Genomic DNA, 57,671 nt, shown 5'->3' with positions numbered 1-57,671 from the left:
GGTGGGCAAATGGGACGCAAGCAAAATATTTAAAAGCCTTCTTGGATGATCATCTGGGTAATTTTGATAATCCAGATTTTGCTTTGAATCTGCTTAAAGTATTTGTAAGTACAACAACTTCGCATAGTTCTAGCGGTGAAAGTGTTTCATATAAGTCAAACCTAAGAGTAAACGGCTATGCAGTATTAAAGTCGGTAGTAGATCTTGATGTTCTAAACCGAAATTTGGAATCGTCATATGGCAATCATCCCTATGCTGATGAATTGTCAAATGCATCGAATACCGATAGGCTAGATGATTCAAAAATGGTGTCAATTTTTCAACGATATCTTGAAGAGGATCGCGGGAAATTCAACCAGTAGTTAATAAATTTTCACTTTTAAGTGAAAAATAAAAAAGTATTCTTTATATATATAATAATGTAATCTGTATGAATCACACAGTTATTTGCAGATTTCGAACGCCGCCTGCTCATTTGTTTTGCCAAATCTGCGGTTCATTCTTTCTATAAGTCGTATCAGCAATCCAGTTGGCGATGGCCAAGTTACGGTTCACGAATTTATCAATGGCGGGGTCGCCATGTTCTTTCAGCCAATTGGAGATGAGGTTGTTTTCTTTGGTGATGCCAACATTTTGAGCATGCATTTTTCCTTCTTTTTTCATTACTTAATTGCTTAAAATCATTGTGTCCTCGTCAATTTTCATCCCTCACGCGATGATCAATATAATCCTTATGGTTACGGGAAATCAAGTTTGCAATTGAAGAGATTTCTGATTCACTCAATTGTTCACCATACAGCTTGTTAAGCAAATAATCATCGCTAACGACGCTGACACTGTATCCATGTGTAAGCGGAAGGTCGATTTGTATAATGCTTTTGTGCTGAAATTGATTGAATCCCGAGCGATTGAATCCGTCATAGGTATATTCGAGGAGCATCATTTCAACATCAGCGTTGATTTTATCCCGCATTTCAGCAAGAGCATTGGGTTGAGTCGAGCGTTGAAAATGGTTGACGTAAAGTTTCGAATCCACTTTGAGGTAGAACCTGTCAAACTTACCACAAGCTTGCAAAAACTTATTCCATAGCCGGGTAATACTATCATCATACAGCTCTATCAACACCTTTTCAGTGCGTGTGATTTCCAACTTATTGCCGTTAGTTTTAAGCCGCTGTTCGAGCAAGGCGATTTCCTTATCGATATCATCCGGCTCTTCGATACTTTCGCCTTTGGCTCCGGCGATCATGATTTCGAGGGAACGCACAAGATTGGTTGCAATGTAATTGATAAATGGTTCAATGGTACCGGCGTCCGCTTGTTGGAGGGCAAAGAAATAGTTGTCCTTGTCTTCGGTTTTGATGATGACGGGGGGGTAGTTGAATTTCATGAGTATGAAATTCATGAGAATACGGACAGTGCGGCCATTGCCATCGTCAAACGGATGGATGCGGATAAACCGATAGTGGAATTCTGCCGCCAACAATATAGGGTTGACATCTAGTTCTTCGTTTTTTTTCCGATACCATTGGATGAGGTCATGCATTTTTGCAGGGGTCTCTTCTGGCGTAGCAAAGCGGAAAATTTCGCCCGTTTTTGTTTTTACATGATTGGGCGCTGTTTTGTATTGGCCTACAGCAATACGGCGTGTCGTCGGTTGCCCATCAGGAGTAATCGCCTTTACCTCATAAGGCGATTTTAAAAGCAAGGTATGTAGTTCACGGATGAAGTTTTCGGTGAGTGGGTGATCTCTTTTGACCAAATCTTCCACCCACTTAATAGCCTCGTCATGCCCCGTGATTTCAAAGTGGTCTTTCAAAGGTTTACCCTGTGCTGTAATGCCATGCAAAAGAAGTGCCTTCGTTTCACCATACGTCAGCGAGTTGCCTTCCAGATTGTTGGAATTATAGTTCCAGTCCAATCGGAATTTCTGCATGATAATAGCTTCCTGCTCCTTGGTTAGCGGACGCAAATTATCTAGTTCTGTTTTTAATTGTATGGCTTGCTCTATAGGCTGCATTGCGTCGGTTTATTTAGATGACATATTTTGTTTGACAACTTCTAATAATTCCTTTCGAGCCTGTTCAAGCTGTCTTTCGAACATTTCAATAGTTTCCTTAAGTGGGTTGTTAATATTTTCAACATTTGCTACGATGTTTGAAGCGGACACTCCGCAATTCTCGTAAAAGTTGTTAGTATTGTATAGGACCTTTTCTTCACTAAAGTCCCTAAGGCCTTCAAACGTAACCCCCAAAGCGGTTGCGATTTCGGTCAACTTTTCATCTCCAATATTTTCGGATTGTTCCAGCTTAGAAATTGCCTGCTTCGATACACCTAATTTAAGGGCTAAATCTGATTGAGTCCAGCCTCTTAATTTTCGTACACGTTCAATTTTTCTGCCTTTATGGAGACTTAGTTTGTTTGAAATGATTTCGGACATGATCGCCTAATTTACTTGTTGTTTTGTGACTTAAGTATCTCAATTTTTTCTCGTTCACTAGCTAACAGCCTTTCATAGAGTTCGACGACTTTTTCTACCGGGCTGAATACTTGGTGTATCCCGTGAGCGCTTTCTGATATGGTAGTGTTTTCTACTTTATTCTCTATACTATAAAAGGCTTGATTTTCGTTGAATTCTTTAATTAACTCAGGTGTAACATTTAATATCTGGGCAATTTGGATGATAATTTGTTCATCAACCACGTCAGAATTTTCAATTAGCGAATATTCAGGTTGGGAAATGCCAAGTCCAGTCGCTACTACTTCTTGTTTCACACCCTTTATGTTTCTGATAAACTTGATATTAGGGCCGATTCTAATTGTTTTATCCATAACTCGATACACTTTGGTTATACAAATGTAATATAAAAGTCAACCTAAATCAAATAAAAATCAACCTATTTTTTTCTTTTAGTTGTTAATCGTTGCTTTTCTTTGCTTTCCGGTGGGCCTCTAACCTATAAGTACTATGATCCGAAAACAGCTATTTATAAATATCATAAAAAGTCCGGTCTAATTTCTAGGTACCCTTGAAATTAATTGGTCAATTTTTCAATTAAATCAATCATTAAATGAAGCAAAATTTACGCTTAAGGGGCTTCTATTGTCCAAAGCAAATAAAACCGATTCACGAGTTAAACCCAAAATACGCGGCAAAGAAGCAGGATGCGCATATAACGTTGCGGGCATGCTTTGCTTTTCTCCGTACTTTTTCCGTACTTTCTCCTGACATTTACTATGAATTCATTAAGGCGTATCTATCCCGTACCTATCAAAACCTTAGTCAAAACTCGGACACAGGTTACTCGTGGCTTAGGAGATGGCAGAACAAGGGCAGGAGAAAGTCGGGGGTTAGTATGCTTGGGCTCGGCAAACCCAGGCGAATGCCGTGCTCCAGCCCACCTTCCGTCACCCTTCCTTCGGGGCCCATCCCCATATGTCCCGCATATACTTCGGTAAAAAGCCCAAAAGGCGGCACTTTAGTGAAGGGGAAGCGGCTACATAGCGGGAGAAAGGCATATACGGATAGGAGTGGGATAGCGGACGGATCGGACAGGGATGCTACTGGAGGCTGCTTCGGGTCGGCTTCGGAGCTCAGTGCCAACTCGGAGCCACCTCGGTTTGCACTTGATCTGTTCCAACCAAACCAAGGTACGACCAAGTCCAAACCAAGACCAAACCAAGGTACGACGAAGCTCCGAAGCGATCTCCAAGAATGCCCCGAAAGGGGGTGGAGTGTGGCGCGCCCGTCAACCACCTGGGATTGGTTCGAATATGGCATGGCAATCGTCCGGCTGTTGCTCGGCTGTGCTTCGGCATTTTCCAGAAGCGTCGTCGAAGGTTTCCCGAAGCCCCGTCGAACACTTGTCGAAGCGCTGTCGAAGGATTGTCGAACAAGTCTCGAACAACAGTCGAACACCTGTCGAAGAAATTTTGAAGAATCATGTGTTTGGACCCATGCGATGGCTCCAGCCCGTAGCGGGCTGGGCCTCGCTTTGGGATTGACACTGGTTCTCATATTGGGGATGGGCACAGGTGTGCATGCTCAGACAAATATACAGAACGGAACGTTAACGGATAACGTCAGGCCGTTACAAATCGGAGACACAATCCCTGGCGCGCTATGGAATCAGCCATTGCAGGTAGTAAACCACCCGGAGGGCAAGGAAGTCATTACACTCAATGAGTACCGGGGTAAATTGGTCATACTGGATTTCTGGGCCACCTGGTGCGTACCATGTATTAAATCTCTTCAAAAACTTGATACGCTTCAAAAGCGATTCGTTAAAGACCTATTTGTCATTCCCACCACATATGAAAAGGCTGAAAAGGTAAGGCCATTTTTCAGGGAAAGAAAGTGGTCGCTGCCTGCGGCGATCTCGGAGACCATATTAAAAAGCTATTTTCCCCATCAGAGTATTCCTCACCAGGTGTGGATAAAAGGAGGGAAGGTCATAGCCATCGTAGGTCCGGAATATGCCGATTCCACGTACGTTGCCAGGGTGCTGCAAGGTGACACACCCGATTTTGAATCCAAAACTGAAGTGGCTTTTGACAAATCAAAACCCTTGTTAATTGACGGAAACGGGGGCGGTCACGAAAATCTTTTATACCATTCCATTGTAACCAAAGCCATTGATGCCAATATATCGGGTATCTTCAATGATGAAAAAAGCCTTTTGATCTATAATAGTGACATCGTGGGGATGTTCACTTACCTCTACAGGGACGATATCCGCTGGTCGGCCAGATTCAACAGATTGCGATTGGAACTTGATGATTCGATGTTGAACAGGGTATATCTTTACAAGAAAATAATTAAGCAGGATTCCGTATGGGACAATATGGTAACCGACGCTTACCGACAAGACAATCTTTACTGTTATAATCTGGTATTTCCGAATGAGGTGAGCAAGGCAGAAATCATTGAATTTGCGAAGAAAGACCTAAGCGATTTTTTTGAAAGATACCTAAACATCGGTGTCAAAGTTGAAAATAGGCTTGCCAAATGCCTTGTCCTGAAACGGATACACGGCGATAATCTAGCCGACAGAAATCAGACCGACTCATCATTCTATAAAAACGATAGTAACAACGCTTATTTCAGGTTTCACAACAAACCGTACTCGCTGTTCCTCAATGTGTTTGAAGAGCAGAACAAATATACACCGTATCCTATTATCGATTCCACGGATTATACAGGTAACATCGATATGGAATTCAATTGCCGGTTGGATGACCTTGCCGCTGTAAAAAAGGAGTTGAACCGGCGTGGCTTCGATATGGTGGAAGAAGAACGGACCGTAAAAATGCTAATCCTATACCATCTCAATAATTAATCAGCTTATTCATGAAAAAAAAGACCTTACTTTTCTTGCTGTTAGTAACAGCTAGTTATTCGTTACGGGCGCAATCTTCGGTTACCGGCAGGGTACTTTCTGAATTGGATAGTACAGCAGTGGGCGGAGTGTCGATTGTAAATTCCATCGATGGAAACGTGCTGACCAAGACAGATAACGATGGAGTTTTTAAAATCAACAATTCCAAAGGAATCGAAAGCCTGATCCTATCGCACATCGCCTACCAAATGGATACTGTACGACTCACCCAAACTACGGGGCGCATTGTTGTTTACCTCCAACCTGATAGCCACGTAATTTCGGAAATCGTGGTATCCACAGGCTACGAATCATTAAATACGAGAAAGACCACGGGCTCGTACACCTTAGTAAACAACGAATTGCTAAACCGCAGCGTAACCCCAGATATCTTGAGTAGACTGGAGGGTGTGACCAATTCCTTGTCTTTTACAAGAAAAGACCTTGTGGGCGAGCGCGAACGCACCCCTGAGTTGCGTGTCCGGGGCAAAAGTACCATACATGGAGACGGCAGCCCGTTAATTGTGCTCGATAACTTTCCCTACGAAGGCCAATTGAATAGCATAAATCCGAATGACATCCAAGACATAACGATATTGAAAGATGCCGCAGCCGCAGCTATCTGGGGCGCACGAGCGGGAAACGGTGTCATTGTCATCAACACCAAAAAGGGCGGAATCAATCGGCGGCCAGTCGTAAGCTTCAATAGCAACGTAACGATTGGTGAGCGACCAAATCTGCTATACAGCCCTTTGTTCATGGATGCGGCTGATTTTCTGGAAGTCGAAAAGGAGCTATACAGACGGGGCTTTTTTGACAATCCAGATGATAGGACAGTGCTTAGCCCGGTCGTCGAGATGTTGATTAAAGATGGCGAGACACCATCAACCGCTACAAAGGCAGCAATGGATAAATTAGCGGAGATTGATTTCAGGAACGAGGCAAGCAGGCTTTTCTATCAACAGAAGGTAAACCAGCAATATGCTGTCAATTTTCAGGGTGGAGCGGACCGCTTTGGTTATTACATATCGGGTGGATATGACGCAAATCGAGTAAACATAAAGCGTAATAGCGACAATAGGGTTACGCTGCTTACTCAGTTCAATGTAAAGCTGACAAATAAATTGGAGGTCAATTTGGGGTTGAACCTCGTCGCAAGCCAGGTGGCCGCCAATGGCCTTGGGCTTACCAGCATGGTTAGTTCCGGCAAGGCGGCGTTGCTCCCTTACACCACCTTTTTGGATGAAGCAGGTGTGCCCGCCGTTATCAACCATAATTACAGACAGCTTTATGTAGATAATGCCGAAGCTATGGGGTTGTTAAATTGGCAATATAGGCCTTTGGAAGAACAGGCCTTAGGCAACTCGGTCAGTAAAGCGACGGAAAGCCGCGCCAATGCTGCGATTTCCTATCAGATCGTTCCCTCGATACGCTTGGATGCGAAGTATCAATATCATCGGATACTGAATGATCATGCGACCAATTTTCACGAAAGTTCGTTTTATGCGAGGGATTTGGTAAACCGGTTTACACAGCAGGATGGTACACAGATCATACCGAAGGGAGCCGTGCTGGAAGGCAGTAATAGTGAAACGACGGATCATGCATTCCGCACGCAGGCAAATATTGACAAAACCTTGAATGGAATGCATGAAATAACGGGACTGATGGGATTTGAAATGCGACAGACAAAGACCATCGGCAGTCCGGGTTATTTACTGTATGGTGTGGATAATGACATCCTGGTCGGCAAAAACCGGCTGGACTATAGTATTGCACACTCTACACGGCCACAGGGTAGGGCTTTGATACCGGCTCCGCAAACAGCCCAACGTTATTTGATTGATAGGTATCTTTCTTATTACGCCAATATCTCCTATCTCTACGGCGGGAAATACGGCTTCTCGGCTAGTGCCCGTCAGGATGGCTCGAATCTTTTCGGGGTCAAATACAACCAGAAATTTGTGCCACTTTGGTCGGCAGGCTTTGCCTGGATAGTGAGCGAAGAAAGCTTCGTAGATTGGGGAATAGACACATTCCTCAAATTAAGGGCCACCTACGGTTACAGTGGAAACGTCGATAAATCCGCGACGGCATTTCCCACAGCGACCTACAGCGCCGACCCGAGGAGCGGGCTTCTCAGCGCGATTATCAGGAGTCCGGGAAACCCTTCGTTAAGGTGGGAAAAAGTTCAGACTTTGAATTTTGGAACAGATTTCAGCGTGTTGTCGGGCAGGCTTGCCGGCAGTGTAGATTATTACGTTAAAAGAGGGCTAGATCTGATAGGAGATGATGTTTCGGATCCGACTACCGGGTTGGGCTTTCCGGCGCTGCAAGGAGGTACGCTTTCCAATCGCATCAACTATGCAAACACAAAAACGAAAGGCCTCGACGTTGAAGTGACCAGCGAAAACCTGCGGGGAAAATTTCGGTGGTCCACGGCTTTATTGGCGAATTATGTCAATAACCTGATCACCACCTACCGTGGGACTGACGATCCAAACATACTGGCATACACCGTCACAACGGGCCCGATATCGCCCATGGAGGGAAGGCCAATCGATCCGTTATACAGCCTGCCTTGGTATGGACTGAATCCAGATGATGGCTCACCGTTGGTGCGCGTGGACGGTACACTTTCCAATCAGTATGGGCAGTTTATCAATCAGCTGACGCACGCAGATCTGATTCTTTCAGGCTCTTCCATCCCAAAATGGTTCGGAAGCATTCGCAATACATTTGGGTGGGGAGATTTGTCGCTGAGCTTCAATATCTCTTGGAAATCGGGTTATTATTTCCGGCCATCCAGCATCGATTACAACAGCTTGTTCAGCCAATGGCTGGGACACAGGGATTTTGCGGATAGGTGGCTCAAACCGGGAGACGAAAAATTCACCAATGTCCCATCGATGCCGAGCTTGGAGACTTACGATGCCTCAGGGCGAATGGATTTGGTATATACACGTTCGAATATACTGGTCGAAAAGGGCGATCACCTGCGGCTCAGGGATATCAACGTGAACTATACGTTTCATAAGTCCACGTTTAGACGGCTTCCCTTCCAATCGATGATCCTTACGCTGTATATGCAGAATTTAGGTATACTATGGAGGGCCAATTCAAAGGGGATCGATCCGGACGTGCCAAATGCCAGTTATCCAAATCCTACGGCTTATGCAGTGGGATTGAACGTTAACTTAAATCAACTGAAAATGACAACAAAACATATCTTTATTTTTTTTGCCGTCGCGGCTTGCATGTGCATTTCTTGTGAAGATTTCTTGGAGATAAAGCCGGATAAAAGCATTGTCGTTCCCGATAGGCTAGAAGACTTTCAGGCATTGCTGGACAACAATGCGATCATGAATGCCGGGACGGGGCATCAACTGGGGGAAATCAGCGGGGATAATTATTTCATTTCAAGGGTTGCTTGGGAGAACCTAACCAATGCGTTTCAGCGAAATGCGTACGTGTGGGAAAAAGAGATTTTCGAAGGCGAGCTAAGTACGGATTGGAATAACCCTTCCCTCGTTATCCTTTATTCCAACCTGGCATTGGAAGGCGCGGCAAAAATAACTCGGGACGATCGTAATTTCAATGAATGGAATAACCTGAAAGGCAGTGCGCTGTTTTTCCGGGCATATGCGTTCTATCAGCTAGCACAATTGTTTTGCGATACGTATAAGTCTTCATCTGCATCACAGGATTTGGGGATACCACTTAGATTGGAATCGGATATAACGTTGCCATCGGTACGTGCGACGATTGAGCGGACTTACCGGCAGATCGTAGCAGATGTTACCGAGGCGTCGACGTTACTTCCCGTAGTGCCAGTTTTCAAAACCCGACCGTCGAAACCTGCGTCCCATGCGTTTCTCGCACGCGTATTCCTCCAAATGGGTGATTATGAAAACGCATTGCTTCATGCTAATTTATCGTTGGATGATTTCAATTCGCTGATGGATTATAATTCCATTGATGCAACGGACAATTTCCCTTTTGTGCCGTATAATGACGAAGTGATCTTCCACAGTCATATGTCTTCGCCCGCTATTCTTAATCAAAGCAGGCTTCAAGTGGCGGACGAACTTTTGAAAGCTTATGAAGCGGATGATTTGAGGAAAACCTGCTTTTTTAGGGAGAACAACGGCTCCATTGTTTACAGGGGTTCGTATTACGGTTCGAACGCATTCTTTACCGGATTGTCTTCAAATGAAGTTTTCATGATCGCTGCTGAATGTAACGCGCGTATCGGAGATGTTCCGCAGGCGCTGGAATGCTTAAATGCGTTATTGGCATCGCGTTACCGCGCAGGTACTTTAGTTGCCATCGAGGAAACCGATCCGCAGTTGTTGCTAGATATTATATTAGCGGAGCGTAGGAAAGAACTTCCGTTTAGAGGATTGCGCTGGTCTGACCTAAAACGGCTAAATTTAGATTCAAGATACGCAAAGACATTGGAGCGGATTTGGGAAAACGAAGCTGTTGTATTGGAACCGAATTCTCCACGGTATATATTTCCGATACCGGATGCGGTAATTGACATTTCGGGCATTGAGCAGAATAAAAGATAAATTAAAGGGATACGCCACGTTATCATCCAATTTGGCGTATCCCATTATTTTCACGTTTAGACAAGCGAGTGTTCTATTCGTCCCGCTTTGTTTCGCCCCTCGTCTGATGATTTGCCATTGCCTCCGCAACCGTTTGAGGAAAGTCTTCTTCCGGATCTAACAGAATTTCGATGGCACAGAGCGTTTCCGAATTTTCGGCATTGCATTCCGGCTCGTTTGGTTCACCGCCGGGCAGCGGATTATTGGAAACGATGGTGCTTCCATCCGTCCCGACTTCGTACCATTCATAATCCTGAACACTGCGGTTTGCTTGGAATGACATGGTAACCAAGCCGATCACGACAGCAAAAATAGCTGCAAAATTAATTTTTAACGTTTTCATAATCTTTACTTTTAAGTGCATTTAAAAAAAATCCTGTTGTATTTATCGGTCTTTTGGCCGACCCGCCCTCGGTAGCGCCGTCCTTGTCGGCACCGCCTCGCTGTTTTTTCGATAAGATGATTCCTGTCCAGCTAAGTGTCAGGAAAGTAAGATTGAACCATAGGTGTTCTTTCCACGATAGCCCGTTGATTATTGAGCCGCAACCACAGGGTCGCTTTTCGTACCAGTCCAATACACCGAAGAGAATAAAGAGCGTAAAGCCCAGCATCAGGACAGCCGATAACCACATGCCCTGATAGATGCGTGTCCGGTTTTGGGGCCAGGCTAGCAGTACTACAGCGCCCAGTTCTAATAGTGGCAGCAGCCAGAACAGGATGTCCGCACTCCACTCCGGAATGGGCTGACGCCGCAGGATACTGTGGAATCCCGATAGATCCCACAGTTTCTCTACGGCCACCGAACCCCACAATGCAATCAGTGTTAGCCGAACCAAGGTGATAATGATAGATTTCGTTTTCATGCGTTTGTCCGATTAACGTAATGGCTTTGTTGCCTGATCCAATCGATGGCTCGTCGGTGAGCTAGCGTGGGGCGGCCTATCTTTTTCTTTCGTTCCTCGAGGGTAACTGTGTGCCACCAAAAAAGTCCGTCCAGGCAGGCAAGTTGTGCAGGATCCGTTACCAACGGGCAATGAGCATGTCCTATATCTTTGGTGCCAAGGCGCCATTGGACATGAGACCCGACGATACTAAGGTAGGCGACACGTGGATCGTCAGGGACGTCATGGTATAGCCGGACGATAAATGGAGATATATCGGGATCGGCATAGGCTACATTGCCGAATCCTCGTAGCCATTCGAGTATGACATAGTTGGTTTGTTCGCGGAACAATTGGTGCCAAAAGGCCTGAATCATTGCCGGCGTGGTAGCAGGGGTGGGCGGTGTTACCCAAGGCTTCTTTGTTATAGTCCGAATAGTCCGAATCGTTTTCATATCATCCTCCATTTCGTTTTTAAGTGCATACGATGCTCTTTTTCTTTCGAAGATAGGATAGGGGAAACCCCGGCAGGGGGGCGGTCAGATGGCCTTAACGATACACTAAAATAGAATTGGGGGGCGGCAGGAATTTAGGGGTGTGGGCTCGGCGACGCATGAAGGGCCAGTGTTGGGCGGCCTAAGGGGGCGGATTCACCGCCCCCCAAAAAGTTGAAGATTTCGAAAAAACGTTACTTTCCGCGACGGCTGGAAAGCAACAGGCTGAATAACTTGACAAGCGCTTCCCTTTTATCACTGAGTCTTTCTTCGACACGGTCGGCTGCGCTGTAATACTTAGCATTGTCTGACTTTCGGAGCGAATGTGCCGAAAGCTTTACACCTTCCGGGCCACGGATAACTGCGGTATACGCTTCAGATGCTTCCTTTTTACTACCATAGGCGGCATACACGCCCGCTTCAAAATCCAGATTGAAATGCACATTTTGTTCATCCGGGGGAATATTGACGATCAATGTGCTAGCTTCTTGTACCTCTTCAAGCAGCTTTCTGTCTGTAAGCAGTTCCTTCCGTCGCTCCAAATAAGCCAACAGCTGCGCTTTCAGCGGCTTGCGCCACGTCTGGTATCCCAACTCGGTTTGCTGGTCGATGTGTTCGATGTCGTTGATTAACTGGTAGATCAGTTCGAGGGCATCGATGGAGCCTCTACCATGCAAAGCTTGCACCGTTGTGCGCTCCCACCAATTGTACACGCCCATGTGGTTGTAATTGTACTGGATGAAGAACCGGAAGAGGCGCAGGTTCCAATCTTTCGGAAGCGTACTTTGGCTCAGCTCGGTAAGGACGGGCAGAAATTGCTGTAAGTATCGATAAGTGGCATAATTCAGGGTGCCAGTAGGCTGGCTCCGGATCAGGTGAAAGCCGTGTGTGATTTTATCGATGAGCACAGGGTTGACCTGCTTTTCGACCAACGCGGGTACGATGATGCGTTCCTGCCTGAGAAGTTCGTCGTTGAGTTGCAGTTCGTACACCAGTGGCACGGATGTCTTCAGGTTTATGGGGACCTGGAATTTTTGCTCGCAGAATTGCAGGGTTTCAAGAAGCCGCACGAGCATCGGTATAAGCGGCTCATCGGGGCTTGGTGGCGTATGTTGATCAATGAGCTGCACCAGATCGGCATGGAAGTTTTGGGCATCCCATACGGCTATGCGATCGGGATTGTTTTTGAATACCGTGTACACCTCGGTTTCAATACGGGTTAGTTGCTGGTCGAAGTGTTGCCATTTCGTTTCAGAGTCCGTAGGATCCGAATCGTTCAGAAGTATATCAATTTGCTGTTTGATGGAAAGTAACTGTCTAATCATAATGGTCTGTTTTAGTATCTGGGGCAGAGCAATACGGATTACTCATTGTGATTTTATCGCAACTTGCTTTTAATCAGGTATTTATTTTAATTTTTTCTTGGTTTGTTTATTTCATATCGTTACCTTAGCCTAACTAACTAATGGCCGCTCAGCCCTATTATACATAAGTATAGTCGCCGCGGGCAGGCAAAAAGTACCAATAAGCGTATGATTTTTTTTCTGGCATGGATCCATATGACACCTATACCGATAAGCAATTGTTCGAGTTCCTTGCCAAAACTCGGAAGCAACGGGAGATGGACCGGTTGCTCAAAGAAATCATCAGACGTTACGAAAAGCCGTTGGCTACGAAACTACGGTTGGCAATTCCCTACGACGACGATTTAATAGGACTGATAGTGAACGATGTATTCATCGATGTGTGGAGAAAGCGGCGGAAGCTGGCATCTGTGGAAAGCCCGCGGGCATGGCTGTTGAAGGTGCTGAGCTTTAAGATGAGCGATGCCATCCAAAAGGTGAAAGGCAGGGAGGAGTATCTAGATTTCACGACCAGTGATTACCTGGAGATCCCGGAAAACCATCCCGATTTTGACGAGGAACGTTATGAAGGGATGGTGCAAAAAATCCAGAGAGCCGTGGCAAATATGCCCGTGCAACGACGGGTCGCCTTTGCGATGCGGGTGTTCGATGGACTGAGCATCGCGGGAATCGCGCGGCTACGGAATCTGAACGAGCAGACCGTTAAAAACCACGTGGGCCTCGTTAAGCAGCAATTGCGGAAAATGTTTAGAAAAGGCAGGAAGGAGGGATACAAGTAATGTACAATCCGAAAAATATCAAGAAGATCATCCGGCGGGGGCTGGAAAGAAAGTTGAGTGCGCAGGATGCCGTGATACTTAAATCGGCTCAGCTGATCTACGAAGAAAATGAACTGCTGGAGTTGGAGATGGATGTGCTGGAGGAAATGGTGGCAGAACGTACGATGGGTGCACCCGGGCAGCGAAACATCGACACGGGCACCATTATCCGCGCGGAGCGGAAGCAATATATCCGACAGTTGCTCATCGGCGGCATGCGGGTATGTGCCGGTATCGTGGTGGTGGGGTTGATTGGATCAGGTGTACTGGCCCTCAACGAGTGGTGGAGCGAGCGGACGGTACCGTCTGCCTACGAAAAATTGGTGGTAGCCGGCAACCGCGTTCCGGCATCCGAATTTGCCTGCACGGTTTACTGGGGCAATTCCGCTACGGTAGTAGGCAAGGAGAGCAGGGGACGCCTGGGGCGTTTTGGTGACAAGGAGTTGTGGCGCCGCGACAACGGCGAACTCGAATTGGTTCAGCTACCGTCGCAGTTCTCCTTTTCGGCAGGTCACAAACCGGATATCCGGGTGGTCACCGATGCGCAGCAGCAGTGTGCGGTTTGGCTTCCGGATGGGAGTTTGATACGGTTGGACGCTGGATCTAGCTTTTCCTATCCCGTGGAGAAACTAGGCGCTCCGAATATGGAAATCAGCTTGGCGGGGCGGGCATTGATTCGGGTACGCGAACATGCCGATCCACATCCGCGGACTGCGGTGCTCCGTACCCCCAATGGATCATTGACTACGCAGGCGGGGGAATTTGCCGTGCTGGCCAACCGGACTGATACGCGGGTGACGCTGCTGGATGGAAGGGTGGACGGTCATTTCCCGATCGATGACGGGTACCGGATACTCACCAATAGGGGCGATCAGGTTACATACGACCGTTGCTGTACGGATGCCGATGGAAACATCAACATGAAGTTATCCGATGTTACACGGACGGACCCCTGGCAGGCGGTGGCGTGGACCACCCGGGAGCGGAATTACCGAAATGTCTCGCTCAGGGAATTTATCCTGGAGATGAACCGGACGTATAACCTGGGGGTAAAGAGCGTGAATTGCATTCCTGAACAAATGACCATCACGGCTTCGGTGCATTTCAAGGATCCGGTAGACAAAATCTATGGTTACATCCGAAAGGCCGGGTTAGCCATGTACGAAAGCAATGGCATGATTAGCTTCTGCGGTCCGGAGCTCGACCCCGGCCGGCTTCGGTATCCGGATGGGGTAAGCGACTCGCGGGACTTAATGGATGTGTTGCATGGCCGTGATTTGCTGGCGGCAGTGCCAAGGTAACAAAGTATGGCATTTCACTGTAGATCCTGTAGTTTGTTATTAATTACGCGGATACTATCAAGTATGGCAGCGTTCTGATCTTTTAAATAATCAATTTCTTTTTGCAATTGCTCATCTCGTATTTGCGACCTTCCATCGGGCGATGATTCTCTTTTGCAGGCAGCTATTGACAGCAGAATAATAAAAGTAAGTTGTTTCATTTTTATAGTTTAACCAGTTAGTTGCGGGTTTTATTAGAAACTTACACACAACCGATTTTCCAAGCTGCTGTAAGTTTTTGAGGATTTCTGCTACTGATAAGCGGACTACCCGCAGGAGGTAGGGATCAAATTCTTACCTTTAGTATTATATATGGATGAAACGCAGTTCTTAACATGTATTGAAGAGTATCAGGGGATTATCCATAAGATATGTCGCTTATACCGGGACACACGGGAAGACCGTGAAGACCTTTTTCAGGAAATTACGTTCCAACTTTGGAAATCCCTCCCAGCGTTTAAGAATGAGGCAAAAATAAGCACATGGATTTACCGCATAGCATTGAATACGGCAATTGCCACTTTCCGTAAAAAGAAACACGCCATCGAATACCGTCCTGTATTACCCGATCTTCCCGAAGAACAGCCCAGCGAAGAATTAGCCTTACGTCAGGAACGTTTATTTGCCGCGTTGAAACAATTGGATGATGCCGATAAGGCCATAATTACCCTATACTTTGAGGAGCTGAGTTATCAACAGATAGCCGCTATTACGGGTATCAGCGAAAATTATGTGGGTGTTAAACTCAATAGGATAAAAATCAAAATTCAAAAACTTTTAATCCAATAATTATGGAATTTAATGAAATGAAATCTACTTGGAACGCGGTGAGAACGCCAACCATTCCGTCAACAGAAATTCAAGCGATGTTGTCAGAAAACAAGCATCCGGTTTTAAAAGGTATTAGGAAACAACTGACTATAGAAATCATCGGTTGGTGTATTTTCTTATCATGCTACTATACGATGTTTGATGCAAATTTGAAACCGCTATGGATCAATATATTGCTTGTTCTTTCGATTCTGCTGCCGCTTATTCATAACCTAATGGGGTATCGCCTTGCAAAGTATCTCGTTCACGGAGCCAATATCCGCGAATCGCTGAAAAACTACCTGTCTAAAATTAAAATATATGCGATCATCTCGATTGTCTCAAGGCAAATTTACTTGGCGGGATTTCTATTGTTCTTTACCTATGGATTGAGATTCAATACGAGCAGGTACGTGTTGCTTGCTGTTATCAGCCTGATTTTTTTAGTTCAGCTTTGGCTGTTAGGCAGGTTATGGGCCAAACGTTTGAAAAATCTTGGAAATACAATTGCAATATTCCGTTGATGACCTTTACAAGGACCCAAGGTGAGACCGAAACATTCCTGAAAAGTGTTAAAATCTTCGATTTCAGCCATTGTATGTCGAGTACTGTAAGCAATACCTTCGTACCACTGTATCAGCCCGCAGCACCCCGGACCACCAACATGCGAAACATGTCGAACCTGTTATCGAAGCCTTGCTTGACTTCGGACTGATACACCGGGGAAAAATTAAACAGACAGCTAAAATAGCGGAGTCGCTTACATTACGCTAAACATCGGTTTTAATGGCTTTATGCTTCTTGCCCCATTTTTCAAGTTCGTGGATAATTGCCTTTAGCTCGTATCCGATCGGAGTGAGCTCGTATTCGACCCGGGGCGGTACTTCGGCATATACCGTCCGTTTTACGAGGTTGTTTTCCTCCAATTTTCGCAGTTGCAGCGTCAACATCCGTTCAGTGATATTCGGTAAACACTTTTTCAATTCGCCAAATCGGAGTTTCCCGTTGATGAGGTAGCAACAGATAGCCAACGCCCATTGGCCGCCTATAATGTGGGAAGCATATACCTCCAAACATTCGTCGGCCAAAGCCTGCTTATTCGCAAAGTTGGTGGAGGTTTCTTTAACTTTTGCCATTACTTACTTTTTTTATAGTACCCTACAATGGGTTGCTAACGTACAAAACTAACCTTTTGCGCCTTACTTTTGCCATACACAATCTTACTGACAGATGAAGACATTGATCATGGTTATCCATCCCGACATAGCGAGTTCGGTTATCAATAAAAGATGGGTTGACGAGTTGGATAAACATCCTGAAAAATACGAAGTCCGCCTCTTGCATCAGCTTTACCCCGACGGGAAAATCAACGTGGCTGCAGAACAAAAACTGATTGAACAATACGACCAAATTGTGTTTCAGTTTCCGTTTTACTGGTTCAATTGTCCACCGCTCTTCAAACAATGGCTGGACGAGGTGCTTACCTATGGATGGGCTTATGGCAGCAAAAGTGGGTATAGGGTCGCGGGGAAAAAAATTGCATTAGCCCTATCAGTTGGGATAGATGAACACGAATACCATTCGGCAGCCAAGTATAAGTATACGTTGGCTGAATTGACCCGGCCCTTTGAACTGACTTTTGAATATGTAAAAGCCGATTACAGACCGTTTTTTGCCTATTATGGCATTGAACTGAATAGCGAAAAGGATTGGATAGAACGAAGCGTACCTCTGTATATGAAATTTCTGGAGGAGCTTTCGTGAGGATAAACGTGATCCTAGCGGAAATCGCATTAACGACACTCCATCGTTTTATGACGAAGTGAACCGGGTACTTATGCGAGGAGCGGACTTCACCTTCGGGCCAAGCCTGGATATCGCGTCTATTTTACGACGATATCACAATGCCAAGAAGTTTGTAGAATTCCCTTAAGATGGCCTGGTGCCCGGGCCACGCTGGAGATGTAACCAGGTTGCCATCTACCACAGCTTGGTCTGCGGGAATGTTTTTCCACGTTCCGCCGGCAAGTTCGATATCGGGCCCTACAGCTACATAGGCAGTCAGTGTTCTACCGGTCAGTACTTTTGCGGCAGTTAATACCTGGATACCGTGGCAGATTGCCGCCACTGGTTTGTCGGCATCGAAGAAGTGCTTCGTGATTTCCAATACCCGCTTGTTGAGCCGGATGTACTCTGCCGACCGGCCGCCTGCGATATACAACCCGTCATATTCGGCGGGATCTACATCGTCAAAATTCTTGTTGATGGCGAAATTGTGGCCACGAAGCTCTTTGTACGTTTGGTCGCCGGTGAAATCGTGTACTGCGGTAGGTACCACCTCGCCACTTTTGCGGTCGGGTGCAATGGCATCAACCTCGATGCCAACGGATCCCATTGCCTGAAACGGAACCATTGCTTCGTAATCTTCCACGTAGTCTCCAACGACTAACAAAACTTTCTTTGCCATAATACTGTGCTTTTAGTGAATCTAATAAAACACCCAATTTTACAAAAATCTATTGGTTGTAATGTTGGTTTAATGTTAAAAAAACGGTTTGGAAAAGAAGTTGAGTTGGAATAGCCGGAAAGGTTCAATCCCGAATGGGTGTAGATGAAATCCGATTGGGGCGGCTGTAGCCAATCCGGTAAACGCACTACGCGATGAATGAGCCTAAATTGCTTGGTTGACAGCGGTAGCTAACCCGGTGGATTCGCTGCGCGATAAATGAAACCAAACCACACCGACCGTACGCTATATTTGCTATTTTAGTAACATAATACGCTGACGTTTTGAATCGAATATTTTAACAGATGAAACCAAGAATTTCTGTACTCACATTAGGCGTTGCCGATCTGGAGCGGTCGGTTTCCTTTTACAAAGACGGCCTCGGCTTGACAACCGAGGGTATTATCGGTACCGAATACGAAAATGGTGCCGTAGCGTTCTTTCAGTTGCAGGATGGCCTGCAACTGGCCTTATGGCCTTGGGCAAGCATAGCCGCGGACACCGGCCTGCCTGCGGGCGGAGGCGCGCCCGGTGCATTTACCATTGGCCATAACGTGAACAGTAAGACGGAAGTGGATCAAGTGATGGACCAAGCGGCAAAAGCCGGAGCTGCCATCGTCAAACCGCCGCAACAGACGTTTTATGGTGGTTATGCAGGTTACTTCCGGGATATTGATGGCCATTTGTGGGAGGTGGTCTGGAACCCTGCGCTGTTCGTGGAGGAATAAGACGTCTGTATCAGCGGCTTCTTTCATACTACGTTATGTAAACAAAAATGTTTGTATTTGTATCGTGGTTAGTTATTACGAAAAATACAAAGGGATTCATCCAGGGATCGTCCTTGGTAGAGAGCTAAAGAAGCGTGCTATCAAGCAACGCCCTTTTGCCTTGTCCTTAGCTGAGCATCCCCAAACGTTTAACGCGATAACAAAGGGGAAAAGAGGACTTAGTACGCCATTGGCGTTGAAAATCGAACGTAAACTTGGCTTAGAGGAAGGTACTTTGGTAATCTTACAAGCCTATTACGATATCCAAAAGGCTAAAGAACAAGAAACTAAACATACTCCGGATTTATCCATCCTCAGTAAATCACTTTTTTGGGATACCGATATCAACCGGATAGATTGGCAGCGACAATACCGTGCCGTTATCCAACGTGTCTTTGAGCGTGGAAATGAAAATGACAAAAAGGAGATTACTCGCTTTTACAGCACTGAGAAGATAAAACTGGCGTTGGAAGAGTCCAAGACCAGACATCCTTATACCATTCATAAAACGAATTAATCAGCTGGTTAACCATGCTCTATTACCATACGGTAACTGACCTTTTAAAAGATTCATTGATTGCGCTGATGCGTTCGTCTGTATTCGAGCCGTTTCGGTTACTGCGTTGAGTCTTCAGATCGGACATCGTGTATCTGTGGACATTGACTTATTCACGGATGTGCCCTATGGTAGTATTGATTTTAAAAAGATTGATGAATTTATAGACAATACATTTCCCTTTCACGATCATTCTTCTGGCCTCAATCCGGCAATGGGAAAGTCATACACCATCGGTATTGATAAGGGACATGCCATCAAACTGGATGTCTTTTATACGGATTTGTTCATACAACCTGCGTTATTAGTAGATGCAATTCGATTGACTACGATCGAAGAGATCATCGCGATGAAGATCGATGTAGTCCAACGGGTTGGACGGAAAAAGGATTTTTGGGATTTGCATGAGCTATTGATTGACCATGATATCCAAACTATGTTGGACTTGCATCAACAACGTTATCCCTACACACATGATAGAGAACTTATTTTAAAGAACTTTACGGATTTTGAGTTGGCGGACGACGAATTTGACCCGGTATGTCTACGGGGTAAATACTGGGAGTTTATCAAGGAGGATATTGTTGAAGCTGTTGAAAAGCATAACAACAAATAGCAGACGAGCCAATCGATATACCGTTGGCATACCGGCTGAAGGGGCAGCGGTGCTTTTTGGCTATCTTTACCGGAAAAAGCAAGCGTGTCCAAAGAAGATATAAAAGAGCTGATTTTTGACGGAAGTCGCATTCACGACATCCCTTCGTTTTATGACGAAGTGAACCGGGTATTTATGAAAGGAGCGGACTTTACCCTGGGACCAAGCTTGGACGCATTCAATGATGTACTGCATGGTGGTTACGGTGCTATTCGTGGGAATGAACCGATATGTCTGAAATAGCTTCACTTTGAGAAAAATAAAGAAGATCTGGGGGTAGCTGCGATGATCGCGTTTTACCGGGCCAAGTTGGAACAGCCGGAAACATTCAATCCCGAATGGGCGCGGAGGAAACTCGAAGAACTTGAACGTGGGGAAGGGCAAACGTATATGGATATTTTGTTGGAAATTATCGGCGAACATTCCAATATCCGATTGGTGGTTTAGGCGTTGCCGACCTGAAAATTTCAAAGTTCACCTTCATATATTTCAAAGTTTATTTCTGAATATTTCAAAGTTTAGCTTCAGATATTTCAAAGTTTTTGTACATTTGATTTGATAACGATAATGCTATGTCCAAATTATTCTCCCGGAGCTTGGCTGAAGAAATTAGAAAACGTGAAGGTAAATTTCCCATTTTGGCGGTCACCGGCCCACGCCAGTCTGGCAAAACCACTTTACTGAAATCGCTATTTCCGGATTACACCTACGTATCCTTGGAAGACCCGGATAACCGATCATTTGCGGAAGACGACCCTAATGGTTTCCTACAACTGTATCCGGGGCGAACGATACTTGATGAGGTTCAGCGTGTGCCTGCGCTTTTTTCCTATTTACAAACTGCTGTGGATGAATCCGGCGAAATGGGCCAATATATTTTGTCGGGCTCACAGAACTTCCATTTACTGAAGAATATCACGCAAACCTTGGCCGGGCGTGTCGCTCTATTCCGTTTGCTACCGTTGGACCACGAGGAGATGGGGAGCGCGGGGATATTACCAGATACGTATGCAGAGGCATGTATCCGGGGTTGTTATCCTGCCGTATTTCACCGGGATATTGACCCGGCCGACTTTTATGAAAACTATGTCCGGACTTATATCGAAAAAGATGTTACAGAACTGGTTAATATACGTGATACGCAAAGTTTTCGGACGTTTCTGGGGTTGTGTGCGGCACGTGCGGGGCAATTGCTGAATCTCAATGCCATCGCCAATGAATGTAATATTTCTCAGCCTACCGCCAAAGCATGGTTATCGATCTTGGAAAGTAGTTATATTGTTTTTCTGTTGTATCCCTACCATGAGAATTTCAACAAGCGGCTGGTCAAGACCCCAAAGCTTTATTTTTATGATACCGGATTGATCAGCTACCTACTTGAAATACGCGAAAAGTCTGAAATCGTAACCAACCGGCTAAAGGGAAACATTTTTGAAAATCTCGTGGTTGCTAACTTCTTGAAGATAAACGAACATCGATACCAGCATCGCCATTATTATTTCTGGCAGGATCATAACGGCCTAGAGGTGGATTTACTCCGCAAAACTGCTGAGGCTTTTGATGCTTACGAGATCAAAGCGACCCAAACGTTGACCAGTGAGCTATTTAAAGGGTTAAATCTTTTTTCGGACGTTGCCAAACCAGCAACCGTGCATACTCACCTCATATACGGCGGCGAGGGGTCTCTGACCCGGAGCAATACCGACGTGCTGGGATGGAAGCATGCTAGATGAATGAAAATTACTGATACACCCCATGCGTTTACCATTCGCCATAACGTGAACGACTGATTTGGATGGCCCGTTCGAGCCGGGGTCGGTTAAACCGCTGAAGTAAAATGGGATATAGATTAAGTAAGATATTCAGTACAAACAACCACAGTGAGTAGATTACTCCAAACTTAAATGCCACAAAAATGCCAAATCCAAGGACGATGATAAAAATAATCAGATGTGCCAACTCATCTTGTTTCGTTTTGTAATGCAGGAACCGTAACGCGTCGATATTTTTCCTGACGGGCTTGCTTTGTTTGTGTAGTTTTTCCCAACCGATCCCGACGAGTAATTTCCGGTACAGATTTATTCCGACAGATTCATATACTTTCCCCCCTCGTTCCCATGCCTTTTCGTGAAAATAAGGCGATGAAAGTTGGCTTTTCAGCGTTTCAGTAAACGCAAATACGCAACCCATTAACAAAAAGTTAAGACTGATTGCAAAGGGCAAACCCTGTACACCGACGTAATGAACCAGCGCATAAATCAAGGCAATGGTCAGTATTACTATAAAAATTAAGGTTAGGGCTCTTTTCATTGACTATCTTCGTTCTAAGGCATTATCCGCCCAAATATACGTACAACTATTCAACCACCAAGGTACATGACAAATGATCCGGTCAAAGTGAATGGGACAAGAAAACCAAACCACCCCTTACTTGTTTCCAATAGTGAAATCAAAGCACTCCGATCCGCCATGGCCAAACAGAAAATAGCTCGTAAGACCCGGATGGATGAAGCACGGCAGCTGGAAAAAGAAGGGAAATCTGCCGATGCATTGAAAATATACCGTGCCCTGGTCCGACGTAAACCCCTGAATGCAGATGCCTATAGCCGAATGATGGTCATTCTGCGCAAGCAAAAGAAGTACGAAGCCGAGCTCGAGACGATCCAGCAGGCCATTGCCACGGCAGAGAAGGCCATCGCATCGAACCAGCAGGCCTTTGACGACAAAGATCGAGATTCGGCCGCGCTGAGCCGTAAGCTAGCCAAGTCGCTCGGCCTCCTGAATGACGAGGGGCTGCCGGTATACGAGGAGCCCCAACTGCGCGCCTGGCGCAAACGGGAAGCCGTGGTAGAGAAACGACTTGAAAGCCGGCGTTGATCATCGCTGGTTACGGCGCCTCGTCGGTGCTTTCCAGGAATCTGGGGATCATAGCCATCAATAAATCGGTTTGTTGGGTCAACGCCGTATGCATGGTGCCCGGCAGGATGGCCAGTTGGGAAGCAGGCATGGACAGTTCCCCTAAACTCCCGCCGCCGAGTAATCGATACAGCGCAACGGTGTGTTCCGGTTGGATGATGTCGGCGTCGCCGGCGATAACCAGGGCGGGTGCTTTGATCTGCTGGATTTCATCGGCTGGCCAATCCTGCACTTGCCCTTCAAAGGCCCGTACTTTAGCGAGTTGTTTTGACCAATTTTCGGGGTTTGGAGCCGTGCGTAAGTATTCCGCCTCATACGGCGAGCCTTTCAGGGCTTGTTCCATAAATTCGGGGCTGAACAAGGTTTGGAGATCGGGATGTCGCCCGCTGGTTTGGTAGCTGCACGAGGCCAGTATGAGTTTGCGGACAAGGTCTGGTCGGCAGATGGCAACCTGCAGCGCCACACCAGCACCCGTGCTATACCCAAAAATGTCGGTTTGGGAGATATTCAGCACATGCAATAATTCAATTATGTCGTCCGTAAACGCCTCATAGGAGAGCGGGCGCTCGGGGAGGTCTGCGGTGTGTCCGTATCCCTGAAACTCAACGGCAATGATCTGTCGGTCCGTTGCGAGTAGGGGGATTAATTTTCCGAATGCGGTATCGATTCCCGAAAGTGCTCCGGGTAGAAAGAGCAGCGGCTTTCCTTCGCCCTGTATTTCGTAATACAACTGCAATCCATTGATATCGGCGTAATTTCTTTGTGTTTTCATGGTCACAAAGGTCCAAACTACCGGGTAAACAAATCTTGGTGTACACCAAGATCAGAAGGTTACGTTGTTAAACAGCTTACTGAAGTTCGTTGGGTCGATACCCAGGTAGGAGGCAATGTATTTATGCGGCACGAGTTGCAGCAGGTGTGGACTTTTCCGGCAAAACTTTTTGTATCGCTCTTCGATCGTCATCGCGCGTAGTTCGATATGCAGATCGATCATGCCGGCAAACATGGCCTCGGTCATGCGCCTGAAAAGCCGTTCGAGTTGTTGGGAACGATCTACTAATTTTTGCAGATCGGCGTAGGTAATGTAGTCCAGTTCGCTGTCCGTCAGACAGACTAAATGATATTTCGAAGGTACCTGGAACGAAAATGATTCGGCAATTGCGCATAGAAACGGGAAGTAGGTGAAGGACAGCGTGTACAGTTTGTCACCCGTTTCAAAGTACGCCATCTGCACGCCGCTTTTTACAAAGTAAAGTTCCCGTTGGATCTGTCCGGGTACGGTGATGAAATCCCCTTTTTTAAACGACCGCGTCTGAAAGCGATCGGTCAACAGGTGATAATCCGTTAACGGGATATCATGGAATTGTTTGAAAAACGTATATCGTTCCATCGACTTGTAAATATGGCCTTTTTTGCCGGATTTCCGCCACTTTATCGTTCTGTTTTCCAAATTTAGTCGTAGTTTGCGGAACTAAAAAAGTTAAGCTAAGCGAATAAATAGAATGACTACCAACATCGTTACCGACATTTACGACGTAAAGATTTTAGATACCAGTTACGTGACGCATAACGTAAAACGTTTTGTGTTGGAAAAGCCTGCCAATTTTTCGTACATACCCGGACACTCCACGCGTTTAGCGGTTAATGCGCCGGGCTGGGAGGACGAATGGCGCAATTTTAGTTTTACTTCGCTTAATTCGTGGGACTACCTTGAGTTTATTATAAAAATCTATGACGACCATAATGGCGTCACTCAACAATTGGGCAAGCTGAATGCAGGAACTTCGATACGGATGAAAGACGTATTTGGAACCATTGATTATAAAGGCCCCGGTATTTTTATCGCAGGCGGTACCGGTATTACTCCGTTCATAGCGATCTTCCGGGCTTTATTCTACAGCGGCAATATGCGAAACATCGGATTGTTCTATTCCAATCACTACCACAACGATGTGATTCTGCACGAAGAGCTGACCCAGATGCTGGGTAAAAATTACGCCAATTTTTTCAGTAAGGAAGGCGTAATCGGTTTCGGCGAAAAAAGAATAGACTGCGATTTCCTGGTAAAGGTCATCGGTGATTTTGATCAACGGTTCTATGTATGTGGGCCGGAAGCATTTGTCGATGATATCAGCGGGTACTTAATAGAACTCGGTGCACGCATGGACGCGATCATTATCTAAGCGGATAACGCATGTTGCTAATTGCCCTTGTTTTGTTACAATATTTTATAAAATTTGACCTTGTTTTGTTACAATAAATATGGATATTTGCCCTTGTTTTGTTACAATTTAAAGTGGATGGCATTTAGGAGAAGCATATTAGATCAACTTTCGCGCTGGAAGTCCAGCGACAATAGAAAGCCGCTCATTATACGGGGAGCTAGACAGGTGGGTAAAACAACACTGGTCAGGGATTTTGCTAAAACTTATCAATATGTAATTAATTTGAATTTGGAAAAGCCGACGGATCGTCGCTTTTTTGATGATTTTGATGACGTACAGACCATCGTGGAGTCTTTGTTGTTGGTGCACAGTATCCCGTCATCTGGAATAGAGAAGACGTTGCTTTTCATCGATGAAATACAAGAAAGCCCTAGGGCGATACAATTATTGCGTTATTTTTATGAAGATCTTCCCCAACTTCATGTGATAAGCGCTGGTTCGCTGCTCGAATTTGCCATGCATCGTGTAAAAAGCTTCCCGGTTGGAAGGGTGGAGTTTTTATATTTACATCCACTGAATTTTCAGGAGTATTTGGATGCGACTGGAAACTCAATCTTACTCGAAGCGTTACGAGAAGCACCGGTAAGACCAGCAGCCCATCTGCCACTGATATCGGGTTTTCATCGATACGCCATTATCGGTGGTATGCCCGAAGTGGTCAAAATTGATGGGGCCAACCGCCAGCTTTCTGATCTGGTAGCTGTCTATGAGAGCATTTGGGGTACCTATAAGAATGATATTGAAAAATACACGAACAGCGACGCTGAGCGTAAAGTCATCAAACACTTAATGGATACGGCACCTTTGTATGTGGATGAACGGGTTAAGTTCCAAGGTTTCGGCAATTCCAACTATCGATCGAGGGAAGTTGGGGAGGCCTTTCGTACGCTTGATGCCGCCCGGATTGTCCGCCTTCTCTATCCCACGACAGATATGGTACCACCGCTACAGGCCGACCTGAGGAAATCGCCCCGGTTACAGCTACTGGATACCGGAATTATCAATTATACACTGGGCATACAGGCGGAAATGCTAGCGATGCCAGATCTCAATACTGCATATCGGGGCGCAATAATCCCCCATCTGGTTACCCAAGAGTTAATTTCTTTGCAGCAGCAAACGGATAATAAGCCCATGTTCTGGGTCAGAGAGAAGACACAGTCAAATGCAGAAGTGGATTTGGTTTATACCTACCAAAAATGGGTTGTACCGATTGAAATTAAGTCGGGAGCTACCGGTAGTTTGCGGTCATTGCATCAATTTGTGGAAGCAGCGGACCATCCCTTTGCCATACGCATTTATGGAGGTGAGTTCAGGTTAGAAAACGCGGTAACTCCTAATAAAAAGCCCTATTTTTTGCTTAACCTGCCCTATTATGCCGTAACAATGTTACCGCAATATGTTTCGTGGTTGATTAATCAACCTTACACTCATTCATCTGCTCGCTAAGCCGCAGCGGATAGTCCTGCCGGTCGGCTTGTTCCTCAACTGTCTCGAAGTTCGAGAGGAAAATCAATCCCGATCCGTTTCTGTTCTTCCTCGGCACTCTGATAATGGCCTCTTCCGAGATGTTAGGCCAGCTCGTAGATGCCGGTAACACGACGACCTTAGCGCATTACCTGGATTTGCTGAACACGGCAGGTTTACTCGGCGGTTTGGAAAAGTATGACCCCAAATTAATCCGTAAACGCTCATCCAGTCCGAAATTGCAGGTACACAATACGGCGTTGATCAGCGCGCAGCGGGATGAGCAGTTTTCAGAAATCCCCCAAAAACCAGATGAATGGGGGCATATGGTGGAATCTGCCGTTGGCGTGCATTTAATCAATAGCGCTTACACCGGAGGATATCACATTCACTATTGGTGGGAAGGGGGGCATGAAGTCGACTTTGTATTGGAACGGCGGGGCAAGGTGGTGGGACTGGAAGTGAAGAGCGGAAAAACGCAGGCCGGTGTTAGCATGCCTGCATTCCGCAAAGCTGTGAAGCCGGATAAAGTGTTGTTGATCGGAGCGGAGCATCGGGGATTCCTTGGGAGACGTTTCTGGCGATGGATCCGCTTGATTTATTCTGAAGTTCGGAATCCTTGCTGAACTTTTTGTAAATTGACCGACGTAAAAAAGCTAGCTGCCATGTTTTCCTTTGCCTCCTATACCATTGAACGGAGAGCCCCTTTCAGGTTGTTAATTACTTGGAGGGAAAAGGCTTGAAAATCGAGATAATCGTCACGGTGCTCACAGGTTGGCTATTGCAGGCAAGTGATATCAGCCCCGAACGCAAGCTGAAAGGCTGGAAGATCCAAGCGGATTCCCTTCACCAAGCCGGATTGGCTTTTAGCGACCGGGGCGATGATTCGAGTGCTGTGTTGCTGTATGAAAAGGCACTGAAGCTGTACCGGGATAGCGCCGGCGATCCCGATCAGCTCCTGGGATTGTTGTATAACGACCTCGCCTTTTCCTATGGGAGCATCTATGTTCCTTATTATTCATTGGATTATTTTCGTAAGGCCGTCGAGATATGGGAATCCATAGAACTGGATGGCGACGGAGTGGATAACCTCATTTCGGGCTACCAGAATCTGACGTTCGAACTGATCGGATACGGTGATTTGAAAGCTGCCGACACGATACGGAAGCGGATGAATAGCCGATTTTACAGACATTATCACCAAAGGGGGCGGCCGCCGTCGAAAGATCCATTTTACCGCAAACCACGGAGCATGCACCTGCTCGGCAACGTACGCGTGCTGGCGGCACAGGGGCACTTGGAAATGGCGTACGCCTATGTGGATACAATGCACCAGGAAATCGACGATTTAGGAATCGTTTTGGCGGCCTACAAGATCCTGTTTGATAATGCTTATGAGCAAGATGACGATTCGCTTACCGTGCGGTTTGCACAACAAGCGCTACCCATCGCCGATCGGTATGACAGCCCGTTCTACCGGTTGGTTTGCTATGCGAAGCTCGCATCGGTATATCATCGGATGGAACAGTACGAACAGGCATTGACCTATGCGACCCGAGCGGAACGAAGCATGGTATTCGATTCGTTTTCCGCTAGTAAATATGCAGTGCAAACTATCAAAGCGATGATTATCAGTGGAATGGGTAGGTGGAAGGAAGCGCAGCAGCTTGTAGAGGCGTCGATTGGAGAGATTGTTCAGAACCAAGCGGATCGGACAATTCCGATTTCGGAGCTAAAAGCAGCTGATCTGGGTGACCTTTCGTCTTATACATTTATCCGCGTGTTTACCGAAAGCTCACGGATTATGTATGGTAGTTACCTCCGTGATGGCAGTAAAGAAACCTTCCGCAAGGCGGCGAATTTATACCGGGCATCTGCTGGGATGTTTAATCGGTATTACCTAAAGGGCGAATATACCGACTTGGTTGACGACCTGCACCTGGAAATCATGGAGGGGCTGCTTACCCTGAGCGTGGATGAACCGGATGAGGCCGTCGATTACCTCAGCCTGATCGAGCAAAATGCTTCGCAACATTTGATTAGGGAGTTTGAAAAGAAACTGCGGGTGAAGAAGGAATCCCAAGGCCAGGACGTAGCTAACGTCTTTGACGTACGCAATGTGTTAGCAACACTGGAACCGAAGGAGTCGATGATGAAATTTTATGTAGCCAGCGAATACGTGTACCGGACGCGGATCACGGCGGACGGTGCGGCGGTATTCCGTATTGCCGATGCGGATTCGCTCAAGTCATCGGTTTTCCGCTATGCTACGGCGCTCCGCGGACTGGCTGCAGGATACGAGCACTTGTCGGATTCACTGCGGCAGTTGCTGCTTGGAGACCACGCGGATAACGTCACCACGTTAATTCCGGATAATTTTCTGAATTACATTCCTTTTGAGAGTTTGTATGATGCCCGCCAGGGAAAATTTCTCGGTGAAATCCAAGTAATAAGTTATGCGTATTCGCTTCCGGTTTGGTTGTTGCATCGCCAGGCTTCGTTTCCTGTGCTCGATGCGGTGCGGATGGGTATTTTTTCACCGAGTTATCAGGTCAATGACCTGCGGCACGCACGTGAGGAAGCCGGGCGAGTCGCGGCAATTTTCGAGAGCGACCGTTTTATCGCTGGCGACGCGACCAAGCGTGCGTTTCTCGATCGCCGGGCTGATTATGATGTTCTGCACTTTGCCATGCATTCTTTTTTTTACGAGGATGATTTCAGTCAGTCGTGTCTGGTGTTCGACGGCGCGGAAAAACTGTATTTTTCCGAATTACATGCCCTTCATATCCCTGCTCGCATGGCGGTGCTCAGCGCCTGCAACACGGGCAATGGCAAATTAGTAAAAGGAGAGGGCGTGATGAGCTTATCCCGCGCATTTACCTATGCCGGCGTGGCCAGCACAGTGGTAAGCTTATGGCAGGCTCCAGATAAGGAAACGGCCGAAATTATGACCTCGTTTTACGAAGGGATCGCACAGGGGTTGTCTAAATCATCGGCAATGGCCCAGGCGAAGCGTGCCTTTATCGAAAACAATCCGATGAAGCGGCACCCATTTTTTTGGGCGGGCTTTGTGGTCAATGGCGATGATTCGCCATTGGTCGTGCCTCCCCGACAGGGCATGGCTTGGATGGGCATCGGAGTAGTGCTGGCGATCCTTGTGTCCCTTGGGTTTGTATACGGGAGACGGCTACAACCGCGACAATAGTTCGTGGGCGGTCTGGCCGTGGGGTGTGCGGCCCTTTGCCAATTCTTCTAATAACCCACGAGCTTGCTTACGTTCGTCTAACCGCAACAAGGCGAGCGCCCGGTACCAGCATGCATAGGCGTAAAGGGGGGCATCGGTCGGGTATTGCGCAAGTACCGAATCGGCATCGGCGAAGCGACCTAGTTCAAGGAAGGATACCCCTCGGTAAAGCAGCGAATACGGTTCCTGTGTATCCCGATACAGCTTTCCGAATAACTTCTCCGCGTTGGCATAGTCCGCCTGGTCATAAGCCTGGAACGCGGCTTGCGCGGTGGATTCCGAAGTTTCTCCCCTTACCGTTGGCATGACGGTATTGGGGTAAGCTTGGTAATATTCGGCATAGAGGGCTGGAGCCGATGACGTGCGGAGCCATAGCCAAGTGCCGCCGCCAACTACCAATAAAACCGCAGCCGCCGCGCCGATCCACCAGCGTAAACGGGGGGAGGCGTTGTGCTGCTTTTGTTCACGGTTACGAAGCAGCTGCTTTAGCCGCGCCCGTTCGCTTAACGCGATGGCCTGCCGTACCTCCCGCTGGAACTCGACTTCCCGTGCAAAATCCGCATCAGCCCCTATCAGTTGCTCAAACGTCCGTTGCTGCTCGGCCGTGAGCGTACCTTCGAAATATCCCGTTATCAGCGCTTCGTGCCGCATATCATTTTCCTTTTGTTAACTCCTTCAGCTGTTTGAGACAGCGTGATTTCTGGCTTTTCAAAACATCCTTGTTGGTATAACCCAATCGTGCTTGGATTTCGTCCAATTTTTTGCCTTCGTAATAAAATAGCCGCAAAATGGTACGGCATTGGTCGCCTAACTGCTGGAAACCTTCACGGAGCGATGCGACACGTTCTTCATGAAGGTTCTCATCGTACAGTTGGTCGGGTATTTCTGCGATATCGTCGGTGAGGACTTGCTGCTTCGCTGTTTTTTTTAATCTAGTTAATATCATGTATTTACCTACACCAAACAGATAGGTTTTGACGCTGCTTTTCAGGGCGTCCAGCCGGCCTTGCTGTGCGTGTTCCCAAAGCACAATCACCGCATCCTGGTAAATATCCAGTAACTCTTCAGATGCTAGCGAGTATCTTGCTGCGAACCGAATGAAGTCGGTCTTATACGCGTCATATATGCGGATAATCGCCCGATCCGAGCTGCTTTTCAATCCGTCAAGAAGAACGCTGTCTTTTTCCATTAGTAGTTGATCGGCGGCAAAGTAAACAAAAGTTTTAATTTTTTTTATTTGACATGTTTACTTTTTCCAGGGGAATATACTAATGGAAAAATAATTGTATTTACCATGAAAGGAAAATTACTTGTATTGCCTGTCTTAGTGATAACCCACGTGGTTTTCGGGCAGGAATCCGTCGGTGAGCGTGTCGTAAACCGCACGAAAGAAACAACGATACGAAAAACCGAAGATAAGATCGATGAGCAGGTCGACAATACGTTGGATAAGATTTTTGATGGATCGATCTTCAAGAAGAAAAAGAAAAAAAACGGTGATGGAAATGCCTCGGGTACGAAAAAGTCGTCGGGGAAACAGACCTCCGGTGGAAGTACCGGATCGGATGGCGATGATACCGATTTCAGCACTTACCGCGATTTCGACTTTGTGCCGGGCGAGCAGACGCTTTTTTTTGAGGATTTCTCCAATTCTTCATTGGGCAGTGGTCCAACACAATGGACGGTTACCGGTAATAAGGGGGAGCCTGCCATTACCGCCATTCCAGGAAGTGAAAGCCGTTGGCTGCGTACACCAAAAGAAGGCTTGAGCTTTCCGAATGCGTTCAACGATTTCCCTGATAATTTCACGATGGAATTTGACATGTATGCCGACCCGGAAGAAATGAGTGAGATGATGAGCGGGCTCAAGGTCGTGATTGTCCAAAAACTAGCTGATCGATCGGAATACGACCAGTGGTTTAATGGATACCCGCAAATTTTCCTCGATATCCATCCATCGGGGGGCGGTGGATCGTTGAATCTCGTCGCCAAGACGGAGTATAATGGAAATCTTACGCAAGAAGAAATGACGTTGCACGACAGTACCTACCGCGATGGATGGCTGAATGGTGAAGTGAACCGCGTCTCCATCGCCCGGAATGGCCAATCGATTGCCTTGTATGTCAACGAAACCAAGTATATCGACTTGCCCAACGGACTTCCTAAACCCGGCCCATACGGGTTGGTTTTTGCGAACAACATGTGGGGCGACGGCACGTACATCACGAACATCCGCGTGGGCGGCGGCGGTGCGGTAACGGCCAAAACCGTGAACAACGACATCACGACGGAGAAAAAGTTCATTTCGCGCACGATTTATTTCGACGTGAATTCGGCACGCATCAAGCCGGAATCCTGGACTACATTGAATGAAATCGCCAACGGCATCGGCGAAATGCCCGGCAACTTCCACATTGTTGGCCATACGGATAGTGATGGTGCGGATGAAGCCAATCTGGCGCTGTCCATCCGTCGAGCGGCATCCGTGAAGAATGCGCTGGTAGGCGAATTCGGATTGGATGGCGCACGATTGACCACCGATGGCAAGGGCGAGGCAGAACCCGTGGAGTCGAATGAGACAATCGCCGGTAAAGCACAAAACAGACGCGTAGAATTCATTCAGCAGTAAGTCAAGTACCTATGAATACGAATTTCAACCCAAGGCGGTGGCAAATCACTGCCTTGATTTGCGGATGCATGGTGGCCGCTTGCTCCGGCGGTTCGGATAAAGCAGGAGTGCCCGACTCATTTGATGGTGCTACACTGATTGCTGCCGCCGATCAGCTCGAGCAGCTGGTTGCCGTGGGCGATGTCGCCGAGCTGGCCGGCATCCCCGCGGAACGCATTGCCCAGCATGTGGAGGACTATGACAACAACGCCGTGCGAAAAAAAATAGCTTTTCACTGGGAGGCACCGGGCACCATATCATTTACCACGCTTACGGGCGAGGCGGTCAGCGTGCCTAAGCACCATTCGGTCGGCTTGGCCAACGTCGGAGCCATGAATATGGAAACGTTCAACCAGCGGTACGGTACGTCTGCAGGGATCAAGGCAGACATCGATGCACTGGTAGACGACGAGTCGGTAGATGCAGACGTGGCAATTGCGCAGGCCACCTATCTGGCCGAAACGGCGAAAAGCTTATCGCTGCAGCCGCTCGAAGGTGTCGGTGATGGCGCCGTGTGGGAAATGCCTACACAGGTGCTTCATGTGTATGCAGATGGTGTAGCCTTTACCGTAACAACCAACTTTGGGGATGATCCGGGAATAAACAAACGAAAAGCAATCGCTTTTGCGCAACTGATTTTCAACAACCAATAAGATGAAGACCGTTTTAATTATGCTGGTCATTGGATTTCTGACGATGGCTGACTCACGTGGAAAAGACCAGATATTGCAAGCAACCTGTGTATCCGGTGAAGGATGTACGTTCCGGTTGCTGGATGTCACGGGCGAGGAAATGGACGTGGTTTTGGGTACCGATAAGGTTTATTCGTCCATCGGTGGCGACGATCTGCTTGTGCATGCTAAAGTGGGAGATGGGTGGAAGACTTACATTGAACGCGACCTGACACGTGGCGAACTTGATCGCTTATACGGTGGCGATGGCTATACGATGATCTACCTGTTCGATCCGCAGGTACAGCCCAAAGACGGTGCGTGGAAGGGGAGAACGGGAACGCCGGTGGCCTCGCCCTGTGTGGCCGATATCGGAAGCTACTTAGGGAGGATACAGGGTTTACATAAGGCGGGTACAATCCGATTCCCCAAGCCCTTCAAACCTCAATTTTTACTAAATAATGCCTACATGCGCTGGGTAACCGTGGCTCCCAACCGGTTCCGGGGCGTCATGGATTTCGGTGGCGGGTTGGCGAGTCCGATGAAGCTGGTGTACGATGCCATTATCGTCAATGAGGAACGAATTGAGGGCGCTTTTGAGATTACCGTGTCTGTTCCTGAACAGGCACCGTGCCAAGTGACCGTGCCGGTTTCGTTTGACTGTGTGGTCGCAGCCGATGATGAAGCCGGGGATCCACTCCGTGAAAGCGAAGAAGATGATCTGCTCCCGGTCCGATCAAAGGGTAACCCGGCCGACGAATTATTGCCCGTGAAGCCTAAGGGGGAGGGAGATGACCTGCTCCCGGTTAAGTCCAAAGGAAACCGCGGAGACGAACTCTTGCCGGTAACGCCCAAGAGTCAAGGAGATGATTTATTACCGGTGAAAGCCAAGGGACAAGACGATGACCTGTTACCGATTAAGCCGAAGGGCACATCGGATGATTTACAACCAGTGAAACCCAAGAAAAATTAATTACAGATAACCATGAACAAAAACACATTCCTGATTCCGATGGTCGCCATTGGCTTTTTGGCAGTCTGTGCTTGCAGCGAAGGTAACAACAAGAATAACGGCGGCAAAATCGGCGGCATCGATGTCACGGATGCCATCGCGGCAGCCGAGAAACGCCGTGAGATAGACCCAAATGCGTCCGGAGGCAATACCTGCCTGCTTGCTTACCAAGAAAAATACGACCAGTTACTCACCAAGGATATCGTGTTGACGCTAACCGGATTTGACGAAAGCAAGATGGAAGTGAAATACACGAAGATCATGAAGCCCGAATATCATAGCGTCAATTACACATTCGACAACCAACGTGTACGGGAGCGGGCCGGCTACACGATGCCGTTCAAGGATAATGTGCAGTTGGGCAGCATCAAAGCGATGTCGTTGGCGCAGTTCAACGACTCCTATCGTGCGGTGACGGCGGAAGAGGATGCCACGGTCGACGAGGTGTTGGAAGACCTGCACGACGGCAAGGTTACCGACCCGGATGCGCAGGAAGCGCTGGGCAACCTGGAGAAGCAGGGCGTGGACAAGGAAGTCGCCAAACAAGCTACGGGCACACTGCGTGATGCCTTCAGGAAAGTGGCCGAGGGCTACCGAAAGGTGGAGGGACTGGGTGATGCGGCCGTCTGGAATGTGGAGACCCAGGAGTTGGTTGTGCTGGAAAACGGGGTGAAGTTCGACCTGCAGGTCGATACCAAAAATACCAACGACGAAAATAAGGCCGCGGCGATCGAATTGGCACGAAAGCTACTGGACGCTTGCAACTAGGGAAAATACCAAAAAAGAAACCATGGAGAACAATAGTCAACAATCTGATGCCGTTGAGCAGCAACCCGATAAGTCCATCGCCATCATTGCGTACATTACGCTTATCGGGCTTATTGCCGCGTTCGTGATGAACAACGAAAAGAAACAACCATTTGCCGCCTACCACATCCGGCAGAGCCTCGGCATCATGCTCACCGGGCTGGCCCTAGGCATGATTAACATCATCCCCATCCTTGGCTGGGTCGTCTGCATTGTGGGTGTGATTTTCCTGTTCGTTTGCTGGGTGATGGGATTAATCGCGGCACTCAACGGACAGGAAAAGGCAGTACCTGTAGTAGGAAAATATTATCAAGAATGGTTCAAGTCGGTTTAGTAGCAGGCCTGGGGCTGCTTGCCTTTGCATGCAGTTTTCCCGAAGCGCAGCAGCAGACTGCCGCGCTTGCCTCGTCGGTAACCACGGTCGTTTCCACAGACACCGTTGTCCCGCCCGCCGAGGGGCGATATACGTTTTACCATTCATGGCACTGGGAATATGAAAACACATGGATCCCGGAAGGCGAATACGGCCGAGCCGGGGAAATGACAGCTTACCATGACGATAGTACCGGTGCGTGGCTGTTTACTGCGGAATCATATGGAGGTACAGACGAAATGGCCGAGTGGGTGCTGGCACTTCCCACGGGTGAGTACATCACGGCATACCGCGATGAAACAGGCAACCAAACCATACTGCGCGATACACTTGATTTTCCCGTGCCCGAAGAAGCGCTCGGAGATTGGCTGCAACCAACCGGAGAAAAGCAAGTTTTTGGCGAAAATAATTACGGATGGCCTAACTTGCAAGCCGCAGCCTATCACGTTGACTACCTGAAAACGCAAGACCGTAGCACCGTTTGGCTGGCCGACACTACGGTGGATATGCGCCCGCTCATCCATTTCAACAGACGAATCGCCGACGCCAAACTCCCTGTGAATTTCATGCCAGACTTGCCCTTAGGCCGTGTTGAAGTAGCGGGAAAAACGCTGTCGGGCGTACAGCGTGTTCGGCATCGCTTAACTGCAATTTCTAACAATTATTACGAGATAAATTTAAACGACTATGAAAATCATTAAAATAATGCCAAGGCTGGAAACAGTCCTACTGGTTTGTGTAGCTTTATCGTTCAGCTGCAAATCGAAAGAAAGCGAAATGGTGATGACCGAAACGGTCGCAACTTGCCAAGCCGAACAGGGGTGTACGTTTTACGCGGTGGAACTTACACGAGCTGAGATTGATAAATTGTTAAATAAAAATGCATTCTTTACGGCCGCTAAGTCCGAGGCGATACTCGTCATCACCGATTGTGTGCCGATGATCGAAGAGGAACAGACACGTGAAGCGATTCACACGAAATACGGCGGATCAGGCGAAGCGCCATCCGGTGAAGGGTTTGATTTTAGAAATTACCTCTTACAGCATGCTTGTCTTACGTTTCCTAACCACACCAAGCGCATTGACTACACGGCAGTAGATAAAATGCAGGGGAAAACAGTAGAAGGATATTCTTTTCTGAATATAAAAGGCCGGGAAGCGTTTATACCCAACGAGTCCTTCATCAAACTGCTCGAAGATGCAGAAGGGATTGTGCAGGTCGATGCGTTTATGAGAGATCGGGTGATGGTCCAATACATGGTGGATCCCGAGGGTAATAAATGGGAAATCCGGATGGATATCGGCATGACCTACGGACCATCGCCCGAAGATGTTGATAACCTGGCACATTTCAACCAGCATTTCAAGAAAACCGGAAATCGTGCCCGCTTCCTCCAAACCGGGCTTTATTCGGAAGAGTATACAGGAAAAGATGCAGAAGGGACCGATATGAATATTTGGCTGGTACCATCTGCCGATGTCATGCTTCCTCCTGACGAATTTGCCATGGTGGGCTTTTTGAACATTGGTTACATTCAGCTTGGCGGGGTCACGTACCTGATGCATAAATTCACCAGCAGCCTGTTTGACGTCGAGGTGACGGGTATCCAGGACGACGAATATAGCTTTGACCCGACCGGGTACAGGCCGTTTTCATTGCCGGGGTTTTGAATCGGTGTTCCGAGGTCAGACGGTCTTAATTCCCGATCCGTTTCTGTTCTTCCTCCGCACTCTGCTCAATCTTTCGGTTGCTGAACGTTTTACCGGATGTAAAGGTATAGCTGAAAGAAAGCCCTACCGTTCGGGTAGGTCGTTTCTGGTAAAAATACACGGTGGCGCCGGGGTCTTGGGTGACTTCCCGTTCACGTGCTGTGTTGAAAACATCCGTCACATTCAGCCGCAGCCGGGCTTGATTGTTCCATAAGCGTTTGGAGAAGCCGATGTCTACGCTACAGTAATCCGCCATATCCGAATTGGCGGTGAGGTAAGGCGATCGGTAGAAGGCAAACACGTCGGCATCGCCGATATTTTTGATCGTGAACACCTGATATGTACTGATGTTGAAGGAAGTATTACGGTAATCGGCTTCGGCTATTTGGTAGCGCAGGTAGTATAAATTCAGGTTGTTGGTCGTCGACCACCAGGGACGTACGTTCACGGGGAGATACACGCTGGTGCCAATGCGGTGGCTGCTGCCGAAATTCCGGATCTGGTATTCAATCATCTTATCGACGGTTTCCGCATACTGGGCCATCGTGTTGCTGGTGGTTGCGTAATAGACATCCCACGATAGTCCGCCCGCCAGGGTTATTCCCGCTTCCACGCGGTCGGTATACTCGGGTAGCAGGTCGGGGTTGCCGATTTGGGCTAGGAAATCGTAAAACTGCAATCGGTAGGGGTTAAGGGTGGCGAATGAAGGTCTGCTCAACCTGCGGGTATAGTTGAGCACGAGCGACTTTTTGCCTGCACTGTCCAGTCGGTGCAAAAGGAATACCGATGGAAACAGGTTGACATAGGATCGCCGGAAGCGGATGTCTGCGCTTACGGAATTACCATCCATGATGGTCTGCTCGGCCCGGAGTCCAACCTGTGCGCTGAAACGCTTAAATTGGCGTTCGAGTGAGGCATAGCCCATCAATAGCTGCTCCTGATACCGGAAACGGTTGCTTCGCCCGGGGTCAAGTAGCCATTGGCCGGATTCGAATTGTTCGTGTATGACTTCATTGTCCCGATCGGTATTCGTGAATTTTAGTCCGGCTTTGAGCTGTATGGCGTCCAGCCATTGGTTGTAATCGGTTTGCACGCTATACAGGCGCGTGGTACTGGGTGTTGCATTGCGGAACACGGCATCCCGTTCGGGATAGGTGTAACGGGAGTGGAATTCATTGGTGTTGGGGTTTTCACTGTCCAGGTAATCGGCAAGTACTTTCAATCCGGATCCGAGGCTATCGATTTTCCAGCTGTAGTTCAGTGTGGCACTGTTCAATCCGGGCGTCCGCGTCCAATCGGATGTGGCGGATCCTTCCGTTACACGCTGTGGATCGATCAAAGCGATGTCCGTATCAAACTGCTGGAGCAGTTTGCCCCGATTCAGGTTGGTCTGCAGACCGATGGACTGATTTGCCCTGAATTCATAAATAGCACCCAGACGTAACATTGCCTGTGTATTGTTGTTTTCACGGTTGGTAAAGCTGTTATAGGCATGCTGGTCGGGATACCGGATATCGTTGGTTGCGATATAGGAACTTCGATCTTTGCCATAACCGCCCGTTCCGAATACGTATAAACTCCTGATTTTATAGTTGAAGGTAGCTCCCATGTTGTACGCAGGCCGGTCCACTTGCTGGCGATACTGCGTGTTCAGCGTGCTGGTGAATCCTTCATCGCGCCCCCGCTTCAATACGATGTGCACGATGCCACCGGAACCTTCGGCTTCGAATTCTGCGGGCGGGTTGGGCAGAATTTCGATCTTGGCGATATCTTCCGACCGCAAGGTACGTAGGTATTCTGCCAGATCGGCGGATGACATACGCTGCACCACGTCATTGATCATAACCATCACCGATTGCCCCCGCAGGCTGATATTGCCATTGGGGTCTACCCATAATCCGGGTGATTTCTGCAGGATTTCCAAGCCATTGCTCCCGATTTCCAACACACTGCCTTCCACATTCACAATGAATCGATCTGCCCGTCGTTCAATGGGAGGCCGCTTGGCTTGGACCTGCACTTCTGCCAGTAGACGGTTGTCCCGCTTCAGGGTAATCGCCGCGAGTTGCGCCGTGTCGGGATACACAAAGGCGAACGCCACGGATTGGAAACCGATGGAGGTTACCTTCACCGTATAGGATTGTCCGGCATCGAATGCATGCCGAAGACTGAAATGACCTTGCCGATCCGTGGTACTTCCGGTGAGAAAGCGGTCGGCCGCATACAATCCGACCGATGCAAAGGCGAGCGGGTGGTCGGCACTATCGCGTACATGGCCCCGGATCCGTATGCCTTTAGCCTCGGCCGGCTGCTGTATGCCATGCAGCTTCAGGCTGCTCACTACTAATGTTTTGTCGGATAGCTCGCGGTAAAACAGGTCATGCCCGGGCAGGACGTTTTGAAGCAGCTCATCAATGGCATATTCGCCGGCGGCAACGGATACGGCCATGCTATCGGTGACCACATCGTTGCTGTAAACCACATGGTACCTGGATTGCCGGGCAATGATTTCCAGCACGTCAACGAGCGAACGCTGTTCATGGTTGATCCGAATCGTTCCGCTTTGGGCGGCAAGCCGATATCCGCTTAGCAGCAGCAAAAGGACAAGCAAAGACGTATGCTTTTTCAATGTCTATTCGATTACAATCCGATTTTCCGTTTCAAAGCGGTACGTGAATGGATAAGCCGCCTGCAACACCTTCAATACATTTTCCAAGGACGTGTCGTCACTAAATGCACCCGTGAACCGGACATCGTTTAGTTTTTTAGGACGCACAATGAACTGTACCTTGAATTTTTTACTGATACGGCGAAGCACAGCTCCCAACGTTTCTACATGGAAAGTAAGGGAATCTGCGGTGGGCCACCAACCCAGTTCGTTTAAGAGTGAATCTTTGGAAAAGGAGGTCAGTGCCGCTTGGGTTTGGTTCTGTCTGACTTCCAGTTGCTGCATGGGGTAGAGTCGAACAGCGGAAGTCTGTCCTTTTGTGCGATCGGGTATGCCGGATACTTCGACGACGCCTTCAAGCAATGCAACCGTTGCCGAAGGCGCATCTTCATAGGCACGGACCTGAAACGTGGTGCCCACTACCCGTACCTGCAGCTGACCGGCATGGACAACCAGGGGAAGCGCGTTGTTTTTGGCTACCTCGAAATACGCTTCTCCGTCTAATTTGATAGCGCGGTCGTGTTTACCGAAATCGGCGTTATACCGGAGGGTAGAGGAAGGGTCTAGTACGATGAATGTACCATCTGCCAACGTGATGAACTGTCTGTCTGCCTCGGTTTTGATTTCTGCGAATGCCGGTTCGGCAGGTGTCTGGAAGTACCAGTATAGGGTGATTCCCATGCCGAGGCAAAACAAAATCATGGCGGCCAGTCGTAGCCAGCTACCGCGTTTGCTGATGCGGTCCGGTGATGCTTCCTGATCAGCCGACTCATGGACGACCTTTTGGGATGCCTCGGATTCCTCCGCCTCGATGGCTTCCCATAGCCCCGCTAACTTGATGCGATGGGCCATGGTCGGCCGCCGCTTGGTCTGGAAATACAGTTCCAAAACTTCCGCCTGCCGTTTATAGTCTGTATGGGTATCCAGGATTTCCCCCAGCTTACGCTCCTCTTCCGGTGGCAGCGAGCCCGAAAGTTTTCGGGAAAGTAACTGTAAAAAAACTTCTTTATCCATATGGCCTCCTCAGATAACTAAGAAAAAAAATCGATTGGCGCGCCCCTGATCGGCATTGCCGGCATCGAAATAACGTTCCACCACGTTGTTAAGTTGCCTGACGGCCCGATACACCTGGTTTTCGACCGTACGCACGGAGAGTCCCAATAGTTCGGCCACTTCCCGGCATTTTAGCCGGTCTTCTTTGACCATCCGGAAAACCGTCCGGCGCTGGTCGGGCATCAAGTCGACCGCTTCCTCCAAAAGCGTTAACAACTCTTTATATTCCAGTAATTGCTCGGGACTGGCAGTTACGGCTAGCTGTAGATTTGCGGGCTCCACTTCGTCCAGGGAAACCCGTGCATGCCTGTTTTCCTTTTTCAGATAGGAAAGGCAGCCGTTCTTCACCGACTGATATAGGTAGCGGATGGGGTGGTTGATTTCGTGAAGCGACGCCTTGCGCAGCCAAACCTGGACGAACAGCTCCGATACCAACTCGTCGGCCGCTTCCTCGCGCTTAACGTAGTGTTGCGCAAACTGTTTCAAGTTGTCAAAATGCAGGAGGTACAGCTGATCGAACGCCTGTTTTTCGCCACGCTGTATGCGGGCAAAAAGTGTCTGGATACTTGTGTGATCCTGCGCCATTCGTACGTCTATATCGCTTCCAACGCCCGGCGTACATTGCCGTAGCGGTCAATTAAGTTCCCGGCAGCCTGGCTATCCAATCCCGTTTCTTCCATCAAGATCGCGATACCGCGCTGCTTTAGTTTGTGATTGGACAGCTGCATATCCACCATTTTGTTTCCTTTGACCCTGCCCAAACGGATCATGACGGTGGTGCTGATCATGTTTAACACCATTTTTTGGGCCGTACCGGCCTTCATGCGGGTTGAGCCGGTGATCAACTCCGGTCCGGTCAATACGGCGATCGGGTAGGTTGCTTCCGCGGCCATGGGAGTCTCAGCATTGCAGACGAGGCAACCGGTGAGCAGGCCATGTCGGTTTGCTTGCTGCAATGCGCCAAGCGTATACGGCGTGTTACCCGATGCCGCAATGGCGAGCAGGGTATCCCGTTCGCTGATAGCAATCGCGTTCAAATCTGTCCAAGTCTGTTCCACGTTGTCTTCTGCAAACTCCACCGGCTTCCGGATGGCCTCATCGCCTCCGGCGAGGATACCCATCACCCGGTGCGCCGGCACGCCAAAGGTAGGGGGGCATTCCGAGGCGTCCAATACGCCTAACCGGCCGCTTGTGCCCGCCCCGATATAGACCAATCGGCCGCCGTTCTCCATGCGCGGCACTAGTGCTTCAACAAATGCTTCGATCTGCGGCAGGGCTTGCTGAACCGCCAAGGCGACCCGTTTGTCTTCCTGATTGATCTGCTGCAGCAAGGTTCCAACCGATTGCTGTTCGAGGTCTGTGTACCGGGATGATTGCTCCGTCAGTTTTTTCATAATTCCTTCTTTGGCGTGTGGCGGCGAATAATCGCGGTGATCGCCAAGTTATGTATTGATAAGACGAAAAAAAAGAAGAAAATACTCAACGCTAACAAAAAAATATTTGGCAAGTGGGTAAAAAGCAAACCCATATATCACAGTAGCGAAATCGGCGGGCGTCTCGTCTTATCTGTAAACTGACCAACAATGAAAAAGATAAATCTGATAGGCTTGCTACTGGTTGCTTTCACGTTATCGTGTAGTAAAGTGGAGTTGACGGGTGAAGAACACGGGTGCGATAAAGTAGATTGCACGTATGACCTACGGTGGATCTCCGTAAAGCTTGTCGACCCATCGGGTAAACCCGTAGCGCTCGACCGGACGAAAGTGACCCGCATATCGGACGGCAAGGATTTGACAAAGACCTATACGAATGACCAATGGAGTATTTTCAAAAGCCTTGGTAGCTATCCGGTGACTAGTGATATCGACGGCGAGCACATTCCGAAATTTAAGCATACCAAGGTTCGCTTTCAAGGATATATCGGTAACCGCGAAGTCGTCAAGGCCGACTATGTGGTCACGTTTGACTGTTGCCACATCAGCTTGGTTTCCGGAGAGCTGGAGCTGGTGACAGGGCGTTGAAAATGCCTAATGTTCATATGCAGCCAGTTTCACGTTTCGAATGCCGGTATCCTCCGATCTGAATACCAACTTTTCGACTTTCAGTCCCGGGCAAAATGTAATCATGGTACGTTTGCCGGCGATTTCCGCATCGATCTGAGATCCACCATACTTGGTGTCGTATTTGACGAACATACGGACGGAGAATGGCCCGTCCGTATCGAAGAGGTTTTCGATGCCGTAATGGCGGGCGTGGTTCGGAAAGCCGCCTTCGCGCAGGGTTTTCTCCTGTCCGGAGAACTGCTGAAGGGATCCTTGGCCGTATTGCGCCCTTTTTCCGTGCGGACTCAATTGGAATTCGCAGGCGTGCTCGGCGGCATCTTCGCCTAAGAACAGGACGCCCAGTTTGCCGGATAGGTCCTCACCAGGCTTCACATCAAACGTCAGCAGGAAGGAGGGATCATTGACCTCAAACGTGGAGTTTTCCTCGATTTCATCGGCAAGGGTGCGTTGCCTTTCCGTGACCGGCACGAGCTCTTCCATCCATTTGGTGCCGATCCGTCCATCCGGAAACTGGAGCATTTCATGGATGTTTAATGTGCCGCCCCAGTTGGCCATCGGAATCCAGCCGGCCATCAGGAACCGGCCGTCGTTGATTTCCGTAACCGCGGGTACACACATTCCATTATAGAAATCAAGCCCTTGTTTGACGACATCCGTGTAGCCGTCTTCCGGCGCGCTGGCGGGCTTCGACCAAAGGCCGGTAAAGCCGCCGATCACGTAGTCGTAATTCCCCCAACGGAAGAAAAAGGTGCAGTCACCGCCCGGAGGAAATCCGGGATTAATGGATTTCCAATCGCCTTCGATCGATTTTGATTCCCAGGTTCCCTTTGCGCCGTAGTTCGCCAGCATGCGCAGGCGGCCTTCGGGATCGGTATAGACGCTGGGGTTTTCGCAATGGTGGAATAACGTGTGTGTCTTTTTGAACTGGCTGATGCCGTCGGCGCTGATGGAGTAGGTGGATCCGGCGGGATATCCCGATAGGGTATCGTACCCGAACGAGCCTGTAGCACCGTGTTGGTTGTAATAATCCAATAGCAGCGGCAGGGTGGTTGCTTCTTTGGGAAAGATACGGGTGGTGTGCAGCCCATAGCTGATGCAAAGTTTGCCATCGCTGATGAATGGCGTGCCCGTGCCGAGCGTTTCCCATTGGCTTTCGATGGGGGTGGCGGCCTCGTGCTCGGTCCATGTTTTGAAGTCGGTCGTCGAAAGGTGTTCAAAATAATGCCCACCGCGGCCGAATTTGCTGGCGTGGCCCCGTCTGTCAAACAGGTAGAACACGTGATACCGCCCCTCATGGTAGAAGGTGGCCACGTCGCCCACCCAGGTGTTGTGGCCGGCAGGGGTCCAGTATTGGATATCCTTCGCGATTCGGGGAGTTTTCAATACCGTTTTTTCAGGCTCCAGGGCGGGGAAGAAGAGTTCGGCTTTGGAAACCAGGTTGGGGTCAATCTCCCAGCTGTGCTTGGCGGGCCATTGGGGATAGCCCAACGGGAAATCATTGTCGAGCAGTTCGCCGTCTACATACAGCGACCACCGTACACCCGAGAAATGGAGGACGATTTCATGCTGGCCCGTGGATTCGGTCAAAATTCCCAATGGAATGCCGATAACCATATCCCGCACCTCTTTTTCGGTGCTGTTCGGAAGCGGGTGCAGCCGCAGCGCCGCTTGGAATACGGAGACCGAACCATCCGGCATCGGATAAGCGGGATAGTTTTGGATGGTGCGGTCGGAAGGGTCGTGCTGGAACGCGGAAACTTCCAAAACGCCGGGAATATACAACAGGCGCTCGCTGTTCAGATACCGGCCAAGCGTGGCTACTAGCCTGATCGTGAAACTGCTGCTGTCTGGCGGTGCGTTGAAGGTGCCTTGGGCAGACTGCGGCGATAGTATGCTGGCCGGTGGGGCGTCTTGTGGAAATATCCATGGGGCTGCGTTGAGCTCGATTTGAACGGCTTTTTTTTCTACACTGCAGCCGATAAAGAACAGGCTGCAGCTGATCATCATAAGAAAGGGATAAATTGGTCTCATTTTTCTTTAAATTTAGTTCAACGAAATTGGCTGGATTCACGGATAACGATATCTCCTTTGAGGTTTACGGTGATTGGGATACGGTTGTTTTCCTTCAATCTGCGCATCAGCAGTTCGATGCTGATGTTGGCGATCTCCTCGCAGGGTTGGCGGAATGACGTCAACGAATGCTTCAGGTGCTTGGAGTATTTCATGTCGTCGTATCCGCAGATAAGGACGTCTTTCGATATTTCGATGCCAAGATCGTCTAATGACGACATAAGTACGGCCGCTGTCGAATCGTTGGCGCAGATGATACCTGTTTTGCCGGCAATCACTTCCATGCTCTTTACCAGCTCCGAGTCTTCCGGGCTCCCGCAGAACACGTTGCTTTCCGTAAACGGATAACCATGCTTAAGCGCCGTATCGCGCACCCCTGAAAGCCGCAGGTCTACCGAGCTGGCGGAACCCGGCCGATAGAAAAAATGTAGTTTTTCGCAGCCGCGATCGATGAGATGCTGGGCCATGACGCAGCCGGCGCTGAAATTATCGATGCATACCACATCGAATTCGCTGCGGTCTGGAGCAGCGAGGATATCCCGGTCAATCAGTACCAGTGGGATACCTGCCTCCCGGATGACTTTGCAGATTTTGAGATTTAACTCATAGGCGTCTGGCACGCGCTCAAGCGGAGAGAAAAAGATGCCATCCACCTTTTTCTGGATGTAGCTTTCGAGACACGATTCGATCAGCGATTTCCGGATTTCGGCACTGCTTGCGGTGGCGCCTTCCCAAAAGCAATTAAACATCCCCGATTCGGATTGCCGTAGCAATTGATCGTTGATGATCGAGAAGATCTCGGATTCTCCGGATCCCGGAAGCAACAGGCCAAACGTGTAGGGAATGTTGGTGTGTTGGTAAGTGACCACCGTTCCGAGGCCTTTGGTTTTCTTCACAAAGCCTTCTTCCTGTAGCTGGTTATACACTTTGGCAATGGTGGGCCTGGATACATCGTATCGTTTGGCAAGCGTCTGTTCGGTAGGTAGCATGGCACCTGGCAGAAACCCTTCCTTAATGATCTGGTTCTTGAGCGTGTCGTAGATCGTCTTGTAGCTTGTTTTAGCAGACATAATTAAAGGTGTTTACATTGTGGTGTCAAATGTAATATTATTTATTAAAGTATTTTTACATTTATTGCAGTAAGGTGTAAAATTTTTTCTGCAATTACCTTCCTTGTGGTTAAACTTAGTCGGCAATTATTCATCAATTAAAAAATATTTTTCGCCAAAATGTTTACATTTAATGTATGTAACCCTACCAATTATGCAAGGTGTTGTAGATAGAGATTTGTTTTCATTATTCTTAATATGAGTGTATTGTGAAAAATTAGGAATGGGAAGTTTTGAGTTGTATGGGGATTTAGTGAAAACAACGGTTTCTTTTTTGTTTTAAATGTAAACATTATGATAATAAATTGTGATAAAATAGTTTTGTTTTTGTAAATATCGCCCCTATATTTGACCTCGAACTGGTGCCAATTATGCCTTGTTTCATGTAACTTTTATAACCATGTCTAGTCGATTTAAGTGTTTGTCTATTCATTACAAAATCTGCAGTGCCTTCGTTTTGCTGCTGTTGGTTGCAGCGTCTTCATCCGCGCAAGTGGTAAAAGACTATGATCCTTCGATCCAACGGACCACACAGCTGCAATATTTCAAACCCATCGAACCGCATTTGTTTTCGGGCGATGGCATGCCTTATTACCACAATGGCACATTCTATTTATACTGGCTGTTGGACGAAGGGCATCATGCCGGTTTGGATGGCTTGGGTGGGCATCAATGGGCTTTGAGTACCACCACGGACCTTGTTCATTGGGAGCACCACCCGGTGGCGTTGGGCATCGATAATGAGGCGTGGGAAAAGTCGATTTGCACGGGATCCGTCATAGCAGCTAACGATCAGTTTTATGCGTTTTATGCGACGCGCGTAAAGGATGAAAACGGGGTGCATGAGCAGCTGAGTTATGCGGTCAGCAAGGATGGGGGCTACACCTATGAGAAGCAATTGCCCAATCCGTTTTACCTGGCCCCCGAGGAATGTATCAGTCGGGATTTCAGGGATCCGAAGGTCTTTAAGGGAGAGGACGGTCAGTTCCATCTTTTCGTTTCGGGCAACCTGAAGGAGCCGGCAATCAGCGGATTCGGTGGCTACCTGGTGCACCTGGTTTCTACGGATCTGAAAAACTGGGAGGAAGTGGAATCGCCCTTGCGCGGGCAACAGGGCACGCCTGAATGCGCGGACTATTTCAAATGGAACGATTGGTATTACCTGTTGTACAGCATAGCGGGGCATACCCATTACGTAATGGCCAAAGCACCTTACGGGCCCTGGATTTACCCCGAGTCGCAAGCCTTGATCGCACATTTCGAGTGTGTTTATAAAACAGCCGAGTTTAAGGGCGGGCGTCGTATTGCGGTAGCCTATTCGCCTTACCGTGCCGACGATCGGGATGATGGCGACCGGATTTGGGGCGGAACGATACTTTTCCGGGAAGTTTACCAAGAGCCGGATGGGACACTGGCTACGAAATTCCTGCCCGAGGTGCTGCCGGCGTCGTCACCAATGGCTATGCCGCAAATCAAGACCTCGTCTCCATCGATCGTCGCCATCACGGATGGGCGGGTGGATATCACGGCGGCTGGTGAAGTAGGGGTGGCGGAAGTGAATGACCTGCCCGACAATTACCGGATATCCATGCGCATCGAACCGGATGGCAATTATGAGGAGCTGGGGTTGTTTTTGCGGGCTACGGATAAGCGCACGAGTGGCTACCGGTTGGCGCTGAATCCGAATCACGAGACGGTGCTTATGCATAACACCTCGATCGATGCGGTAAAAGGCTTGGATGAGCCGATACTGCTGGACGTGATTGTATATGAAGATTTTTTTGATGTATCGGTGAATAACAAACGGACCGTGGTGAATCGGTTGCCTGAACAAAAGGGAAATAACCTCTTCTTCTATGTCAAGAATGGTAATGCTGCCATCCGGGATGTAAAAATCGAAAAGATAGCTAATCTTAATAACCCTAATTTATGAAACGAAAAATAAATGAAACGAAGAAAATGGTGGGCCAGTTTGCGCTCCTGTTTTTATTTTGCATGTTTGCCGGGCAGGGGGTGGCTGGCGCTAGTTCCCTGATGATCAACCAAGAGCAGATCTTGGTGTCCGGTACGGTGTTGGACAAGAACGGGGCGCCATTGTCCAATGTCTCCATTATCGAAAAGGGGACGGGAGGCAACAGCACGAGTACCGATGCCGATGGGCGCTTTACCTTGCGCGTAGGCAGTACCAGCACCCTGACATTCAGTTATGTGGGCTATAAGACCACGGAATTGGCGGCGGCTACCGTGCAGGAATTGACAATACGGCTGGTTGAAGATGCCTTGAACCTCGACGAGGTCGTCGTGACCGGTTACACCACCCAGCGCAAAGCAGATTTGACCGGGGCCGTGTCCGTGATCAACGTAGATCAGCTCCGCTCCAGCACGACGGGCAGTGCCATGCGGGCTGCCCAGGGTAGGGTGGCTGGGATGGCCGTTACCGTAAACGGCTCGCCGGACCCGTCGGCAGCGGTACGCATCCGCGGCGAGGGTACGTTGAACAACAACAATCCGCTGTATATCATCGATGGTACCCCGACCACCCGTTCCATGGCGGAGCTGGCCACCATGGATATCGAATCCATCCAGGTGCTGAAAGATGCATCGTCGGCCTCCATTTACGGGTCGCGTGCGGCGAACGGCGTGATTATTATTACCACGCGGCGTGGCAAGAAAGGAACGACCGTTGATTTTACGGCTTCCAATACCCTCACCAGCAGCGCAAAACCCTTCGAATTGATGAATACAGAGCAGCGCGGCATCGCCCAGTATTGGGCGATTAAGAACGATAATCCGACGGCCGACCCCAACCTGGTCGGGATTGGGTTTGTGCGTGATTTCGGCGGCTTGTACCGGTATGAAGACCATCAGGATGCCAACGGAAATTGGGTGCTCGACAACGTGTCGTGGCGTGAATACCTCGATCCGATCGAACAGACGATGCGCTCGGCCGATACCGATTGGCAGCGGGAGATTCTACGTACCGGCATGATTCAGCAGTACAACGTTACGGTGTCTTCGGGTACGGACAACGGCAATGCGCTCTTGGCCGCGGATTATTACGATAATAAGGGAACCATCGACGGCAGTTTCTTCCGGCGCTTCAATGCGCGGATCAATACAGATTACAGCTGGCTGGATGGAAAGGTGAAAATCGGCGAGAACTTCACCGTGTCGCAGTGGCGCTCCAGTTCGAATGTGGGCGACGGAAACCTGGGGAGCACCAAATCGCTCATGTCTATCGTGCCGGTGCATACGGTGGATGGCATAGGCTGGGGCGGACCGATCGGTGGGATGAGCGATCGCCAGAATCCGGTGCGTTTGATAGCGGACAACAAGCAGAACCATCAGGATAACCTGCGCCTGTTTGGGAACACGTACCTCAATATCGAGCTATTGAAAGGCCTGAATTTCCGCTCGTCTTTTGGGGTCGATTTCGTGGGTTACTGGCGGCGGACCATGGATTTGACGTATGAATCGGGCTTTTTGAGCGAGGCTCGGAATGGGGTATACCAGACATCCAACTATAACTACGATTGGAATAACAGCAATATCTTGCAATATGTATTCGACGTCGGTAAACATAATTTCGATGTGATGGTCGGGCAGGAGACAGTTGATCATTCGTATCAAACTCATTGGGGAAGTCGCCGGGTGTTTGCCTTGGAAACGCCGGATTACATGCAGTTGGACGCAGGTGAGGAAGACCGTGAAAATGGGGGCGGAGCCAGCAACAACACGCTGATTTCGTGGTTTGGAAAATTCAATTATAACTTTGGCGATCGTTACCTGGCTTCCGGTACCCTTCGCCGGGATGCTTCTTCGGTATTCGGGGCTAACAACCGGTGGGCGACATTCCCCGCGGTGTCTTTTGGATGGGTGCTGAATAACGAGCCGTTTCTGCAAGACGCGCTTGCCGGATTTTCCCAATTGAAACTCCGCTACGGGTGGGGACAAAACGGCAATTCGCAGATCGATGACTATGCGGCCTACTTGATGTACAGTCCGCTTTACGACCTCAATTCCGTATGGGACTGGAACTGGGGGACCGCCTATGATTTTACCGGGGAAGGTGGGAGCAACCTGCCTTCGGGTTTCCGCCGTACCCAGCGCAACAACCCGGACCTGCGGTGGGAAACGACTACCCAGCATAACTTTGGGCTAGATTTTGCGCTTTTTGCCGGCAAGTTTGGCGGCTCGCTCGACTATTACCTCAAAAAGACAACGGATATCCTGATGAAACCGGGTACGGTGGCGACACTCGGTGAAGGCGCCCAAATGTGGTTGAATGGTGCGGATATCGATAACAAGGGCATCGAATTGACCCTGAACTACGCGGATAATTTCGGTGATGTGGGGCTGAACATCAGTGGCGTGGTTTCGCACAATAAGCAGCGGATCTTGAAGGTACCCGATGAGGTCATCAATAATTTTGCCGGAAACGGAACCGATCAAAACATCCTGGGGCGCTCGCGCTCGTCGATGTACGGCTACATTGCCGACGGCCTCTTCCAATCGCAAGCCGAGGTGGATGCGCACGCTACGCAGGTGGGTGCAGCGCCGGGGCGTATCCGTTTTCAGGATGTAAACGGCGACGGTAAGATCGATCAGGAGGACCGCGCGTGGCTGGGCAATCAAGACCCCAGCGCGGAGTATGGGGTAAACGTGGGCGTGACATGGAAAAACTTCGACTTCGCCGTATTCTTCAACGGGCTGGCGGGCAAGAAGCTTAATGTACAGGGTTGGAAATCCTGGACCGATATCTACGCGTTGAGTACATCCGGCGAAAACTACGGTACGCGCTTGTTGGACGCTTGGACACCAACCAACACCAATACGACCATCCCGGCGATATCCATCAATAATTACAACGACGAAGGACGGTTTTCGACCTACTACGTGGAAACCGGTTCGTATATGAAAATCCGGAACATGGAACTGGGGTATACCCTGCCTACCGCATTGCTGGATCAGGTGCGCATGAAACGGGTACGCCTGGCTTTGCGTGCCGACAACGTATTGCTGATCAAAAAGACGTGGGGCGACAACCCGTATACCGGGTTGGATCCGGAAACGCCGGGAAGCGGATACCCGCTGCCATTTTCGATGACGTTTGCGATAAACGTTTCTTTCTAACTGTAAATTTTAAGATTAAGAATCATGAAAGCATTAAACATATTCGGTCTCGGTCTTATCCTGGTGCTATCCGGTGCGTGCGAGTCCATGCTGGATACCAAGCCTCAGGGCGTTGTTGCCGATGAAGATTTGAATGAGCCGGAGCAAGTCGAAAAAATGATCAACGCTGCCTACTCGTTCGTGGGACAGAATCACTTCAACAAACAGATGGGCATGCCTTACGAGGAGGGAACCGTACGCGGGGGCGAAGCGTACAAGGGCGGATCGGGCACCAACGACAATGCTGAGCGCAACCGTTGGGAAACATTCACTTATATGCAGCCTACCAACGTTGGCGACCTGGATAACCTGTGGTGGGTGCACTATGTGGCCGTTGGGCGCGTCCACGATGCATTGCGAAGGGTGAAAAACCTGACGGCCGAGCAATATCCGCTTCGGGAACAGCGCATCGCCGAGCTGCGGTTCCTACGTGGTCACATCTACATGTACATGAAACAGTGTTTCAAATTTTTCCCCTATATCGATGAGGATACGCCACAGGATATGTACGACAAGGTGAGTAATGATGCATTGTCTGACCAAGAGCTGTGGGGGAAATTAATCGAGGATTTCCGCTTTGCGGCGGGTGTGTTGCCGGATGTGCAAGCTGAAGTGGGTAGGCCTACGGGTTTTGCGGCTAAAGCGTACCTGGCGAAGACACTGATTTTCGCGGCATATGAGCAGGACGACAACCATAACGTCATCAACATCAACCGCGAAAAACTGACCGAAGTAGCGGCGTTGTGCAAGGATATTATCGACAATTCAGGAAAGCACCTGGCGCCGGATTTTGCCGAGAATTTCCTGTGCGAGTATGAAAATGGTACGGAATCCATCTGGGCCATCCAGTATACCACGGATTCGCAGACGGGCCGCTTGAATTCGTGGCTGGTGTCGCCGGTAAATTCGGACTATGGCTGCTGTGGCTTTCTACAGCCTTCTGTCAATATGATGAACCGCTATAAAACGGTAAATGGTGTACCGGATTTCGAAAATTTCAATACAGGTATCCTACTGGATAACAAAGACGCTTTCGCTGCCACCCCGATGGACCCGCGCCTGATGCACACGGCGGCGGTGCCCGGTATGCCCTGGAAATATGCGCCTTCCTATATCATGGGCGAAAATTGGGTACGTACGCCTGAGGTGTACGGATATTCCATGAGCCAGAAACTGCTGGTGTCACCAACTTCAGACTGCTTTAAAAAGACAAACCCCTTTATGGGGGCGGGCCTGAACTGGGATGTATTGCGGCTCGATGAGGTGATGCTGTGGCGCGCTGAGGCGTTGATCCAGCTTGAACAGGAGATGGACGAAGCCCTTCGGCTGATCAACGAGATCCGGGAACGTGCGGCCAACAGTACCGATCGGTTGAAGTTTGCCGACGGGACCCCGACCGGCAGGTTCGACGTGCAGCCGTATCGGCCGGGCCTGAATTGCCCGGCTTGGACCAAGGAATTTGCGCTACGGGCACTCCGCTGGGAGCGTCACCTGGAGTTTGCAACGGAAGGCAAATGGTTCTTCGATTTGGTGCGCTGGGGTATTGCGGCCGAATATATGAATGCCTATTTTAACGTGGAAAAAACCAGACGGTCGTACCTGAGAGACGCTAACTTCACTAAAAACCGTGATGAATATTTTCCGATTCCTGAGGTGCAGATCAGCTACGTGAAGGGATTATATAAACAGAATGCAGGTTGGTAAGGATAGCGATATGAGAAAAATAGTTGCGTGCAGCCTTGCCCTGGTGTTGTTGGTTAGCGCTACTGATCCGAGCCGACCTATCTTTGAAGATGCGGTAGCGGTATGGTCGTTTGCCGACTTAGCAGACCAAGCCGGTGTGAACAGCGGTTTACGAGCGCACGGAAACGTATCGCTAGTCGATTTGGAAGGAAATGAAGCCGTGATGTCCAAAAAACGGGGGGGAGAAGGCAGGGCCGCGCGCTTCAGCAGCACATCGTGGTTGGATGCCGGGCAAGGGGTGAATGATGAGTTAAATCTGAGTGGCAAGCTCATCACGCTATATGCCCGCGTACAGGCAAATGCGGTTACCGATTATGCCCCCGTCCTGACCAAGTCGGGCAATGACCAGAATTTAGCATATAGCATCGCGTTTAATCGTATCGGCGAAGCTGTGTATATCGAAGCAAAGATAGGTAGCGATGAAATTGCCGGAGCTCACCTGTTGCGTTATGAAGTGCCAGCCGCCGAACTGAACGCTTGGCACGATGTCGTTTTCCGTTTCAATGGTGAACGATCGGAACTTTACATTAATGGTCAATTGCGCGACGACGAGGTAACCGTGGGCCAGATCCGGGATTGGAACCGGCGGCCCTTACTTATTGGGGCTCAGTATAAAAAAGCATATGGATATGCAGATGTCACTCAGGAGGATGTCGAAGCGACCTTCGAAGGACTTATCGATATTGTCGCGTTGTGGAACAAATCCCTGCCTGATGACCGAATTATGGAATTGTCGCAAGTGAGCGAACTAGCGGATGGGCGACCAACATATTACACCGAGAAATATCGGCCGCAGTTTCATTTCACTGCTAAAAAGAACTGGTTGAACGATCCCAATGGACTCGTTTATTACGATGGCGTGTACCACCTGTTTTTTCAGTATATGCCCCCGCATCGTCCAGGGGCTTACAAAGACTGGGGCCATGCCATCAGCAAGGATTTGGTGCATTGGGAGCAGGTGCCCAGCCACATCACGCCGCATAAAGTGTGGTCCGGCTGCTGGTCGGGCTCGGCTGTTGTCGATGTAAATAATGTCGCGGGTTTCCAGACCGGAGAGGAAAAAACCATCATCGCATTCATTACCAATGGTGGTAATCCAGGCGACGGTCTGGGCCCATTGTGTACACAGTGCATCGCTTACAGTACAGACGGCGGCCAGACATTTACCTACTATGACCAGAACCCGATCTTGACGCACATCAAGCACGCCAACCGCGACCCTAAAGTGGTTTGGGACGAAAAGTCCCAAAAATGGATCATGTCCCTGTTTATGGATGAGGGTTATGAGTTTGGATTATTTGGTTCGAACAATCTAAAAGAGTGGAAGCATTTAAGCTCGTTTGCAATCGATGGCGTACGCGAGTGCCCCGGATTCGAACCGTTGCCACTGGATGGTGATCCGAACAATAGAAAGTGGCTGTTCTTTGGTGCAAACGGCGATTATGTGATCGGCAGTTTCGACGGTACGAACTTTACACCCGAAACCGAGGTATTACGTGGTGACTACGGTGTCAATTATTATGCGGCGATGACTTGGAGCGATATGCCAGATGATCGGTGTGTCAGTATCGCGTGGATGCCCACGCAGCGGTACCCCGGGATGCCTTTTGAACAGCAAATGACTTTTCCCACGGAAGTTACATTGCGCACGACAGCCGATGGTGTGAAGGCATTCCGCCTTCCGGTTGGAGATATTAAAAATCTGTACGATCAGACCTATTCCTGGGAGAATCAGACGATTGAGAAAGAGCATCAATGGGAGGTATTGGATGGCGATCAGTACGATATGGAATTCGATCTGGATGTAAGTCAATCTTCGTCTTTTGAGTTGATTTTGAGCGATGTAACGCTATCGTACGATACGAAAACGCAGTCCATTGCTTGTAGTGGGCCTGCCATGCGCAACGGGATAATCCCGGAAGATTGGGTAGCCCAAACCGCTGGGGAAGTGAACGACAGAAACAACCTCGGAGCGGCTCCATTGAAGCCCAAAGACGGAAAGATAAACCTACGTATTCTATTGGATCGTAATTCTATAGAAGTGTTTGGCAACGGTGGAGAAGTGGTTATCTCTTCGTGCTTTATGCCTGATGAACAGCACGATACCTATGGAGTCCGGACAGCAGGCAAACTCCGCCTGATCAAAGCAGACGTGCATTCATTAAAATCAATGTGGGAGGTGGCAAATTGATTTTTTGATTTGCAATATCCTTGTTTTTACGTAAGATAGCGAACAGAAATAGCGTTTATGTACTTTGTTGGAATAGATATCGGTACCAGCTCCATCAGCGGTGTTGCTTATACGGCAGAAAGCCGCGAAATAGAATCCGTAACCATACCCAATGACGCCGGGATTCCCTCAACCAAACGTTGGGAACGTGCGCAAAATCCCATGCGTATTCTGGAAATTGTGCGCACGATGATCGATGATTTTTCGGTCCGCTACACGGCCATCCAGGGCATCGGGATTACGGGGCAGATGCATGGGATGCTGTATGTAAATCGGGAAGGCGATGCGATCAGTCCACTTTATACCTGGCAGGATGGCCGTGCGAATTTGCGCTATAAAACGGGTATGACGTATTCCGCGTTTCTTTCCGAATCAACGGGCCACGCGGTGCCCGCCGGTTTTGGGCTAGCCACTCATTTTTACAACTGCCGCAATGGCCTGGTACCCGACGGGATTGGGAAAATCTGTACCATCATGGATTTTGTGGTCATGAAACTGGTTGGCCAGCAGGTACCCGTTACCGATTATTCCAATGGTGCGGGCCTTGGCTTGTTTGATGTGGAGCGGTTGAATTTCGACCACGCCGGGCTCGCCAAGGTCGGTATCGACAGTGGGCTGCTTCCGGAACTCGCCGAATCGACCGTTTCCCGTGGGCACTACCGTGATATACCGGTTTATATGGCGGTTGGCGACAATCAAGCGGCATTTTTGGGGTCCGTGAGCCAGTTGAAGCAATCCATCCACGTAACCGTGGGCACCAGCAGCCAAGTCTCCGTCTTTTCGGATAAATACATGAAAATACCGGGCGTAGAGACCCGCCCGTTTCCGGGTGGCGGATACATGCTGGTCGGGGCCGCACTGTGTGGTGGCCAGGCTTTTGCCATGTTGCGGACGTTTTTTGAGGAGACGGTAGCGAAATTCAGCGCATCGCCAACCGAAGGGATTGATTTTTATCAGATCATGACATCCGTTGCCTACAAGGATGATTCATTTGATCTGCCCATCGTAGAGACGCTTTTTGACGGTACGCGCTCCGCGCCGGACAAGCGGGGGCATATCGAAAATATCTCCACGCACAACTTTACGCCCGACAACCTAATTATCGGGCTTCTGAAAGGCATTTGTCGCGAACTCTACCAATTCTACCAAGCGCTTCCGGAAGAGGTACGCAGTGCCAAGTCGGTACTCGTAGGCTCGGGCAATGCGCTCAAACGGAATCCCGTGTTGTGCCGCGCTTTTGAAGAGCAGTTTAAAACCGCCCTTATTTTTTCACCGTATGACGAAGAAGCCGCATTCGGAGCTTGCCTGAATGCCATAGCTGGCTCCGCTTCGACATTCGTTAATTAAAACACGTTATTCGATTTTATCCAATTAATACCAATTATGAAAATTCCCCGGATTGTATTGTTTATCGCTATGGTAGCGGCCATCGGTGGCTTGCTATTTGGATTTGACACTGGTGTGATCTCCGGTGCGCTGCCGTTCTTACAGGAACATTGGACACTCTCCGACAGCCAGTTGGAATGGCTGACCACGTCGGTATTGGTCGGCGCTATCATCGGCGCGATTGCGAGCGGTGGCATCACGGAGGTATTGGGAAGAAAGAAAATGATCATCGTGAATGCCATCATTTTCTTCGGCGCGTCGTTGGGATGTGCGTATGCTTCCAGCATTACCGAATTGATTATCATGCGGGTGGTCATTGGTATTGCCATCGGCATTACCTCCTATGTCGTGCCGATGTATATTGCCGAAATCTCGCCGAAGAAATACCGGGGCGGATTGGTGACGCTCAATCAGCTCATGATAACCATTGGCATTTTAGCCTCTTACATTACCGACTATTGGCTGTCTAACGACCAGGATCTTGAATCCTGGCGGGCCATGTTTATGGTGGGGATATATCCCGCCATTGCCTTGCTTATCGGGATGTTTTTCCTTCCCGAATCGCCCCGATGGCTGATTTCCAAAAATAAGCTGGAAAAAGGTCGCGCCATTCTGGAGCAAATCGAAAGTAAGGATCAAGCCCAGCAAATTATACAAGACGTGCAATACGACCTAACGGTGTCGCGGAACAACTCGGGTGTGAAGGAGCTGTTTAAACCATGGCTCCGGATACCGCTATCCATCACCGTGATGATTTTCTTTTTCCAACAGTTTTCCGGTGTGAATACGATTATTTACTATTCGCCCACTATTTTCAAAATGGCAGGCATCGTGAGCAATACGGCTTCCATCATACCGGCTATCATCATCGGTGCGGCCAACGTGGCGGCATGTGCTTTTTC

The 57,671-nt window shown here is 48.8% G+C and carries 54 protein-coding genes (2 of these 54 only partly in view); 33 read left to right on the top strand and 21 right to left on the bottom strand.

From position 1 onward, the window contains the following. Positions 1–362, top strand: partial view of a KAP family P-loop NTPase fold protein gene (locus tag BMZ56_RS10095; RefSeq protein ID WP_090626465.1) — the 3' end only. It extends 1,795 nt beyond the left edge of the window; only the last 362 of its 2,157 coding nucleotides appear in the window; its start codon lies off the left edge, out of view; it ends in the stop codon at positions 360–362. 109 nt (positions 363–471) lie between these two features. On the opposite strand, the gene BMZ56_RS10090 is transcribed toward BMZ56_RS10095, so the two are convergent. From BMZ56_RS10090 to BMZ56_RS10075, 4 genes are read right to left on the bottom strand one after another with little or no spacing between them, the layout of a single operon-like run. Continuing rightward, complete coding sequence (locus BMZ56_RS10090; RefSeq protein ID WP_090626464.1) at positions 472–663, bottom strand: hypothetical protein; 192 nt, start codon at positions 661–663, stop codon at positions 472–474. Positions 664–694: 31 nt separating this feature from the next. Next, positions 695–2,020 carry a Fic family protein gene (locus BMZ56_RS10085; RefSeq protein ID WP_090626463.1) on the bottom strand — a complete coding sequence of 442 codons (1,326 nt, stop codon included), beginning with the start codon at positions 2,018–2,020 and terminating at the stop codon, positions 695–697. 9 nt (positions 2,021–2,029) lie between these two features. Continuing rightward, positions 2,030–2,440 (bottom strand): helix-turn-helix domain-containing protein, encoded by a 411-nt coding sequence (locus BMZ56_RS10080; protein ID WP_090626462.1) that lies wholly within the window; start codon positions 2,438–2,440, stop codon positions 2,030–2,032. 11 nt (positions 2,441–2,451) lie between these two features. Then, on the bottom strand, positions 2,452–2,832 hold the full coding sequence (locus BMZ56_RS10075; RefSeq protein WP_090626461.1) for a helix-turn-helix domain-containing protein: 381 nt from the start codon (positions 2,830–2,832) through the stop codon (positions 2,452–2,454). A gap of 551 nt (positions 2,833–3,383) precedes the next feature. Between BMZ56_RS10075 and BMZ56_RS10070 the strand changes: the two genes are divergently transcribed. Together BMZ56_RS10070 and BMZ56_RS10065 are read left to right on the top strand one after the other, a co-directional pair. Next, positions 3,384–5,339: a TlpA family protein disulfide reductase gene (locus BMZ56_RS10070; protein WP_177195115.1), complete on the top strand. Its 1,956-nt coding sequence runs from the start codon at positions 3,384–3,386 to the stop codon at positions 5,337–5,339. Between the two features lie 11 nt (positions 5,340–5,350). Next, positions 5,351–9,952, top strand: coding sequence for a SusC/RagA family TonB-linked outer membrane protein (locus BMZ56_RS10065; RefSeq protein ID WP_090626459.1), 4,602 nt, complete (start codon positions 5,351–5,353; stop codon positions 9,950–9,952). A 73-nt stretch (positions 9,953–10,025) separates the two neighbouring features. Here BMZ56_RS10065 and BMZ56_RS10060 read toward each other — a convergent pair whose 3' ends face one another. The 4 genes from BMZ56_RS10060 to BMZ56_RS10045 all read right to left on the bottom strand — a co-directional run bounded on the left by BMZ56_RS10060 (position 10,026) and on the right by BMZ56_RS10045 (position 12,691). After that, a complete protein-coding gene (locus tag BMZ56_RS10060) occupies positions 10,026–10,334 on the bottom strand; it encodes a hypothetical protein (RefSeq protein ID WP_090626458.1) in 309 nt (102 codons plus the stop codon). Then, positions 10,315–10,854, bottom strand: a complete 540-nt coding sequence (locus BMZ56_RS10055; RefSeq protein ID WP_090626457.1) for a MauE/DoxX family redox-associated membrane protein — start codon at positions 10,852–10,854, stop codon at positions 10,315–10,317. The genes BMZ56_RS10060 and BMZ56_RS10055 overlap by 20 nt, the downstream gene beginning before the upstream one ends. Next, positions 10,851–11,327: a hypothetical protein gene (locus tag BMZ56_RS10050; RefSeq protein WP_143072901.1), complete on the bottom strand. Its 477-nt coding sequence runs from the start codon at positions 11,325–11,327 to the stop codon at positions 10,851–10,853. The genes BMZ56_RS10055 and BMZ56_RS10050 overlap by 4 nt, the downstream gene beginning before the upstream one ends. A 233-nt stretch (positions 11,328–11,560) precedes the next feature. Further along, positions 11,561–12,691, bottom strand: a complete 1,131-nt coding sequence (locus BMZ56_RS10045) for a hypothetical protein (RefSeq protein ID WP_090626455.1) — start codon at positions 12,689–12,691, stop codon at positions 11,561–11,563. Positions 12,692–12,915: 224 nt separating this feature from the next. Between BMZ56_RS10045 and BMZ56_RS10040 the strand changes: the two genes are divergently transcribed. The 4 genes from BMZ56_RS10040 to BMZ56_RS10020 all read left to right on the top strand — a co-directional run bounded on the left by BMZ56_RS10040 (position 12,916) and on the right by BMZ56_RS10020 (position 16,222). Next, positions 12,916–13,509: an RNA polymerase sigma factor gene (locus tag BMZ56_RS10040; RefSeq protein WP_090626454.1), complete on the top strand. Its 594-nt coding sequence runs from the start codon at positions 12,916–12,918 to the stop codon at positions 13,507–13,509. Then, complete coding sequence (locus BMZ56_RS10035; protein ID WP_090626453.1) at positions 13,509–14,849, top strand: FecR domain-containing protein; 1,341 nt, start codon at positions 13,509–13,511, stop codon at positions 14,847–14,849. Before BMZ56_RS10040 ends, BMZ56_RS10035 begins: the two co-directional genes overlap by 1 nt. A gap of 351 nt (positions 14,850–15,200) precedes the next feature. Continuing rightward, complete coding sequence (locus BMZ56_RS10025) at positions 15,201–15,677, top strand: RNA polymerase sigma factor (RefSeq protein WP_090626451.1); 477 nt, start codon at positions 15,201–15,203, stop codon at positions 15,675–15,677. A gap of 2 nt (positions 15,678–15,679) precedes the next feature. Further along, positions 15,680–16,222: a hypothetical protein gene (locus BMZ56_RS10020; protein ID WP_090626450.1), complete on the top strand. Its 543-nt coding sequence runs from the start codon at positions 15,680–15,682 to the stop codon at positions 16,220–16,222. 246 nt (positions 16,223–16,468) lie between these two features. On the opposite strand, the gene BMZ56_RS10015 is transcribed toward BMZ56_RS10020, so the two are convergent. Next, complete coding sequence (locus BMZ56_RS10015) at positions 16,469–16,834, bottom strand: winged helix-turn-helix transcriptional regulator (RefSeq protein WP_090626449.1); 366 nt, start codon at positions 16,832–16,834, stop codon at positions 16,469–16,471. 94 nt (positions 16,835–16,928) lie between these two features. Between BMZ56_RS10015 and BMZ56_RS10010 the strand changes: the two genes are divergently transcribed. Beyond that, complete coding sequence (locus BMZ56_RS10010) at positions 16,929–17,462, top strand: NAD(P)H-dependent oxidoreductase (protein WP_090626448.1); 534 nt, start codon at positions 16,929–16,931, stop codon at positions 17,460–17,462. A gap of 124 nt (positions 17,463–17,586) precedes the next feature. On the opposite strand, the gene BMZ56_RS10005 is transcribed toward BMZ56_RS10010, so the two are convergent. Beyond that, complete coding sequence (locus BMZ56_RS10005) at positions 17,587–18,165, bottom strand: DJ-1/PfpI family protein (protein ID WP_090626447.1); 579 nt, start codon at positions 18,163–18,165, stop codon at positions 17,587–17,589. Positions 18,166–18,509: 344 nt separating this feature from the next. On the opposite strand from BMZ56_RS10005, the gene BMZ56_RS10000 reads away from it, so the two are divergent. From BMZ56_RS10000 to BMZ56_RS09980, 6 genes are all read left to right on the top strand, one after another. Beyond that, entirely contained in the window at positions 18,510–18,932 is a 423-nt protein-coding gene (locus BMZ56_RS10000; protein ID WP_090626446.1) for a VOC family protein, read from the top strand. 64 nt (positions 18,933–18,996) lie between these two features. Then, a complete protein-coding gene (locus BMZ56_RS09995) occupies positions 18,997–19,488 on the top strand; it encodes a helix-turn-helix transcriptional regulator (protein ID WP_090626445.1) in 492 nt (163 codons plus the stop codon). Between the two features lie 136 nt (positions 19,489–19,624). Then, complete coding sequence (locus BMZ56_RS09990) at positions 19,625–20,143, top strand: nucleotidyl transferase AbiEii/AbiGii toxin family protein (protein WP_245893157.1); 519 nt, start codon at positions 19,625–19,627, stop codon at positions 20,141–20,143. A gap of 84 nt (positions 20,144–20,227) precedes the next feature. Further along, a complete protein-coding gene (locus BMZ56_RS25860) occupies positions 20,228–20,425 on the top strand; it encodes a barstar family protein (protein ID WP_218146535.1) in 198 nt (65 codons plus the stop codon). A gap of 42 nt (positions 20,426–20,467) precedes the next feature. Next, positions 20,468–20,629 carry a hypothetical protein gene (locus BMZ56_RS25855; protein ID WP_218146534.1) on the top strand — a complete coding sequence of 54 codons (162 nt, stop codon included), beginning with the start codon at positions 20,468–20,470 and terminating at the stop codon, positions 20,627–20,629. A 125-nt stretch (positions 20,630–20,754) separates the two neighbouring features. Then, on the top strand, positions 20,755–21,915 hold the full coding sequence (locus tag BMZ56_RS09980) for an ATP-binding protein (protein WP_090626444.1): 1,161 nt from the start codon (positions 20,755–20,757) through the stop codon (positions 21,913–21,915). A gap of 28 nt (positions 21,916–21,943) precedes the next feature. Here BMZ56_RS09980 and BMZ56_RS09975 read toward each other — a convergent pair whose 3' ends face one another. Beyond that, positions 21,944–22,492 carry a glycosyl-4,4'-diaponeurosporenoate acyltransferase CrtO family protein gene (locus BMZ56_RS09975; protein WP_090626443.1) on the bottom strand — a complete coding sequence of 183 codons (549 nt, stop codon included), beginning with the start codon at positions 22,490–22,492 and terminating at the stop codon, positions 21,944–21,946. A gap of 66 nt (positions 22,493–22,558) precedes the next feature. Here BMZ56_RS09975 and BMZ56_RS09970 point away from each other — a divergent pair, with 66 nt between their 5' ends. Beyond that, positions 22,559–23,059 carry a tetratricopeptide repeat protein gene (locus tag BMZ56_RS09970; RefSeq protein ID WP_090626442.1) on the top strand — a complete coding sequence of 167 codons (501 nt, stop codon included), beginning with the start codon at positions 22,559–22,561 and terminating at the stop codon, positions 23,057–23,059. A 10-nt stretch (positions 23,060–23,069) separates the two neighbouring features. On the opposite strand, the gene BMZ56_RS09965 is transcribed toward BMZ56_RS09970, so the two are convergent. Together BMZ56_RS09965 and BMZ56_RS09960 are read right to left on the bottom strand one after the other, a co-directional pair. Continuing rightward, on the bottom strand, positions 23,070–23,870 hold the full coding sequence (locus BMZ56_RS09965) for an alpha/beta fold hydrolase (protein WP_090626441.1): 801 nt from the start codon (positions 23,868–23,870) through the stop codon (positions 23,070–23,072). A 51-nt stretch (positions 23,871–23,921) separates the two neighbouring features. Then, positions 23,922–24,488 carry a Crp/Fnr family transcriptional regulator gene (locus tag BMZ56_RS09960; protein ID WP_090626645.1) on the bottom strand — a complete coding sequence of 189 codons (567 nt, stop codon included), beginning with the start codon at positions 24,486–24,488 and terminating at the stop codon, positions 23,922–23,924. 112 nt (positions 24,489–24,600) lie between these two features. Here BMZ56_RS09960 and BMZ56_RS09955 point away from each other — a divergent pair, with 112 nt between their 5' ends. From BMZ56_RS09955 to BMZ56_RS09940, 4 genes are all read left to right on the top strand, one after another. Continuing rightward, entirely contained in the window at positions 24,601–25,281 is a 681-nt protein-coding gene (locus BMZ56_RS09955; protein ID WP_090626440.1) for an FAD-binding oxidoreductase, read from the top strand. 117 nt (positions 25,282–25,398) lie between these two features. Next, on the top strand, positions 25,399–26,772 hold the full coding sequence (locus BMZ56_RS09950) for an ATP-binding protein (protein WP_090626439.1): 1,374 nt from the start codon (positions 25,399–25,401) through the stop codon (positions 26,770–26,772). 119 nt (positions 26,773–26,891) lie between these two features. After that, complete coding sequence (locus BMZ56_RS09945) at positions 26,892–27,416, top strand: DUF4143 domain-containing protein (RefSeq protein WP_218146533.1); 525 nt, start codon at positions 26,892–26,894, stop codon at positions 27,414–27,416. Between the two features lie 113 nt (positions 27,417–27,529). Continuing rightward, entirely contained in the window at positions 27,530–29,995 is a 2,466-nt protein-coding gene (locus BMZ56_RS09940; RefSeq protein WP_177195114.1) for a CHAT domain-containing protein, read from the top strand. Here BMZ56_RS09940 and BMZ56_RS09935 read toward each other — a convergent pair. Then, positions 29,978–30,685: a hypothetical protein gene (locus BMZ56_RS09935; RefSeq protein ID WP_090626437.1), complete on the bottom strand. Its 708-nt coding sequence runs from the start codon at positions 30,683–30,685 to the stop codon at positions 29,978–29,980. The genes BMZ56_RS09940 and BMZ56_RS09935 overlap by 18 nt on opposite strands. Position 30,686: 1 nt before the next feature. Next, the gene (locus BMZ56_RS09930; protein WP_090626436.1) at positions 30,687–31,223 is read right to left on the bottom strand and encodes an RNA polymerase sigma factor; all 537 of its coding nucleotides are present in this window, start codon (positions 31,221–31,223) and stop codon (positions 30,687–30,689) included. A 105-nt stretch (positions 31,224–31,328) separates the two neighbouring features. On the opposite strand from BMZ56_RS09930, the gene BMZ56_RS09925 reads away from it, so the two are divergent. Genes BMZ56_RS09925 through BMZ56_RS09895 form a run of 7 tightly spaced genes read left to right on the top strand, consistent with a single transcriptional unit; the run spans position 31,329 to position 37,236 of the window. After that, positions 31,329–32,663 carry an OmpA family protein gene (locus BMZ56_RS09925; protein ID WP_143072900.1) on the top strand — a complete coding sequence of 445 codons (1,335 nt, stop codon included), beginning with the start codon at positions 31,329–31,331 and terminating at the stop codon, positions 32,661–32,663. An 11-nt stretch (positions 32,664–32,674) separates the two neighbouring features. Beyond that, positions 32,675–33,355, top strand: a complete 681-nt coding sequence (locus BMZ56_RS09920) for a hypothetical protein (RefSeq protein WP_143072899.1) — start codon at positions 32,675–32,677, stop codon at positions 33,353–33,355. A 1-nt stretch (position 33,356) separates the two neighbouring features. Further along, positions 33,357–34,346, top strand: coding sequence for a hypothetical protein (locus BMZ56_RS09915; RefSeq protein WP_090626433.1), 990 nt, complete (start codon positions 33,357–33,359; stop codon positions 34,344–34,346). A 12-nt stretch (positions 34,347–34,358) separates the two neighbouring features. Next, positions 34,359–35,153, top strand: a complete 795-nt coding sequence (locus BMZ56_RS09910) for a hypothetical protein (protein WP_090626432.1) — start codon at positions 34,359–34,361, stop codon at positions 35,151–35,153. Between the two features lie 22 nt (positions 35,154–35,175). Further along, the gene (locus BMZ56_RS09905; protein WP_090626431.1) at positions 35,176–35,526 is read left to right on the top strand and encodes a DUF4870 domain-containing protein; all 351 of its coding nucleotides are present in this window, start codon (positions 35,176–35,178) and stop codon (positions 35,524–35,526) included. Beyond that, positions 35,508–36,266 (top strand): hypothetical protein, encoded by a 759-nt coding sequence (locus BMZ56_RS09900; RefSeq protein WP_090626430.1) that lies wholly within the window; start codon positions 35,508–35,510, stop codon positions 36,264–36,266. The genes BMZ56_RS09905 and BMZ56_RS09900 overlap by 19 nt, the downstream gene beginning before the upstream one ends. Beyond that, entirely contained in the window at positions 36,253–37,236 is a 984-nt protein-coding gene (locus BMZ56_RS09895; RefSeq protein WP_090626429.1) for a hypothetical protein, read from the top strand. Before BMZ56_RS09900 ends, BMZ56_RS09895 begins: the two co-directional genes overlap by 14 nt. A 25-nt stretch (positions 37,237–37,261) precedes the next feature. Here the strand turns inward: BMZ56_RS09895 and BMZ56_RS09890 are convergent, their stop codons facing one another. From BMZ56_RS09890 to murQ, 4 genes are read right to left on the bottom strand one after another with little or no spacing between them, the layout of a single operon-like run. After that, positions 37,262–39,904 carry a TonB-dependent receptor gene (locus BMZ56_RS09890; RefSeq protein WP_090626428.1) on the bottom strand — a complete coding sequence of 881 codons (2,643 nt, stop codon included), beginning with the start codon at positions 39,902–39,904 and terminating at the stop codon, positions 37,262–37,264. 3 nt (positions 39,905–39,907) lie between these two features. Beyond that, positions 39,908–40,957, bottom strand: a complete 1,050-nt coding sequence (locus BMZ56_RS09885; RefSeq protein ID WP_090626427.1) for a FecR family protein — start codon at positions 40,955–40,957, stop codon at positions 39,908–39,910. A 9-nt stretch (positions 40,958–40,966) separates the two neighbouring features. Continuing rightward, positions 40,967–41,581, bottom strand: a complete 615-nt coding sequence (locus BMZ56_RS09880; protein WP_090626426.1) for an RNA polymerase sigma-70 factor — start codon at positions 41,579–41,581, stop codon at positions 40,967–40,969. An 8-nt stretch (positions 41,582–41,589) separates the two neighbouring features. Beyond that, on the bottom strand, positions 41,590–42,390 hold the full coding sequence (gene murQ, locus BMZ56_RS09875; protein ID WP_090626425.1) for an N-acetylmuramic acid 6-phosphate etherase: 801 nt from the start codon (positions 42,388–42,390) through the stop codon (positions 41,590–41,592). A 189-nt stretch (positions 42,391–42,579) separates the two neighbouring features. On the opposite strand from murQ, the gene BMZ56_RS09865 reads away from it, so the two are divergent. Next, the gene (locus BMZ56_RS09865; protein WP_090626423.1) at positions 42,580–43,017 is read left to right on the top strand and encodes a hypothetical protein; all 438 of its coding nucleotides are present in this window, start codon (positions 42,580–42,582) and stop codon (positions 43,015–43,017) included. A gap of 6 nt (positions 43,018–43,023) precedes the next feature. Here BMZ56_RS09865 and BMZ56_RS09860 read toward each other — a convergent pair whose 3' ends face one another. Together BMZ56_RS09860 and BMZ56_RS09855 are read right to left on the bottom strand one after the other, a co-directional pair. Then, positions 43,024–45,090 (bottom strand): glycoside hydrolase family protein, encoded by a 2,067-nt coding sequence (locus BMZ56_RS09860; RefSeq protein ID WP_090626422.1) that lies wholly within the window; start codon positions 45,088–45,090, stop codon positions 43,024–43,026. Positions 45,091–45,107: 17 nt separating this feature from the next. Next, positions 45,108–46,199, bottom strand: coding sequence for a GntR family transcriptional regulator (locus BMZ56_RS09855; protein WP_090626421.1), 1,092 nt, complete (start codon positions 46,197–46,199; stop codon positions 45,108–45,110). Positions 46,200–46,638: 439 nt separating this feature from the next. Between BMZ56_RS09855 and BMZ56_RS09850 the strand changes: the two genes are divergently transcribed. The 6 genes in view from BMZ56_RS09850 to BMZ56_RS09825 are tightly spaced (at most 57 nt apart) and all read left to right on the top strand, a layout consistent with a single transcriptional unit that may run on beyond the window. Further along, entirely contained in the window at positions 46,639–48,171 is a 1,533-nt protein-coding gene (locus BMZ56_RS09850; RefSeq protein WP_090626420.1) for a family 43 glycosylhydrolase, read from the top strand. Next, positions 48,168–51,371 (top strand): SusC/RagA family TonB-linked outer membrane protein, encoded by a 3,204-nt coding sequence (locus BMZ56_RS09845; RefSeq protein ID WP_090626419.1) that lies wholly within the window; start codon positions 48,168–48,170, stop codon positions 51,369–51,371. The genes BMZ56_RS09850 and BMZ56_RS09845 overlap by 4 nt, the downstream gene beginning before the upstream one ends. 24 nt (positions 51,372–51,395) lie before the next feature. Continuing rightward, on the top strand, positions 51,396–53,114 hold the full coding sequence (locus tag BMZ56_RS09840) for a RagB/SusD family nutrient uptake outer membrane protein (protein ID WP_090626418.1): 1,719 nt from the start codon (positions 51,396–51,398) through the stop codon (positions 53,112–53,114). 10 nt (positions 53,115–53,124) lie between these two features. Further along, complete coding sequence (locus BMZ56_RS09835) at positions 53,125–55,344, top strand: GH32 C-terminal domain-containing protein (RefSeq protein ID WP_177195113.1); 2,220 nt, start codon at positions 53,125–53,127, stop codon at positions 55,342–55,344. A 57-nt stretch (positions 55,345–55,401) separates the two neighbouring features. Beyond that, positions 55,402–56,730 (top strand): sedoheptulokinase, encoded by a 1,329-nt coding sequence (locus tag BMZ56_RS09830; RefSeq protein WP_090626416.1) that lies wholly within the window; start codon positions 55,402–55,404, stop codon positions 56,728–56,730. A gap of 36 nt (positions 56,731–56,766) precedes the next feature. Next, positions 56,767–57,671: the 5' portion of a sugar porter family MFS transporter gene (locus BMZ56_RS09825; RefSeq protein ID WP_090626415.1), read on the top strand. 466 nt of this gene lie beyond the right edge of the window; the window shows 905 of its 1,371 coding nt (coding positions 1–905); it begins with the start codon at positions 56,767–56,769; its stop codon lies off the right edge, out of view.

The organism is Parapedobacter indicus (genome assembly GCF_900113765.1).
In the GTDB taxonomy this organism is placed as follows: Bacteria; Bacteroidota; Bacteroidia; order Sphingobacteriales; family Sphingobacteriaceae; genus Parapedobacter; species Parapedobacter indicus.
This window is presented reverse-complemented; position numbering and strand designations above follow the sequence as displayed.

What these genes read in the sequence shown, in the direction of transcription:
- BMZ56_RS10090 (WP_090626464.1), bottom strand. Translation starts at nt 663, where the DNA reads ATGAAAAAAGAAGGAAAAATGCATGCTCAAAATGTTGGCATCACCAAA.
- BMZ56_RS10085 (WP_090626463.1), bottom strand. Translation starts at nt 2,020, where the DNA reads ATGCAGCCTATAGAGCAAGCCATACAATTAAAAACAGAACTAGATAAT.
- BMZ56_RS10080 (WP_090626462.1), bottom strand. Translation starts at nt 2,440, where the DNA reads ATGTCCGAAATCATTTCAAACAAACTAAGTCTCCATAAAGGCAGAAAA.
- BMZ56_RS10075 (WP_090626461.1), bottom strand. Translation starts at nt 2,832, where the DNA reads ATGGATAAAACAATTAGAATCGGCCCTAATATCAAGTTTATCAGAAAC.
- BMZ56_RS10070 (WP_177195115.1), top strand. Translation starts at nt 3,384, where the DNA reads ATGCCGTGCTCCAGCCCACCTTCCGTCACCCTTCCTTCGGGGCCCATC.
- BMZ56_RS10065 (WP_090626459.1), top strand. Translation starts at nt 5,351, where the DNA reads ATGAAAAAAAAGACCTTACTTTTCTTGCTGTTAGTAACAGCTAGTTAT.
- BMZ56_RS10060 (WP_090626458.1), bottom strand. Translation starts at nt 10,334, where the DNA reads ATGAAAACGTTAAAAATTAATTTTGCAGCTATTTTTGCTGTCGTGATC.
- BMZ56_RS10055 (WP_090626457.1), bottom strand. Translation starts at nt 10,854, where the DNA reads ATGAAAACGAAATCTATCATTATCACCTTGGTTCGGCTAACACTGATT.
- BMZ56_RS10050 (WP_143072901.1), bottom strand. Translation starts at nt 11,327, where the DNA reads ATGAAAACGATTCGGACTATTCGGACTATAACAAAGAAGCCTTGGGTA.
- BMZ56_RS10045 (WP_090626455.1), bottom strand. Translation starts at nt 12,691, where the DNA reads ATGATTAGACAGTTACTTTCCATCAAACAGCAAATTGATATACTTCTG.
- BMZ56_RS10040 (WP_090626454.1), top strand. Translation starts at nt 12,916, where the DNA reads ATGGATCCATATGACACCTATACCGATAAGCAATTGTTCGAGTTCCTT.
- BMZ56_RS10035 (WP_090626453.1), top strand. Translation starts at nt 13,509, where the DNA reads ATGTACAATCCGAAAAATATCAAGAAGATCATCCGGCGGGGGCTGGAA.
- BMZ56_RS10025 (WP_090626451.1), top strand. Translation starts at nt 15,201, where the DNA reads ATGGATGAAACGCAGTTCTTAACATGTATTGAAGAGTATCAGGGGATT.
- BMZ56_RS10020 (WP_090626450.1), top strand. Translation starts at nt 15,680, where the DNA reads ATGGAATTTAATGAAATGAAATCTACTTGGAACGCGGTGAGAACGCCA.
- BMZ56_RS10015 (WP_090626449.1), bottom strand. Translation starts at nt 16,834, where the DNA reads ATGGCAAAAGTTAAAGAAACCTCCACCAACTTTGCGAATAAGCAGGCT.
- BMZ56_RS10010 (WP_090626448.1), top strand. Translation starts at nt 16,929, where the DNA reads ATGAAGACATTGATCATGGTTATCCATCCCGACATAGCGAGTTCGGTT.
- BMZ56_RS10005 (WP_090626447.1), bottom strand. Translation starts at nt 18,165, where the DNA reads ATGGCAAAGAAAGTTTTGTTAGTCGTTGGAGACTACGTGGAAGATTAC.
- BMZ56_RS10000 (WP_090626446.1), top strand. Translation starts at nt 18,510, where the DNA reads ATGAAACCAAGAATTTCTGTACTCACATTAGGCGTTGCCGATCTGGAG.
- BMZ56_RS25855 (WP_218146534.1), top strand. Translation starts at nt 20,468, where the DNA reads ATGATCGCGTTTTACCGGGCCAAGTTGGAACAGCCGGAAACATTCAAT.
- BMZ56_RS09980 (WP_090626444.1), top strand. Translation starts at nt 20,755, where the DNA reads ATGTCCAAATTATTCTCCCGGAGCTTGGCTGAAGAAATTAGAAAACGT.
- BMZ56_RS09975 (WP_090626443.1), bottom strand. Translation starts at nt 22,492, where the DNA reads ATGAAAAGAGCCCTAACCTTAATTTTTATAGTAATACTGACCATTGCC.
- BMZ56_RS09970 (WP_090626442.1), top strand. Translation starts at nt 22,559, where the DNA reads ATGACAAATGATCCGGTCAAAGTGAATGGGACAAGAAAACCAAACCAC.
- BMZ56_RS09965 (WP_090626441.1), bottom strand. Translation starts at nt 23,870, where the DNA reads ATGAAAACACAAAGAAATTACGCCGATATCAATGGATTGCAGTTGTAT.
- BMZ56_RS09960 (WP_090626645.1), bottom strand. Translation starts at nt 24,488, where the DNA reads ATGGAACGATATACGTTTTTCAAACAATTCCATGATATCCCGTTAACG.
- BMZ56_RS09955 (WP_090626440.1), top strand. Translation starts at nt 24,601, where the DNA reads ATGACTACCAACATCGTTACCGACATTTACGACGTAAAGATTTTAGAT.
- BMZ56_RS09950 (WP_090626439.1), top strand. Translation starts at nt 25,399, where the DNA reads ATGGCATTTAGGAGAAGCATATTAGATCAACTTTCGCGCTGGAAGTCC.
- BMZ56_RS09945 (WP_218146533.1), top strand. Translation starts at nt 26,892, where the DNA reads ATGTTAGGCCAGCTCGTAGATGCCGGTAACACGACGACCTTAGCGCAT.
- BMZ56_RS09935 (WP_090626437.1), bottom strand. Translation starts at nt 30,685, where the DNA reads ATGCGGCACGAAGCGCTGATAACGGGATATTTCGAAGGTACGCTCACG.
- BMZ56_RS09930 (WP_090626436.1), bottom strand. Translation starts at nt 31,223, where the DNA reads ATGGAAAAAGACAGCGTTCTTCTTGACGGATTGAAAAGCAGCTCGGAT.
- BMZ56_RS09925 (WP_143072900.1), top strand. Translation starts at nt 31,329, where the DNA reads ATGAAAGGAAAATTACTTGTATTGCCTGTCTTAGTGATAACCCACGTG.
- BMZ56_RS09920 (WP_143072899.1), top strand. Translation starts at nt 32,675, where the DNA reads ATGAATACGAATTTCAACCCAAGGCGGTGGCAAATCACTGCCTTGATT.
- BMZ56_RS09915 (WP_090626433.1), top strand. Translation starts at nt 33,357, where the DNA reads ATGAAGACCGTTTTAATTATGCTGGTCATTGGATTTCTGACGATGGCT.
- BMZ56_RS09910 (WP_090626432.1), top strand. Translation starts at nt 34,359, where the DNA reads ATGAACAAAAACACATTCCTGATTCCGATGGTCGCCATTGGCTTTTTG.
- BMZ56_RS09905 (WP_090626431.1), top strand. Translation starts at nt 35,176, where the DNA reads ATGGAGAACAATAGTCAACAATCTGATGCCGTTGAGCAGCAACCCGAT.
- BMZ56_RS09900 (WP_090626430.1), top strand. Translation starts at nt 35,508, where the DNA reads ATGGTTCAAGTCGGTTTAGTAGCAGGCCTGGGGCTGCTTGCCTTTGCA.
- BMZ56_RS09895 (WP_090626429.1), top strand. Translation starts at nt 36,253, where the DNA reads ATGAAAATCATTAAAATAATGCCAAGGCTGGAAACAGTCCTACTGGTT.
- BMZ56_RS09885 (WP_090626427.1), bottom strand. Translation starts at nt 40,957, where the DNA reads ATGGATAAAGAAGTTTTTTTACAGTTACTTTCCCGAAAACTTTCGGGC.
- BMZ56_RS09880 (WP_090626426.1), bottom strand. Translation starts at nt 41,581, where the DNA reads ATGGCGCAGGATCACACAAGTATCCAGACACTTTTTGCCCGCATACAG.
- murQ (WP_090626425.1), bottom strand. Translation starts at nt 42,390, where the DNA reads ATGAAAAAACTGACGGAGCAATCATCCCGGTACACAGACCTCGAACAG.
- BMZ56_RS09865 (WP_090626423.1), top strand. Translation starts at nt 42,580, where the DNA reads ATGAAAAAGATAAATCTGATAGGCTTGCTACTGGTTGCTTTCACGTTA.
- BMZ56_RS09860 (WP_090626422.1), bottom strand. Translation starts at nt 45,090, where the DNA reads ATGAGACCAATTTATCCCTTTCTTATGATGATCAGCTGCAGCCTGTTC.
- BMZ56_RS09855 (WP_090626421.1), bottom strand. Translation starts at nt 46,199, where the DNA reads ATGTCTGCTAAAACAAGCTACAAGACGATCTACGACACGCTCAAGAAC.
- BMZ56_RS09850 (WP_090626420.1), top strand. Translation starts at nt 46,639, where the DNA reads ATGTCTAGTCGATTTAAGTGTTTGTCTATTCATTACAAAATCTGCAGT.
- BMZ56_RS09845 (WP_090626419.1), top strand. Translation starts at nt 48,168, where the DNA reads ATGAAACGAAAAATAAATGAAACGAAGAAAATGGTGGGCCAGTTTGCG.
- BMZ56_RS09840 (WP_090626418.1), top strand. Translation starts at nt 51,396, where the DNA reads ATGAAAGCATTAAACATATTCGGTCTCGGTCTTATCCTGGTGCTATCC.
- BMZ56_RS09835 (WP_177195113.1), top strand. Translation starts at nt 53,125, where the DNA reads ATGAGAAAAATAGTTGCGTGCAGCCTTGCCCTGGTGTTGTTGGTTAGC.
- BMZ56_RS09830 (WP_090626416.1), top strand. Translation starts at nt 55,402, where the DNA reads ATGTACTTTGTTGGAATAGATATCGGTACCAGCTCCATCAGCGGTGTT.